The organism is Anaerobacillus alkalidiazotrophicus (assembly GCF_001866055.1).
The window spans coordinates 1-57,671 of sequence record NZ_MLQS01000027.1 but is presented as its reverse complement, the minus strand read 5'-3'; the positions used below and the strand labels follow the sequence as shown (position 1 = coordinate 57,671).

Genomic DNA, 57,671 nt, shown 5'->3' with positions numbered 1-57,671 from the left:
TTTGCGGTTTTACTTCCTGACGATATTTTTGTTTGTCCGAAACAAGGGGCATTAGAACAGTTAGTTGAAGCTTATCATACTTATCAGTCTTCATTAGTTGCTTTGAAAAAAGTAAGGAAAGATCTCTTAGTCAATTATGGGGTCATTAAAGAGAAGAAGCTAGCGGAGAAATTGTATGAAGTTGTTGATATTGTTGAAAAGCCTAAAAGCTCTCCCCCTTCGAACTTGGCAGTTAGTGGTAGATATATTTTTGAACCATCGATTTTTTCTTTTCTAGATACAGTAAGGAAGGGAGCAGGTGGGGAAATACAACTAACCGATGCAATTAAGGCTTTAGTCATGGAAGAGAAATGTTATGGTGTCGAAATCTACGGTGAACGCTATGACATTGGTTCGGAAAAAGAGTATGTAAAATTGATTAATAGAATGATAGGGAGGATATAGAAATTTTGCACACTAAAAACGAGTTTGCATAAGTTAATATAGGTTTCTTTATTAAATTGTTTTTTTATCTTCGAAGGTAAAAAAACATCACTGTGGCAAAGAAGAATTATTCGTGTAAGGAGGAATTGAAAGGTGAAAAAGAAACGAACAAAAAAGGTTGAAAAGCAAAAGCAAGAAATAAAGCCTGAAGTTACAGAAGAAGTAAAGGAAGAAGCAACGCAAATTGCTCAACCGAGAAATCCTTTTGCAGCTTGGAATGATCTAGTATTTATAAGAAGACCACAAGTGAAAGCTCAACCAACAGAGGTGGAAAAACAAGCACTTACTAGTTCAGAAGAACCAAAGGCTACAGATGAGAAAAAGGACCAACCATCTACAAATGAAAAAAAACAAGGGTGGTCATGGATATAAATCTGAGCTAAGTTGGCTTTAGTATGTTCTAAAAGATATTAAGCCTAATTTATATTTCCTAAAGAGAGTGAATTTGCTTATCTTCTAGTATCAGAATTTATAAATTTCTAACTTTGAAACTGTCTAGCTTCAGCGCCTACGAGCTCGGTCACTTCAGTCCTTTTCGGAAGCCAAAGAGCGGCTTCCGAAAAGGCCTTCCAGTGCCTTTCGCTCGTGACCAAGGCGCTTGCGCTTTCCTTCTAGAAACAACCATCAGGACCGCTATATACCTGATGGTTGTTTCATTAAAAGGCAACGCACCAAAAACTGTATGCCTATAGTTTAATCGTATTCATATCTCGTATAAATCGAGATGAGTGAGTCTTTTTTCCGCGTCTTTTTTGAGGAACTGAAAGGTATAAACCATCCATAGCTCGTGTAACAGCGACATACATTAATCGCCGTTCTTCTTCTATTGGTGCCATGTTACCTTCACGAAACGCCTCTAGTGCATAATCATGTGGTAATGCTCCTTCAACGACACTTAAAACATAGACTGTTTTATATTCTAATCCCTTTGCGCGATGTATTGTCATAAGTTGAATACTATTTTTGTTTCCGGAATGATCTTTTAATTCTTTTGTTTTTGCAATCATATGATCAACATGACTTAGAAAATCACTTATCCGATCGTGGCTATTTGCTGCTACTTTAAGGTCGCGTAAATCATCGGATCCTTTATCAATGACATTTCCTTCATTGCCATGCTTTTTAATATAATCACTTAACCCCATTTCTTTTTCGACCCATTCTAGAGCTTCTACCGTTGTAAACTTGTGAAGTTGCTTAAATAGAGGGATCATTTTTTTTAATTTCTTCTGTTGGAAAGGCTGAATATCAGTAAGCTTTGTCATTGCTTCCAACAAAGAACAATCGTTTAAAATTGATAATGCTTTTAAATCTCTTAAACTAGATTGTTTGATAAACATTGCCCCTAATAATTCTTTTATCGCCTCTTGATCATCAGGATTATAGCTAAGCTTTAAGTAAGCCAATGCCTTTCGTACGGTTCTTCTAACGTAGAATGAATCGCCTTCTTGTTCAATATGAAAAGGAAGGCTTGAAGCTACAAGTCGTTCGAAGATTGCACGAGAAGATGAGTTTGTCCGATACAAAATGCAAAAATCTCCCGGTTTTGCCCCGTTTTCAATTTTTTCTTTAATATCAGTAACAATCATGGTCGCTTCTTCTTCTTCATCATAAGGGAAAAACTGAATTGGTCGATTTTCGCTATCACGTGCTGCAAAAATTGTTTTGTCTCTTCTTTTTTTATTTTGAAATATTACGTTTCCTGCACTCGATACAATTGAGTGATGCGAACGGTAGTTACAATTTAGTGTGATTACTTTGGCACCTGGAAAATCATTTTCAAAGTTTAAGATATAAGAAGGGTCACTTCCTCTAAAACTATAGATCGACTGATCGTCGTCACCTACCGCACATAAATTTTTCGATTGTTTACTAAGAAGTGCAATAATTTCATATTGAACTTTATTAATATCCTGAAACTCATCAACCAAAATATAAGAAAAACGTTCTTGGTATTTTCGTAATAAAGTCTCATTTTCAGTTAGTAGTTGAAAGCAACCTAGTAACATATCATCAAAATCAAAGTGAACGTTTTTACGTTTTGTGTCTTCATATCGCTCGTATAAAAATTTTACTTTTTCCTCCCAATCGGTTTCAGGTTTTACATGGGTAGGAAGTATTATACTGTTTTTCCAGAAGCTAATTTGAGAAAGAGCTTGGTCAAAAGGGAATTCCTTTTCATCAATGCCTAGTTCTTTAGAAGCTTCTTTAATGATTTGCTCTCGTTGCCAATCCCACTTTAACAGTTTGCTAGGTTGCCATTGAGGGCCTTGATGATGCATTAGCATCTTATAAAAAATGCTGTGAAACGTACCAACTACAAGTGAGGCTAAGTCACTTTTGTTAATTCCTTTGAAGGCAGCCATTCGACTTTTCATCTCTTTAGCGGCTTTTGTTGTAAATGTCACAAGCAGTAAGCGGTTTGAAGGAATCTCTTTTTCCGTCAACATATAGGCGGTTCGAGTCGTCAGCACACGAGTTTTCCCACTACCAGCACCAGCTAATACAAGAAGAGGACCTTCAGTTGTAGAAACAGCTTCCAATTGATTTTGATCTAAAAGATAGTCAGGGTGACTTTTTTCATTTTGTGGTGGCCTACTTTGAAACGGAGGTATACTACGGACGACATAAGGATCTTGCCAACTATCGATACTCGCTTTAGTTGCAGTAGCTACATTACTATTTATTTCTCGTTTACTAGGAAGCGTAAAGCTACCAACTGATTTTAGGGACTCTTCTACTGAATTTTTTTCTAAAGCTGCGATTGTATCAAGACATTGAAACATTTGAGCTGGATGGATGAAATAAGGTTGCTTATGAATACTTACACTTAGTTTTACATTTTGGCGACAACAAGGACAAGTCAGTTCGCCCCTTTGGCTCGATAAATAAAGTTTTTGTAATTGTGATCGATTAATCTTCGTTAAGTTAATGATGCTATCTTGATAAAAAGCTACTTGCATGGAATACCTCCACTAGATTAATGAATTTCAACATTCATAATTCACTCCACTAAGATACTATAACTAGTTGCGATAAACCGTTGGCAACTAGTTATAGATTTATGCAGATTGGTTTTGGTCATGATGAAACTCACTCAGCTGAAAAACATTTTCTAAACATAAAAAAACTACTAAACAACTATAGCAAAAAAATAAGAAACATGTAAGGGAAGGACGCATATTAATAGAAATAACTCATATAAAAATTTCGAATTTTATTACTACTATGTTCAGGAAATGGGGTATAGAAGAATAAGAATTTGTTTTAAAAAACGAATTCAGAGGTGATAATTATGGGGTATATTCCACCAATCCGTAACGAACAACTATTTCAGTATGGAAACCGAATCCCTTATGATCAGCCAAGTATTAAACCAATTTCAGCAGTTGCAAAGAGTAAGTTTCATGAAGTATTGAATGAACAACAAAAACAGATAAATCATACCATTCTAAAAAATGAGTATAATCGAAGAAAATTTACGAATCGAAAATTGATTTGTGAACTTACGGGAAAAGGGTATATTATTGATGCGAGTGTATAGAGGGAAACCCCTCTATACACCAAAACTGTTTTCCATTTCTTGAATTTTCTCGGCACTTGTAGTAATTATTTCAGTTATTTCTTTTGCGGCATTAGGTTGTTTCAATTTTTTTGCATTTTCCGTCATAATACTATGGTAATGATCATTAAATACGATACGTTCAAGTAATACTGGAATTTCCTCAACTACTTCAGCTTTTATTGCGGCTCCGTAGTTCATTAAAAACTGACTATTTTGTTCCTCTTGTCCTGGAAGTGGTTGGAAAATAAGGATAGGTGTTTCACAAACTAAGGCCTCAGACATCGTGACTCCACCTGCCTTTGTTAAAATAACGTCGCTTGCCTTTAAGTATTCCATAAATAAATTAGTAAAACCTAGGACGCGAATTTGGTGTTTACTCTCATGCCTTTTAACCTTTTGCATCGCACGCTTATTAACTCCAGTAACACAGATAATTTGTAACTGTTCATCAAATGCTTCTAAACCTGATAAAATCTTCGTAAACTTAGCTAATCCAACCCCACCGCCCGCTATTAAGACTGTTTTTTTATTATCATCTAAATGCAATTTCTTACGTAATCGTTTTTTGGAAATCTGTAGTAAATTTTCTTTTAATGTAGGGATTCCAGTAGGATAAAACAGTTGTTCATTAAGCTTGTACAATTTAGCATAATAGCGTAAATGTTCTGAAGCAATAAAATATCCATGTACCTCTGGGTGTACAGACATTGGATGAACAGCAAAATCAGTGAGTAAAGCAAATAGTTGAACAGGTACTTTCCTTTTTCTAATAACATTAGCGAGTAAGGTTGTTGCTATTGGGTGTGTTGTAATGATCGTATCTGCTTTTTTCTCTTCTAAAGTACGATATAGTTTGTTTGTTAAGAAAGCATTAAATTGTTTTAAAAAAATTGAATTGGGATTTTCCTCAGAATACTGATAAAGCTTTCCCCATAAACTTGGTCGAAAACGAATCAATTTTAAATAACTATCTAGAACTACTTTGTGGAATAATTTGTTAATGACATCAAACGTATCGATAACCTCAACATCAAATTCTTTTCGTTTTAAATGGTTGCGTAATACATTTGATACTTGATTATGTCCATTTCCAAATGATACTGAAAAAATGATTATTTTCTTTTTATCCATGAGTAAAATCCTTTCATTACGAGGATTTAGAGTGGCCTTGTCCATGATTAATTATCCTTATTATTACGGACTTTCAAGAAAATCATGCATGAATTGAGTAGATATTGGAATGATATGATTTACTTAGTGAAATGTAAGCATGAAAAAAGCGAAAAGCTAACTCTTTTCACTTTTTTTCATTGTAACGTGAGGTATTCCAGCATCAAGAAACTCACCAGAAGTAACTTCATAACCAAGTTTTTTATAAAATCCTGTTGCTTGAATTTGCGCATTCAATTTAAAATCCGTAAACCCTAGTTCCTTCCCTTCTATTTCAATTGCTTCCATAAGCAGCTTTCCGACTCCTTTATCACGGTAGTCCGCTTCAATACAAATTCTTTCTATTTTTCCGAATCCGTCTAACTGTCGGAGACGTCCTGCACCTATAGGCTTTTCTAGGTCATAAACAACAAAATGAGTAGCAGTCTCTTCAAATTGATCAATTTCTTCTTCAGCGGGTACCTTTTGTTCATCTACGAAAACTTTCATTCGGACTTCATAAGCATCTTTTAATTGCTCTTCATTTTTTACGATTGTTACATTCATTATTTATTCTTCCTTTCCTAACTCTGATAAATGAAAACAATAATAATTATTCGTTAACTATATAATAATAGTACGTGAGAAAATGATGATACTACTATATCACGTTCTGTTTTGAAAAACGAAACTTTTAGTTTGTTTGTACATAAAATGTAGTAGGAATAAAAGTATGTTAAAATAAGGACTAGGTTTACAGAAACAGATAGAGGAGAGGTAGTATGAGTAAGAAAGAATCTGTACATTCTGATATCGTTGAAAAAGCAGCTAGAGATCTGTTAAAAGGACGAGGTGTAAAAATTCAAGATATTGCAAAAATCGTTTATGAAATGCAAGTAAAGTATACACCAGTATTAACGTTAGCAGAATGTATAGAAAGTGTTGATAGAGTACTAGAAAAACGAGAAATACAACATGCTATTTTAGTGGGGATTGAATTAGATAAATTAGCAGAGCAAGGAAAATTGTCTGAGCCATTACAATCGATCGTCTCTTCAGATGAAGGTCTTTTTGGGGTAGATGAGACCATAGCATTAGGGAGTGTATTTGGCTATGGAAGTATTGCAGTTACAACATTCGGATTTTTAGATAAAGAAAAAACAGGGATTATTAAAGAGTTAGACAAAAAAGGGACTCAAACCAATACATTTTTAGATGACTTAGTGTGTAGTATCGCAGCTAACGCATCGAGTCGTTTAGCTCATCGAATTCGAGATCGCGAAGAAAGACTTCGTGATGAAAAAATCCATATTCGGGATCAGGAAGAACGAATAGGATAAATAGCATATCATATGATGATAAAAAGGAAGTGACAAATGATAACGGTAACGGGTTCCGTTACCTATCGCAAACATTAAAAATGTATTATTAATTGACCGTCAAATTTTATGCTAATTTGACGGTCAATTTTTGTTGATATAAAAGGATTTACTAATAAATTTATACAAAATATGTATCACGAAATGCTATACCAATTGGCCATAGACACCAGCCAGTATATATTTACATTCCTAAATCCAATTTCATATACATTAATCCATACAGAAATTTACTTATAAAAAAGTTGTATAAAGCCGATGAAGGCCAAAACTAGGCTGAAACGAATGCTAAGTGTCCTTCATAAAGCCGCTGAAGGATTGCACTAACTAACGCGGCGATACATCAATCAGATATCCAAAATAGGATGTTTTCACAAGGGTTGTTGTGATTGAGTTGCCAGGACTATAGTGGACTGGAGCTGAAGGCAGCACTTGACTCCTGCGGGAAAAAGAGGAAAAGTACCTACAACAAAGTATACGAAAACAGCCAAAAAAATCTGGAATGTTCAATCGAATTAATGATTGATCTATCTTTTAAAATTAGGATACAAAAAAGCACCGCAAATGCGGTGCAATTAGTTATACGTTTTTGGCTGCACTTTCTTTTGCCATTTATGGTTTTGCGATAGCAAACGGAACCCGTTAGACAAATGAAGGTTACTTTCTTTTTTACAGTATCAGAGTTTATAAATTTCTAAATTGGAAACTGTCTAGCGCAAGCAGCCTACGAGCTCGGTCACTTCAGTCAACTGACTTCAATAAATACATGAATAACGTCTCTGGATAGCTACATGTAGCTTTGCTCCTGCGATTACTCGTCGCACAAAACACTGCTTCGAGGAAGCTTACTACGAAGCAATACTAGAAGACGCAGAAGCACGTAGGAAGCCAAAGAGCGGCTTCTGTCAAAGGCCGCCCCAGTGAAGCTACTACTTGGATTACTTCGAAGCGGCTTTGCGACGAGCAAACGGGGTGGCACAGGAGAAGCTACTCGTGACCAAGGCGCTTGCGCTTTTCTTAATTTGCAAAAGAGTAATAACTTTGGTAATAATATGCTTATATTTTTCAGATGGGGGAATATGTTATGAAAAAAACACATTGGATTTATTGGAAGCAAATATTTAGCTCGAAATTTCAAGCAAGCTGCACGAAAGCAAAGATCGAGGAAAATTGGCGTAACGGGTATGAAATTCCTCCATGGGTCGAAATTCGAAAGTTAGCTGATGAAAAATACATCGTTCGTTATACATATGATGAGTAGTTTAACATATATGAGTAAAAAAATGTTCTCCCAAAATCGTACGGTTTTGGGAGAACGTTATTGACAACCAGGTAGAAAAAAGTATAAAATAATAGTATATTAAAAAAATGCCAATCTAATTTGACTCGTTAGCTCAGTGGGAGAGCACTTGCTTGACAGGCAAGGGGTCGTTGGTTCAAGTCCAATACGAGTCACCATACATAAATGCTCAAACCCTTATTCTGTAAGGGTTTTTCTGTTGTAACAGAATATTTAATTTGCAGTAATACAGATAAATTGGTGGCAAATTTAGAATTCTTATTTGATTTATGTGGAGTTTGACTTTTTAGATAAACTTCAGAAAGAGCGTAATAGAGGAGATGGTAAGCCTGGAACCTTATCATCTTCAACGATAGAAAAACACCATCGCATTTTCATATATTTTCACGAGCAGTTGAATAGAAGGTTATAAACCTAAAGTTGTTTCAAAGAAAGGACAAGTATACACAGAATAGCAAGTTCGGACCCTATTCGATCATTTACGTGCCAAAGAAAATGACCAAACTTAGGTAGTATTCGATTTTTTATAAAAATTAGGTACATCTCATAGGAGTAGCTCCTAAATGTTTTTTAGCATACTTTTCTTTCCACTCTTTAACAAATTGAGCAAATGTCATTTTACTTGGGGTAATATTCTTCCCAGTTTCCACTTCAACTACAAATTTTGCTAATTCTTGTTGAGCTTCGGTTTTGTTTTTACATTTTATTGTTTTAGTTTTTCTAATCCGTTTACCTTCTGCATCGTACCCTAATGGAACGACAAGTCGAAAAGATTCTTTTCCACGTTTTTCTACATGCGAAATCTCTCCCATATTAATTAAATGTATTATTTCTTTCTCAATTCGTTTCCTTCGAGATAGCCCCTTGTCGAGAAGTCTATCGATTTCGTTCTTTTAGCTACTCTACCAGTTTTATTAGGATTTTCAAATATTTGCTTTACATCAAATGTGTATTTTTCAGGTGAACCAAACGCCTCATACATGTAATCGGTAAGTTCCTAGACCAAGAATCCCCCATTCAGATGTGAATTTTAAAATTTTATCAATATTTTTCTTACCTAACCTTGATAGAGTAACATAAGGCGTGGATGATATATGTTCCTCTTTTGATTTTGGGATATAGTCTAAAGGAGCATATTCATGAGGAAAGTAAAATTTACTGCTTTACTGATTGGTGAAATAAATTCAACTCCATCCATTTCACAGTTACGAGAACGTGGATCGATTGAGCAAACGTCAGATATTATCATCCTTTCTTCATCTTGAAAGAGGTAAATGTATTTTTTGATCTAACATGTTGATAATAGTATAAATGGAATAGGACTTTATAAGGGAAGCGTGTCTATAGAAATGAATAAATCTCTACAAGAGCAAGTCGAAAATATTTACAACCTAGTTGCTGAAGCAAATGAAAAAATGTTTTATGTGTGGAAAGAAAATATTCTTTTCACATGGCAATGGTGGCTAAGTGTAGCTCTAACTATTTTGCCGTGGATTTTCTGGATTAAGTTTAGAAAAAAAGATAGTACAATAAGATTATTAAGTGCAGGACTATTTGTGATTTTAATTAGTTCTTGGTTAGATTTTTTCGGTATTTCTTTAGGTCTTTGGTATTACATATATGATGTCATCTACATAATACCAAATTACTTTCCTTGGGATTTTACTCTACTTCCGGTAACAATTATGTTTTTAATACAATTCAAGCCAAACAGTAACAGATATATTAAAGCGATTTTTTTTTCACTATTAGCCTCTTTTGTTGCAGAACCTTTTTTCATATGGATCGGAATGTATCAACCTAAAAAATGGGAACACATTTATTCATTTCCTATATATATTGTTATTTTTCTAATTGCCGATTATATAAGCAAAAGAAGTAGTTGGGAAAAAATTTGAATAAGGAACACTCTTTGGAATTAAAGCCGTTTTAGTATTCTGAAGATATGGGTATCGGGTTAATAATTTAATTTTTGGAAATACAGATTTATAAAAAATCGTTATAAGCACCTATATGTATAGGTGTTTTTGTTTTTTAATGATCTCTATAGCAAAATAGAAAGGGTACATAAATGTGACAAGTGATTTAACAGATTTTCCCTATGAAATAACAGTGAACTCGTTTCAGCAAGCTGAAACATCTAAAAATCAGGTGGAGAGTCTACTCCACCTGATTGGAAAACCCCAACTCCGCTACGCTTAGAGGTGGGGGGCTATGATCATTTAGTACAAATCAGTTTGATTAATTATTAATAAATTTAAATGGAAAATCTTAGTTGTGGGAATGTAGCTGCAATAAAAGGTTTAATTTGTGCTCTTACTCGTCCACCAAACCTGTACTCATATCTCATCCATAAACTTTTACCAACCATCCACCCAACAACTTTATGGACCCCAGAAGGCCCAAATGTTGTCATATAAGGTGGAATATTAACTTTGAATTCAAAATCAGATTGACCTCGTTTTAAAGTATATTCTTGTGTCTTAAATCCAACAACATCAACTCTAACATTGATTAGACACTCATATGCTCTAATCTTAACTTTTACAAAATCAGCTAGAGTCCAATCCTCACCATCTATATAGGGGCCTTTATTATCTCCAATGCATGTTGCGTCCTCTTGAATTAAATCATCAGGTCGACTTTGTATTTCTCCTAAATATTTTGATTCAACTGCATAAACTAAATCATATGGATGGACATATCTAAGATGTTGTAGTGGATAATAGCTATTGACATAATTATAAGGCTGTTGTTGGAAATAATGTGGGTTAGAAAAACTCGAAGAATAATAATTCACTACATTCCTTCCTTTCAAGATTTTTACCCAAATGGGAATAGTATAAGAAATAAATTATAGAGAAAAGAGTTCATATAGAGAAATTTCTAGATTTTTATTTAATTATTAAAAAGGGCTATTATCATGCTGGTGTCCTGTGCAACATATATTTTGTGGGCCAAATTATTTGATACTATGTCAAGAAAATGGACACTTTAAATAGTGATTTTCATTAACTAGCACGCTTTGCTTGCTTACGAGTTTTATTGTTTTCATGGAAGAGTAGTTCCCTTTTAATCACACCATGGAACGACTCATGCATGCTTTTTTAAGGGTGAATAATGTGAATATTTATTATATGCAGCCTGGAGAAACGGTTATAGAATTATTTTTAGTAGTTAATATCCCTTGCAAAGGAAAATATGAATTTAAAGTATAGAAAAACAACTTAAATAGTAATGAATTAGGTAATATAGTGATCAAGAAGGGAGCGTTCATATTAAATCGCTCCCTTTCATTTTTTTATTTTTTTAGCCTCTCTAATTTTTTTTACATATTCTGTAAAAAGGGTGGTAAGATAACCTTATCAATTATTACTAAGGAGAAGCTATGAAACAGAAGCAGCTTATGATTATTCTATTGGTACTATTTATAAACATCAAAAAAAGATCGTGGAGACAGCTTCCTAAATACTACAAAAGTTTGGCTTACGTTAGCTTTTTTAATTGTTTTTATTATTATATTTGTAAAAGGTACCTACTTTGGGAGTTTACAGCTCACGGTTTTCAATGGCGAATTTTAAGAGCAGTACATATATTCATCGTCGCTCCTTTAATAACACTTGGTTGTTTATCTAACTTTCCTAGTTCTATCAATAAACAAATTATCCACATCTTTAAGTGGACAATAGGATCTACATTAGTTGAATATATTGCAGTGAAAAATAAAATATTAATATTTAAACATGGCTGGAATATACTTTGGTCAAGTTTAATTTATTTACAAATGTATACGTTTAGTTACTATCATACAAAGAACCCTTTGCAGACTTGGATTTGTTCTATATTCTTTGTCGTGTCTTTTATCATTAAATTTAACGTCCCACTTAAGAAAAGACTTCTTAAAGGTCCTTTCTGTTTATTTTTTCATAAAGATAAGCCTTTTTTTTCAATGGAATCTTGATGGTGAATAGGAGATAGCGTAATCTTTTTTCAGATATGCTTTACATAAATGTCCAAACCCTTACTTAGTAAGGGTTTTCCTCTGTAATAAAAATCTTTATCGAATTTTTTTATCCCACTTTTAAGTGCCAGTCAGACTCCACTTCAAAACGTATGAAAATTGAAAAGTTAGGTGGCCGTGGCCGATAAGTTAAATTAATATTCAGAGGGGAGAGAGGAAAACCCCACTGATTGAAGTTCAGCTTTATTAACTGAAACTTACTTAATGGTAGTTATATAGAAAAATTGGTACGAAAATACGTTTTTAGTAGAGAAATAGAACTATCATTTTTCGACAAAAACTATTATTATATTGTAGTAGCTAAACATGCAAGAAAGCATGGGAAATATTAAGAAAAAGAGGGTATTGGGTATGTTACCAAAACAATTAGGTTATAAAATGCCACCTGAGTGGGAAAAGCATGAACGAACATTGATTTCTTGGCCAGTTCAAGCTTCAATGTGTTTTCCTGAAGATTATGAAACAGTAAGCGAAGGATATGCAGAAATTATTAAGGCGATGGCTGAATTTGAGCCTGTGACTGTACTAGTTAATGATGATCAATACGATTTTGTTACAAAGAAAGTTATTGGAGATCATATTCAATTAATAAAAGTTGAGCATAGCGATGCTTGGTTACGTGATAATGGTCCAACATTTATTATAGATAAACAGGGTAACCGCGCAGCTGTTAATTGGCAGTTTAATGCGTGGGGGGAAAAATATACTCCATATGATTTAGATAATGAAGTTGCACCTAAAATCCTTGAACACTTTGGAATTAAACGCTTTGATGCACCGGTTGTCATGGAAGGTGGATCTATTCATGTTGATGGAGAAGGGACATTAATTACAACGGAAGAATGTTTGCTTAATATAAATCGAAACTCTAAATTGAAGCGGGAACAAATTGAAGAAATCTTATGTGATTTTTTAAATGTTGAGAAGATTATTTGGCTTAAGCGTGGTTTAAGTGGAGATGAAACAGACGGGCATGTTGATAATATTGCGTGTTTTGCAGCCCCTGGAAAAGTTATTCTACAAGTATGTTCAGATCCAGAGGATGAGAATTATGAGATCACAATTGAAAATCTCGAAATCTTAAAAAATGCAACTGATGCAAAAGGACGTCCTTTTGAGATTATTCAAATCCAACAACCACCGAAACGAGTTTTCGCTGAACAACGTTTAACACTTAGTTATTTAAATTTTTATTTTGTTAATGGAGGCATTATCTTACCTATCTTTGGTGATGATGCTAAAGAAACAGATCGAATGGCAGAAGAAGTACTGGCAAATACGTTTCCAGATCGTCGAATTCGTACGGTAAATGGTATGGCAATCATTAAAGAAGGTGGAAATGTCCACTGTACTACACAGCAAATGATAGCAGAAGAAAAATGAGGTGAATATAGTGATGAGAAAAGTAAAGGTTGCAGCAACGCAAATGAGCTGTTCGACTAATATTGAAGAAAACATTCAAAAGGCTGAAAAATTAGTAAGAGAAGCAGCTTCACAAGGTGCACAAATCATTTTATTACAAGAATTATTTGAAACTCCGTACTTCTGTCAAAAAGAAAAGGCAGATTACTATGAATATGCAACTGAATTAGAAGAAAATAAGGCAATTAACCATTTTAAAAAGATTGCTAGAGAACTTCAAGTTGTTTTACCAATTAGTTTTTATGAAAAGAAAAACTATGCGCGTTACAACTCTTTAGCAGTTATTGATGCTGATGGAGAAGTGCTTGGAAGATATCGCAAAAGTCATATACCGGATGGACCTGGCTATGAAGAAAAGTTTTACTTTAACCCAGGAGATACAGGTTTTAAAGTTTGGAAGACTCGTTATGCGAAAATTGGAATCGGTATTTGTTGGGATCAATGGTATCCTGAAGCAGCAAGATGTATGGCGTTGATGGGTGCTGAGCTATTATTTTACCCGACAGCGATCGGTTCTGAACCTCAGGATTCAGGCATTGATTCTAAAGACCACTGGCAAATGTGCATGCTCGGTCATGCAGCAGCCAATTTAATGCCTGTGATCGCTTCTAATCGTGTAGGTGTTGAAACAGACGAAGATTCAAGTATTACATTTTACGGTTCATCATTTATTGCTGGTCCACAAGGAAACAAAATTGTTGAGGCAGACCGCGTTGAAGAGACAGTACTTGTAGCTGAATTTGAATTAAATCAACTAGAAAATCAGCGAATTGAATGGGGAATTTTCCGCGATCGTCGCCCTGATTTATATAAAGTGATTGCCACTTATGATGGAGAATTAAAGATTGATTAATTGAGTTACCAAAGTCGAGCTTATTAATTTATATTTAGTTGCGAAAAGTTCAGAGGAACTAGATACAGTACCTTAGTGGTGAGGGAATGAATGATAAAATCATTAAATTATTAAGTTTAACAAATTTTTCTTGTATTAGACGTTACCTTACTAATTAGGTAGCGTCTTTTTGTATTACAACAGGTGGGTGATTGTAATAAGTTTACTAATCGGGATGTTTTCTCACATGACAACTTTTCGAACGTGTTAAACACTGTACTGACAAGGGGTTGATAAGGAAGGGTCTATCAGAATAGTATATTTTCAAAAAAAATCGTTATAAAAATATGATATTCTTTCTTCAAAAGAATGTTAGGGGTTGATAACGATGGAAAATATTGATTTCTTAGGTTTGTTACCATGTGCACTAAAAGTACCATTTCAAGAAGCTTTGGGAGCATATGTTAAAGAGCTTGAAAAATGTGAAGACGTGTCTACACTTCATTACTCACTAGTAGGTAATGCAAATAATGGATTATCATTTTTTACAGAGTTGAAAGAGAAAAATGACCTTAATGTTTTACCTGATATGATCATGGCTCCAGGTTTTAATTCCTTTTATTATCAAAATATTATAAATAAATGTAAAGAGAGCAAAAGTATTCAAGCGAGTGTACCAGAATCTATGAATCCACTTTGGCTTGACCTTGATTTGATTGATCCGTTTAATTTATATTCGGTCATTGGTTTTAACCCGACTGTCTTATTAGTTGATCGAACGAACGATAAAAGTTTGCCACTTCCAGAAAAATGGTCAGATTTATTAGAGCCTGAATTCGAAAAAAAGCTAGCAATTCGTGGTAGTAACCCTACAAAAGAAGAAAAGAAAATTGAGTTTTGTGAAGGGATTTTATTAAATACGTATAAAGACCACGGAGAAGAAGGAATAAATAAATTAGGAAAATCTGTGAACTGGAGTTTGCATCCTTCGCAAATGGTCAAGATGGCTGGAAAAAGAGGCGAAGGGCCTTCAATCAGCGCTATTCCGTATTCTTTTGCAAAATTGGTGAAATGTAACGAGAATATATCAATTGTCTGGCCAAAAGATGGAGCAATTGTTAATCCTATTACTCTTCTAGTGAAAGACATTCGTAATAAGCAATCAAAAATTATGAACGACTTTTTGTTTAGTGATGAAGTAGGGGAATTGTTTGTGAAGATTGGTTTTCCATCTATTCACTCAAACAAAAATCATAAATTAAATGATGACACCTCTTTCAAATGGCTTGGATGGGATTTTATCCATGAAAATGACTTGGCGAAACTTAAGCCTAAATTAAATGATATTTTCTTACAATCTTATATGAGTAAGTAGGTGAGAGAAGTGAAACTTATAACATTCTCGGGACCCCCTTCATCTGGAAAAACAGCGGTAATATTAAAGGTAGCTGCTGCCTTAAAGCAAAAACAATCTAAAGTCGGGGTTGTTAAATTTGATTGTTTAATGACCAATGACGATGACTTATACAAAAAACAGAAAATCCCTGTGAAGGTAGGACTTTCAGGGAATCTATGTCCTGATCATTATTTCATTAGTAATATAGAAGACTGTGTGAAATGGGGGCTCAAAAACACGTTTGATTTTTTAATAACTGAGAGTGCTGGGTTATGTAATCGATGTTCTCCTCACATTAAAGATATTACAGCAGTTTGTGTAATTGATAACCTAATGGGAATTCATACTCCCAAAAAGGTTGGTCCAATGTTAAAAATGGCCGACATTGTTATCGTGACAAAAGGAGATATTGTTTCTCAAGCAGAGAGAGAAGTTTTTACATTTAAAATAAGACAAGCAAATCCTAAAGCAATTATCATGCATGTTAATGGGATTACTGGCCAAGGTGCGCAAGAATTGATGACGATATTAATGAAAGGAAATAAAATAGCAACTCTTGAAGGAAGAAAACTGAGATTTGTTATGCCGGCAGCTTTGTGTTCTTATTGTCTAGGTGAAACACATATTGGTCAAGATTTTCAAATGGGAAATATTCGTAAAATTTCTTTCGAATAGTAGGAAGTGCAAAATTTATTAAAGGGTGCGATCGTTATGAGCAATTTAAAGAGTTTAAAAGATATGAAACTAGCTCAAATCGACAGTGAGTATCCATATGGGAAGGATTTTTTTGAGACAATGGGTCTACCATTTGCCAAAGAGAATTGTACATTACAACAGTACATTTCAAATATCGATACTATCCTTATGGAAGATTTAGGCGTTGAACGAGCAGATTTACTTGAGCAATTTGAACTTTTTATTGAACATATGAGACTAGTGAAGGAAGGGAATGACTTACAAGTTAAGTCAATTACAATTCTAGGGGGACAAAATAAAGAAGGTATTCCAGAAAAGCTAATACTCCAGATGAGAGCTGGAGAAATTATCTCCATCGTAGGGCCGACTGGTTCAGGGAAAAGTAGATTGTTAGCAGATATTGAATGGATGGCTCAAAAAGATACTCCTACCAAAAGACAAATTCTCATAAATGGAAAAGTTCCACCTATGGAATGGCGTTTCTCTATAGAGCATAAGCTAGTTGCACAACTATCACAAAATATGAATTTTGTCATGGATCTAACGGTTTTTGAGTTTATTAAAATGCATGCTGAAAGTAGAATGGTTGAGAATGTAGATGAAAAGGTACGGGAAATTATCGCTTATGCTAATGAATTGGCTGGCGAAACCTTTCGTAAAGATACACCGATTACGGCACTTAGTGGTGGGCAATCTCGTGCCCTAATGATTAGCGATACTGCATTTTTGAGTGGAGCACCGATTGTATTAATCGATGAAATCGAAAATGCAGGGATTGATCGAAAAAAAGCATTAGATTTGTTAGTACAAAAAGACAAAATTGTCTTAATGGCTACCCATGATCCAATTTTAGCACTGATCGGTCATAGAAGAATTGTAATAAAAAATGGTGGAATTTATAAAATCATAGAGACAAGCCAAGAAGAAAAAAATAACTTGCAACGATTAGAGACTCTAGATCGAATGATGCTTCATTATCGGGAACTAGTTCGAGCAGGTGAAACCTTAGAAGAAAAACCAAATAGCAATTTATAAAATAATTTATACTGTACTAACTAAAGAGAGTGCCCCATCAATTTGAAGGGACACTCTTTAGTTAGTTAGGTTAGGCTTAAATTGATAGCTTTTGCAAATTTGATGCCAAAATCGATAGAAAGTTGTTTCTCTTCTCCGCTAGGGAAATTCTCAACCTTTAAGCCTTCTAAAGCGATCTTTCCACCTTTTTCCTTAATTAAATCTTCTAATATATCTACTGCCCCACAATAAATAGAGTAGGAGAGATCTCCTGTTCCAAAAACTCCAAACGTTTTCCCTGTTAAATCCATTGTTTCCATGTCATCGTATAAATCTAGAAAATCATCTGGTAATGCTCCCTCACCCCAAGTATATGCTCCAAATAAGATATTGTCATAAGCTTCAAGTGTTGATAGATCAACCGAAAGAACATCTTTTTTATCGACAGTTATCCCTTCTGATTTCAGGCCTTTCTCTACTAAATTTGCCATTTCTTCTGTGTTACCTGTCATGCTCGCATAAACTAATAAAACATTGCTCATTTTCTTCTCCTCCTAAAATTAATGGTTTATAAAGTGCTGAAATTGCGAATTTGTGTAAAGCGATGTATACAATCCGGCAACGAGAAACTCACTTTGTTGATTTGAGACTCGCCAACCATGGCCATGAACAATCGCACATGGGACTACCTTTTTTTCATCAATATACACTCGTAAAACTTTTCCAACACCTTTTTCATCTTGTGAGGTAGTTGTATAAAGATAGCCATCACTTTCAGATAAGTCTAAATAACAGCCCTCTTGACAATCACTCTCACAGGTTTCCCATTCATACGTTTGGGAAAATGTTGGTGTAGCCTGACAATATTCGATTGTTCCTTTGTGGCCTTTACAAGTTCCAGTAGCTGAAACAATGTATTGTTTATGTTTTAAGATGGAAGCAATCATTCTTGTATCTTTTTTAATTCTAATTGTTTCATAGTGCTCTAAATCAACTCGCCAGATTCCACCATGTAGTCGATGGACTTTTGTTCCAACAAAAACGTACGGACCTTCTAAGAAGAGAGAACGAATGGATGGTTTACTACCAATTAGACCTTGGAAAGGGTGTAACGTTTTCCAAGTATTACCGAAGTCGAGAGAAAGGAATAAAACAGTATTCCCATGAGTGACAACAGTTCCATTTTTGTTAGAACAAATACTCCACATAGATCCAGTAGTAGGTAGTGTTGATACATCCCAAGTGTGACCATAATCAGTGCTTCGAATGAAAGTTCCATTATCACCAACACCGTAAATGATAGAGTCAATAAAGGTTAAGTCTAAAATGCGATTTTCTAATTGAATTAGTGTTTTCTCTGTACCATCCTTTCTAATTAGTAAAATCCCTTTATCGACCGCTAAAAAATAATCACCATTTAATCCTTTAGTAACTGCAGTTGCACCTGAAAAACATTGAGAGATCCGCATTTTAGGCCTCCTTATTCTTATGTAGGAAAAAAACTAATTGATAATCTCTTTCATTTACAACACCATTGTAATCGTTAATGATAATCATTGTCAATTGAATCTGCGGAGGAATTTTATAAATATTGTGAAAGATCGTTGATTTGAAATCAAATAGATTAGTTTAAATGCATTATTATAGGATAAATTATAGGTAAAATCGATGTACGGTTTTATAATAGGATAAAGCCCTTTACATCGTCTGGTGAGAGAGGTATATTTATAAAACGTAATAATTCCTATTTATACACTAGAGGATTAGTTAATGTTTTTATAAGGAAAACAAATAAATAGAAAAGATGAGGTAAACAATGGTTGATGTATTTGTTTTAAGTGGATTTTTAGGAAGTGGCAAAAGTACTCTGTTAAAGGAACTGATACAATTCGAACAAAAGCAAGGAAGAAGAGTAGGCGTCATTATGAATGAACTTGGTTCAATTAGTATTGATTCAGCCATCGTTCCAGATGAGGTACCTTTAAAAGAATTATTAAATGGTTGTGTTTGTTGTACTTTGCAAGGTGAGTTAAGTTTGCAAATAAAAAGACTACTAGAAAATTATCAGCTAGATGTTATTTATATCGAAGCTACAGGTGCAGCGCACCCTCTTGAAATTATTGATGCCTGTACGCATCCGTTGTTAGTAGCCAATATTAATGTACGTGCTGTAATAACGCTTGTGAATGCATTGCAGTGGTATGAAGGTAAAATGAATAATAAGATAAAAAAATTACTTGTTGAACAAATCAAGTTTGCAGACATAATAGTATTAAATAAAATTGATAAACTTGAAAATTCTGTAGTAGAACAATTATTAGGAAAGTTAGATCAAATAAATAGTAACGCTAGAAAAATATCAAGTACTTATGCACAAATAGATCTTAAGTTATTGTATATGACCGAAACTAATGAGCATAAAACTGAGCAGTCCGAGCCAACGCATGTTCATAACCACTTACATTTAAGAACAGTGAAAGTTGCTCTTGAAAGACCTATAGAAAGAATGAAATTAGTTGAGTGGTTAGAACATTTTCAAGGCATATTGTACCGTGCAAAAGGCTTCGTTTATATAACAGAAACACCGGGCCTTTTTTTATTTAATTATGCATACGGTGATCCGGTGTTTGAAAGATACTCTATAAAAGAAACATATACACCAACACTCGTTTTTATTGGTGAAAATCTAGATCAAGATGAAATAAAAAAGCATGTAAATCAATTATACGTTTAATTTTATCAACAGGCTAACAATCAGTGGGCGATGAAGGAAAACCCCCACTGATTGAAGTTTAGCTTTATATAATAGCCTCTCGGAATAAATCCTCATTAATCTCTAGATTTATTCCGAGAGGCTATTTATCATTATTTCCTTCTATAGTTAATATAATTAAATGATATTTTTATGAACAAAGTAACCAGAATGTGTAATAATTTTACGAATTTATTGACTTTGGTATTGATTAATAGTGAATTTTAATATGTAATAGTAAATGGATTAAGGAGGTAAGCGGTTTGATAGTAGTTTGTAAAAATCATATAAAAGATGGATTGCAATATCTTCAAGCGCCACACATTATTTCGATAAAAGATAATAATTTCAAAGGATGTTGTGTTTTTTGTGAAAACTTAGCAGAATATAAATTATTTTACTCTGTACCAGTCTCTAGAAGCCATAGAATGTATGTACAGGAAATGATTCAGAAGCAGAAAATATAGCTAGGCTTCAATTTTATATTAATTTAATTAACAAAAATGAAAACCTACATGCAGTCAAATTGTATGTAAGTTTTTTTTATACAGGAAACATTTTATTTAATGAAAGTCGTATTTAATTATAGGTATATGTCTATCCTATAAGAAGAAGTGGAGGTGAGTGAAAATGGCACAAGACGTATTATGTGAAGTAAGTAACTGTGTACACTGGGCTTCAGGGAACAAGTGTGCAGCAGAAGCCATTTATGTAGTAAGCCATAAAGGGAAAGAAGCTGAAAAGCAAGAAGAAACAGATTGTAAAACATTTGAAGCTGGAATGTAGTAATGTGTTGTGGGTAGTTCAGAGCTACCCACTTCTCTTTATGTATTATTGATAATTATTTTCAATTATATACATTGTTTGTATAATCTTTTTTTAAAATCCCTCTGAAACTAAAAGAAATATAAATAAGGAGTTGAGTTACTGTTGAAACAAAAAGATATGACGATAAATAATCCCATTTTTCATATGTTTACGGTAGCAGCACATTCAGTTATTGAAACAATTGATGAAATTATACATAAAGGAGTTACTGTAAAAGAAATAGCCGATATGATAAAAAATCATGAGTATACAAGAAAAATAAGTAAAACTTTGTTAGGAGTAACTTTTGAATTTTATAGCTTAAAAATAAATAACCTTAGTTTTCATTTGGAAGTAAGAAAGGGGATAATAGATCATGTCCTTTATTTAAATATCCATACTGCTGAACATGTGGTATTAACGTATCGATCATATGAGGAAGGATTAAAATTAGATGATCAAATAAAGAAAGAGCATTTACCGGAAATAGTAAATGATAATAAAAAGCGTAAATAATCTGTAGTGGTAAGGCTATTTCTGTGGACGAACGTTCGATTATTTCGGTAAAAAGTGTTCTTTTTTGAAGCGAAGACAGAGAAGCCCTTTTTTATCCCACTCTAAAGGGGCAGTAAGACCCCACCTCAAAGCATAAGAAATCTAGAAGTTTAAGTGGGGGATTAACTGCCCTAAAGGTCGAGGTCACGTGCATACGAGCTATAATACTTCATCGATGGTATAGACTCTAATATATCGCTGAAAGCTTATCTTGAGAGTATCCTTTTACGATTCTATTAAATTTCTGCCACATGACAAAAACCCCTTCATATCCATAAAAAGTTATAAATATACTTGAATCCCCAAAAAAATAAGTGTTTGCGTTTTTAAAGTTTGGCAAAAGGCAGGTTTTATCACATTATCAGAATTTATAAATTTCTAACTTGGAAACTGTCTAGCTTCAGCGCCCTATCGACTAGAAAGCTTCCTTCGTCTCGTCTACGATAAGTCGAGGACGAAAGTCTAACGACTTTCGACTCTCCTATATCTCACTCGACTCAGTCCAGCTTATTACGTCTAGAGCTGCGGCGCTTGCGCTTTTCTTAATTTTCCCACCTTTTAAGATTATTTCTTAAAACATACTCTTAGATAGCTCCCGAAAAACAGAACGCATAAAATCTTACATAATTTAAGAAGCGGCTTAGCTGGGAATTAAATCCTCATTGTCCCACGAGTAGGTGAATACTAACTTACTGATGGTGTAAATATAGTTTACATCTCCCGTCAAAAACAATATTAGATTATCTTCCAAAATTTAAAACAAAATTTTCGAAATAGTTTATAAATAATGTATCCTATTAAAATATAAAAAATTGATTGGGGGACAATTACATGATTTCGAAAAAAATGAAAATGCTTTTGAGTATGATTTTAGTAGCCTTAGTGGTTACTGTAGGTTGCTCTAGCGAAGATGCTGCTACACCAAGTGACTCTGATACAACTTCTGAAACTAGCGCTTCAAGTACTGGTTCTAAGTTAGATGAAGTGAAGAACAGAGGGAATTTAATCTTAGGAACAAATAACCAATTACCAGGTTTTGGTTATGTAGATACTGACGGTAGCTATGTAGGATTTGATGTAGATTTCGGTAAGGTTGTAGCAGCGGCGATTTTTGGAGATGCCGATGCGATTGAGTATAGACCGCTATCCGCACAAGAACGTTTTACAGCACTACAAACAGGTGAAGTTGATATACTTATCCGTAACACAACATGGACACTTTCTCGTGATGTAGAAGTTGGTTTAGCTTTCGGACCGACAACTTTCTATGATGGTCAAGGGATGATGGTTCCAAGAGACAGTGGTATCACGTCAATTGAAGAACTAGAAGGAACTAGAATTGGAGTAGAGCAAGGTACAACAACAGAGTTGAACTTAATGGATCAAATGAGAAAACGAGGAATTGATTTTGAAGCAGTTGTTTTTGCAGATCAAGATAGTCTTGTCGCTGCTTATGAAAGTGGAACAATCGATGCTTGGACTACAGACCAATCTGCATTAGTGGCACGATTAACTTCGATGGTCGATCCTGATGGCCATTTAATCTTATCAGAAGTTCTTTCTAAAGAACCACTTGGGCCAGCTGTTTTAGATGGTGACTCTAAATTTTTTGATGTCATGCAATGGGCTGTATTTGCAACGATGCAAGCAGAAGAATTTGGAATTACTTCTAGTAATGTTGACGACTTCTTAAATACAGAAGATCCTGATATCCAACGCTTCTTAGGAATTGGTAGTAACTATGGTGAGCAATTAGGTTTAAGTAATGACTTCGTATACAACATTATTAAACAAGTAGGTAACTTCTCAGAAATCTATGAAAGAAATTTAGGTCAAGAAAGTGCCTTTAAATTAGAGCGTGGTATCAACGCGCTTTACACAGATGGCGGTATATTATACTCACCACCATTCAGATAATATCGTAATGAAATTAATAGAGCCTGCAAACCTTTGCGCAGTAGGGGCAGGCTCTTTCTCATTACTGAGAGGCATTTTACTTTATGGATCATTGACAAAGAAAATTATTAAGTTCAAAGAGAGAGAAAGGTGAGAAAACAGATGGAAAAAGAGATAACAAGGCAGAAAATTCCTTTTTGGAGAAATATTAAGGTCTTAAATATATTTTGGCAAGTATTGTTTGTCATTTTGGTTGTAGCAGTTATTTATTTTTTTATTCAAAATGCGATTAATGGGTTAAATAGAATTGGATTAAAATTTGGTTTCTCTTTTTTAAGTTCGAGTGCTAACTTTCCAATCGGGGAGAAAATACTGGAGTACTCACCAACCAATAGCTACCAATGGGCGTTATTTGTAGGTTTTACAAATACATTAAAGGTAACGATAATTGGTATTTTTATTTCTACTATTCTTGGGATTGTTATGGGAATTGCAAGACTCTCTAACAACTGGCTTGCCCGTTCGGTATCGGGTGTGTATGTGGAGATCTTTAGAAATACACCTGTTTTAGTACAAATTTTCATATGGTACTTTGCTGTTTTCTTAACACTCCCAAGAATTCAAGATGTAACTCCGATAATGGGAATGTACTTTAGTAACCGTGGTCTCGTTTTTCCGTGGTTTTCTACTACAGCTAGTATAATTACTTGGTTAATTGTTGTTTCAATTGCACTTTTTGTCGGTAGATATGTTTGGAAGAAAATGATGAATAAACAACTTGAAACAGGTATTAATAAGTATCCAACTCTATGGTTTTTAGGATGTATTGGTATTTTTGCTCTTTTGACTTTTATTCTCACAAAAGAAGGTCCAGTTATGATTTCGAGACCAGAAATTGAAGGAGTAAGATTTATCGGTGGGTTGCGTTTTACTCCAGAGTTTGCAGCTATTTTGTTTGGTTTAGTATTTTATACGGCATCTTATATTACTGAAATTGTACGTGGAGGAATACTATCTGTTCAAAAGGGTCAAATCGAAGCAGCGAAAGCACTAGGATTAAGTGATTTTAAAATTTTACGTTTCATTACTTTCCCTCAGGCTATTCGAACAATTATCCCGCCAGTGACGAGTCAGTATTTAAACTTAGCTAAAAACTCTAGTTTAGCCGTAGCGGTTGGTTATCCTGATCTGTTTAGTGTGGGTAATACTGTACTAAATCAATCTGGGAAAGCGATAGAAGTTATATTAATCATGCTTATTGTCTACTTAAGTATTAGTTTAATTACTTCGCTAATTATGAATATATACAATAATGCAACTAGATTGGTAGAGAGGTGATTGAAGAATGAGTGTAGGACCGAATTATAGTCCAGAGTATCGAATTAATAATAATTCAGAGGTTAAACTTCCACCTCAGGTGAAAATAACGCCATTAAAATGGGTGAAGGAGAATTTATTTAATAGTTGGTTAAATGGTATTGTAACAATCATTCTTACCATAGCTATCTTTCTAATTGTGAAGTCTACATTGGAATGGGTCTTTTTTTCTGCTAATTGGTCAGTTGTTGAGGGAAATTTCAAATTACTTTTAGTTGGACAATACCCGTTAGCTGACTTATGGCGTGTTTGGTTAAGTTTATCTGTAGTAAGTTTGTTATTAGGATTATCATATGGAATAAATAAAGGGATCATCCAAATCTTTTTTACTGTTTATTTAGTTTTATTTGGGATAGCATTATTGTTACCTTTTGTCACATTACAATCGAAAATATGGGTGCTTACTAACATTTGTTTAGTAGTTGGTGGTTGGTTTTTAGCACGAAAATTTAAAGGATTAAGTAAATGGACGTGGCTAGGTTGGGTACTTTGTTTTCCAATTACAGTTTTTCTTCTTAATGGATTTGGTTTATTACCAGAGGTAAAGACGAATATTTGGGGTGGCTTTTTACTAACCTTGCTCATTTCCTTAGTAGCAATTCTCTTTTCTTTTCCTATTGGTGTACTTTTAGCGTTAGGAAGAACGAGTAAGCTTCCAGTAATTCGGTGGATGAGTATTATTTATATTGAAATTATTCGTGGGGTACCATTAATCACCGTTATTTTTATGGCTCAAATAATGTTGCCACTCTTTTTACCAGCTGGAGTAACAATTGATAATATAGTACGTACGATGGTTGCTTTTACACTTTTTAATGCCGCATATATAGCAGAAAATGTACGTGGGGGACTTCAATCTATCCCAAAAAGTCAATACGAAGCAGCTCAAGCTTTAGGGTTGAGTACGGTCAAAATGACTACTTTTGTTATCTTGCCTCAGGCATTACGAGTAACAATTCCTTCTATGGTTGGACAATCAATTTCAATTTTTAAAGATACGACGCTTGTTGCTGTAGTTGGTATTGTTGAATTACTAGGGATTGGTAGAACGATTATATCTAATCCTAAATTTTTAGGGACTCAAATGGAAGTGTTTCTCTTTGTGGCTGTAGTTTTCTGGATTTTCAGTTATACCATGTCACTGACGAGTAAACGTATAGAAGAAGTTGTTCGTGTGGAACACCGCTAAAAGCATTTGTACAGATGAACTATAGAGAGAAATAAAATTTGGAGGGATTTTAATGGAAAATACGAATATATTTAGTGACTTCAACCCTGATATTCCGTTAGCTGAGAGGGAAAATATTATTTCATGCCGTAATTTAAATAAATGGTATTCAAACGAATTACATGTATTAAAAGATGTAAATGTAGATATAAAGAAGGGTGAAATTGTTGTAGTGTTAGGACCATCTGGTTCAGGGAAATCAACATTTATTCGGACGATCAATGGTTTGGAGGAAATTCAAAAAGGAAAGATTGTTGTAGACGGTATCGAATTATCAAATGACAAAGCAAACATTGAAAATATTCGTAAAGAAACAGGGATGGTATTCCAATCATTTAACCTGTTTCCTCATTTAACAATATTAAAAAATATTACGTTATCACCTATTTGGGTAAGAAAATGGCCAAAGAAAAAAGCAGAAGAAATTGGTATGCAGCTATTAGAACGAGTTGGAATTCCTGAACAAGCTCATAAATATCCTGGCCAATTATCTGGTGGACAACAACAACGGGTGGCTATTGCTAGAGCGCTAGCAATGCAACCAAAGATCATGCTTTTTGACGAACCTACTTCTGCATTAGACCCTGAAATGGTAAAAGAAGTTTTAGATGTTATGAAAGAGCTATGTTGTACTGGAATGACAATGATCGTTGTTACACATGAGATGAATTTTGCACGTGAGGTGGCAGACCGGATTATCCTGTTTGATCAAGGTGAAATTGTTGAAATGGGTACTCCAGAAGAGCTGTTTGATAATCCTAAACACGAACGTACGAAGCTATTCTTGTCGAAAATTTTATAAAAAGGTTGGACTTCCAATCAGCTTTACTAACAATTTAACTTTTCGAATGCTTTAGGGCAGTTAATCCTTCACCTTTTCTTAGGTGCAGTTTTACTGCCCTTTAAGTTTGGAAATTGTAAGCTATTCAAAAGGAAAGAATTCTGAACTATTCCGGGCAAGAAAATAACGCAAAGGAGTTCATTTATTCCTTCATAATAAATTCATTTTCAAATATTTGTTTTTCATTATTTTCAAAAAGAAGGTTAAAATTATCTTGGTTGCTATCTTCTTTAAATTAGGTATGTATAGATAAAGAACGCATTATATTCTTTTTTTATGATAAATGTTTTTTATTTAATGAATTTTATAATTGTTTATTTTCGCTGCTCTGATACTAAATGTTGTTGGACGAAAAGCATTTTCAACAATATTTAGGCTTATGTAGCTCTATTTTGGTAATTATGAAATTCACTGTATTAGTATTTTTAAAGATCCAATACTTGACTAAAACAACTGTTATTTAAAATCCGCATACACCCATATACAAAACCCTAACCATCATTCAATTAAAAACATATATTGATATTACTTAGTTATGTTTTTAACAAAAAACTAGACGGATTTCATAAAGTTAATTACCAAGTATTAGGAGGGAATGGTAAGATGGGTAACCAATTTTTTGGAAATATAGAAAAGAAAACTGGTGTAAATATGGCAGAGCTTCTTAAGTTAGCTGCTTCGATTCAAAATGCGAACTTAAAAGATGAAGCGACAGTTAGAAATTTGATTAAACAAGTAGGAAAGATTGCTAATAAACCAGTTAAAAAAGAAGTGGAGGATAAACTAGTTAATACTATTATCAATAATTCAGAACAAGTAAATATGAATACAATTGCTAAGATGTTAGATAAAAATAATAAATAGTTATTGTTTGAGTTATGAGGAGTTATTAAAGTAACTAATACCTTTGATAGGCTTAAGTGGTCGCAGACGAAAAATCTAACAAAAATCTTTAATAGCTATGTAACTGAATAATAATATTGAAAAGGCTTAGGGAAAAAGAGTATCCCTAGCCTTTAATTTTTGGTTATTATTAAAACCATCCTTAATTATTAATTAAATTTAAAGTTCCCGATTACCTATTCAAAGGAGGGTAAAGATAATACAGTGTAACTTAATAAACTCTTTTTGAAATACTATTGATTTTTTCTCTTAAAGCCTTCATTTTTTATAGAAAATTTCATGTAAGAAAACTTGGAAATTCCTTCTTATTGAATAGCAAATGAGTGAAATTTTGGTTTTCGGGGATAGTAAGTTTGAAAGGATCAGTCTACTTTAATCTTTGTATACATACTGATTCAATATATATGATTAGGAGGTTTGATAACTTGAAAAACGCTTTTGGAGTGTTGCAAAAAGTCGGAAAAGCCTTAATGACTCCAGTAGCTATTTTACCTGCTGCGGGTATATTGTTAGCCGTCGGTAATGCAATGCAAAATCCAGATTTAATTGCAAGGATACCTGCATTAACGACTGGATGGTTCCCTATGATTGCTACGGTTATGGAAGAATCTGGGGGGGTCGTTTTTGCTAATTTACCATTGCTGTTTGCTGTTGGTGTTGCCATTGGGTTAGCCAAAGGAGATGGAGTTGCTGCATTAGCTGCTATTATCGGTTACCTTGTGATGAATGTGACAATGGGTGTACTGTTAAATGTAACTCCTGACCTTGTTGCTGTAGATCCTGGATATGCTAGCGTATTAGGTATACCAACCTTACAAACAGGGGTCTTTGGTGGTATCATTATTGGTATTTTAGCTGCGTATTTGTTTAATCGATATTATGAAATCGAACTACCCTCTTATTTAGGGTTCTTTGCAGGTAAACGATTTGTGCCAATAATTACAGCTGTATCAGCACTTGTTGTTGGGGTATTAATGGTATTTATATGGCCATTTGCTCAACAAGGATTAAATGCTCTTTCACATAACATGGTAGATGCAAATAGGACAATATCAGCATTTATCTTTGGTATTATTGAGCGAGCGCTTATCCCTTTTGGATTGCATCACATCTTTTATGCGCCATTTTGGTTTGAGTTTGGCTCCTATACAAACCTAGCAGGGGACATCGTCCGTGGTGACCAAAGAATCTTCTTTGAACAACTTAGAGATGGAGTGGAACTTACAGCCGGTACATTTATGACGGGTAAGTTCCCATTTATGATGTTTGGTCTTCCGGCAGCCGCACTTGCTATTTATCACTGTGCTAAACCAGATCAAAAGAAGGTTGTAGCAGGTATAATGGCCTCAGCGGCCCTCACATCTTTTTTAACAGGGATTACTGAACCAATTGAATTTTCATTTTTATTTGTAGCGCCAATCTTATTTGGTATTCACACAATTTTTGCTGGATTATCGTTTATGATCATGCATATGTTAGATGTTAAAATTGGGATGACATTTTCAGGTGGGGTAATTGACTATTTCTTATTTGGGATATTACCAAATCGTACAGCTTGGTGGATCGTTATTCCAGTTGGTTTAGTGTTTGCCGTTATTTATTACTTTGGGTTCCGGTTTGCGATTACTAAATTCAATCTGTTGACACCAGGACGCGAAGAAGTGGTAGAAGATAAAGGTGATAAAAGTGGTAATCAAAAGAATAACTTACCCTATGAAGTTCTTGAAGCTATGGGGGGTAAAGCAAACATCACTCATCTAGATGCTTGTATTACCAGATTGCGTGTATCTGTCAATGATATTAAAAATGTAGATAAGAATCGTTTAAAGAAGTTAGGTGCAGCTGGAGTAATGGAAGTAGGTAATAACATTCAAGCAATTTTTGGACCGAAATCAGATACGATTAAAGGTCAAATGCAAGATATTATGGATGGAAAAAGGCCGATGCCAAAAGAAGTATCTACAGAGCTGGAAAATCAAGAACAAATCGAAGATGTTTTCCCTGATGTTCTTGAAAATGAAGAAATTGGAGATCGAAGTGAGTTCTTTGTAAAAGAAGTCGCTGCTGTAATTAACCCAATTGAAGGGGAAATTATTTCATTAACGGATGTGCCAGACCAGGTATTTTCTAAGAAGATGATGGGTGATGGATTTGCTGTTGTTCCTGTTAACGGAAAAGTGGTATCGCCGATATCTGGTAAAGTGGTTAACCTTTTCCCGACGAAACATGCGATTGGTCTCCAATCAAAAGAAGGTTTAGAAGTTTTAATTCACTTCGGGTTAGATACCGTGAACTTAAAAGGTGATGGTTTCAAAGCGTTAGTAAGTCAAGATGATTTCGTTGAAAAAGGTCAGCTTTTGTTAGAGGTAGATCTTGATTTTGTTAAACAACGTGTACCTTCGATTGCGACTCCAATTATTTTTACAAACTTAGAAAAAGGCAGTAGTATCCAAATCAACCGTAAAGGCAAAACAAATATTAAACAAGATAAAATTATCTCTTTGAACAAAGAAGATTAGTTAAGAAAATGAAAAATAAAGTCAAAGGCACTCTAAATATAGAGTGCCTTTGATAATCTTAAAGGTGAATAAATAACTGTTAAATTAGGATTAATTTGAGAAATGAACCGAAAGAAAAGTCCAAATTCATTATACTTTAAATTTACGAATTAATACCTCTAATTGCTCGCTCGCTTCTCTTAAAGATTGTGCTTGTTCAGCTACAGTTTGGATAGCAATAATTTGTTCTTGAGCAGATGCGCTTACTTCTTCACTAGATGCTGCAGTTTGTTGAATCATGCTTGAAATATGATGCATAGAAGTCACTACCTCATCTTTAAAGTTATTTACTTCAGCAACCTCATTTGTAATAGTATCAATAGCACTAATCATTTTATTAGTGACATTTGAAATTGTAGTGAAAGCCTTCTCTGTACTTTCTACTGATTGATTTTGCTTATTGGCAATCACTTTCGTCGTTTCCATTTCATTAACGGCAACACCAGCTTCGTTTTGAATAGTTAATAACGTTTGACGAACTTGTACGGTTGCTTTTGCTGACTCATCTGCTAATTTTCGTACTTCATCTGCTACAACTGCAAAACCTTTTCCGTGTTCTCCTGCTCTCGCAGCTTCTATAGAGGCATTTAATGCTAGTAAGTTAGTTTGTTCAGAAATTGATGTAATAGCATCCATAATTGTTTCAACCTCATTGATTTTATTCGTTAAGTTATGAACTACTGTTTCAACCGACTGAATGATTTCATTTGACTCTTTGGCTGCTATACGTAATCGTTCTACTTCCTTTATACCCTTTTCATTTTCGATACCGGATTGTTGTGAGAGTTTTTTCATATTTGTAATCTGTTTTGTTACATTTTCAATTTGCATTGAGAGCTCTGTTGTCCGTTGATTGGTTTCATCACAAGTACTAGCTACCCCACTAGTGCCATTTGCGATTTCAGAAACAGCTTTAGCAACTTCCTCATTGGTTGCTGAAGTTTCCTCAGAAATAGCACTTAAATCTTCAGATGAATTTCCTATTGTATGAGAAGAATGACTAACTGCTTCAATTAAATGACGTATATTACTCGTCATTACATTTAGATTTTTTGTGAGCTGACCTACTTCATCTTTTGATTTCCCTTCAAATATAACAGTTAAATCACCATTAGCAACGTTACTGACTTCTCTACTAAGAACACTTATTGGACGGGAGATATTAATAGAAATAATGTAAATGATAATGATCGAAATAGAAATTATTATTAACGAAATAATAATATTTGTATTACGAAGCGTAGTAGCTATTTCTCTTAAATCTCGATCATTATAAACAGTTCCGACCTTCCAATCTGTTGTTAATAAAGTGTCATAGATTAACACCCGTTCAACGCCATCTTGGGAATAATCAATGAATCCGTTGTTGTTAGAAGTGTACATTTCTTGAATGAAGAAATGTTCAGATAAATCTTCTCCTCTATCGGTAGGGTGAACTAATGCCTTTCCATGTTGGTCTAATAAAAACGGAAACCCGTTGTAAGCGACATTTACTTCACTAACTAAAGCTTCCAACTCATCAAGGGAGATGTCGATACCGATAACAGCATTAATATTTCCGGTTTGTCTATCCTTTATTGCTTTTGCAGCAGTAATTACATACTCGTTTGTTGAAACATCAATGTATGGTTCGGTCCAAATCACAGTATCGGGTGATTGAGTTGCCGCGATATACCAAGGTCGACTAGTTGGATCGTAATCATTTGGAAGGTCAAAGTGTGGAACTATATTCATTGATTTATCAATTTCACCAACATAAATTGCTTGAATTTCTGGATAGATGCTTAGGTAATGAGTAAAGTTTCCATTTAAGTTATGAAGAGCATTTTGTTTGTCGTTAGCCTCAATAGACTCGACAAATTCAAGTACAGAATGATCTTTACTAAACTGTTCAATAGATAGGCTATATTGATTTAAGTACATGTCTAATAGTTTTTGAAGTTCCGAAGCTAACTCTTGTGCTTGGTTTCTAACATCGTTATTAATATGAGTAGAAACTTGGTAAAAGTTAATGAAAGAAACAGTACTTAATGAGATTAATAAAAGAAAAGCAAACGTAACAATCATTTTTGTGTGAAGCTTTTTAAACATGAAATGAATCCCCCTTAATTTCTATGTTGCAATAATTCTCTGTGCATTTAATATAGCATCATTTTTATAGTAATGGAGTATTAAATTAAATATTTTGCAAATAAAAATCAGAAAATAAACAATTTTGGCGAAAATAGAGTGCGATTACCTATGTGGGAAAGGGTAACTAGGGCAAAGTTTTTATGTTTTCAGAATATATTTAGAGGGTTACATTATAATGTCTAGGTTATACTTTGATTGAAAGAGACATGGAAATATCTATAGTTATTAAGTTCATAAAATGTACATAATTTAAAAACCTTATTGTTATGGGCGTTTTTTACTAAGCCGGTGTTAACCAAGAAATTTATGTGATTAAATTCACAGTTATTAAACTAAATAAATAATAATCTTTATACGTAGTCACAAAAATACTATCAAAACTGTAAAGTATATATAAACCTAATTATTAGTTGCTAAAAGATTTTTGCTAGACAGAAACTTTATAAGCAGCTATCACCTATTTCAAACTACCAGCTCTATTAGATTTAGGTGGGACTTTATTTTCGTATATGAAATTAAATAATAGTTATAGAGTGAATTCATTATTAGCAAAAGCGAACTGTTAAATCTATATATAGCTACGAAACGGTTTGGCGTAACCAGATATAATATCGCAGTGGCTAGAACAATGAATGATAAAATTTGATTAAAAAATAAAACAAGATTGGTGATGAGAATGCAAGGAATGGGACATCCAAAAGAAATGGGACATCCACACAGAAGTGGTGGGCACCCTCATGGTAAAGGTCACCCAGGAGGAATAGGAGCAGCAATTGATTATAACAAAGACCCCTTTATAGTTATTTGGGAAGTAACGAGGGCATGTGAGTTGAAATGTGTGCATTGCCGTGCAGATGCTCAAACAAAGCCACATCCTGATGAGTTATCACATCAAGAGGGTATTAAACTAATTGATGAAATATATGAAATGAATAATCCGATGCTTGTTTTCACTGGTGGAGATTGTATGATGCGTAAAGATTTATACGATCTTGCAGAATATGCTGTGAAAAAGGGAATGCGAGTTTCTATGACGCCTAGTGCTACAGATAATGTTACAAAGGAAGCGATGCAGAAGGCTAAAGATGTTGGACTTTCTAGATGGGGGATTAGTCTTGATGGACCAACTCCAGAAATCCATGACCATTTCAGAGGAACAACAGGATCATTTGAACTAACAGTTGAAAAAATTAAATACTTAAATGAATTAAATATGCCATTACAAATTAATACGGTTATTTCCCGTTATAATTATGATTCGCTTGAGAAAATGGCAAAATTAGTTGGGGAGCTAAAAGCGGTTATGTGGTACATCTTTTTACTTGTGCCAACTGGGCGTGGGCAGATTGACGATTGCTTAACCCCGGCTGAACATGAAAAAGTATTTCGTTGGCTATATGAATTAGGAAAAACGGCTCCTTACGACATTAAAACAACTGCAGCACAGCATTATCGTAGGGTTGTTATTCAGCAAAAACATCGTGAAAAGCTTGTTGATAAAGAAAATATTCGCTATGAAGATTCAATTACAGATACTGCTTATTTAATCGACGGTTTAAAACGTGCTCCAAAGGGAGTGAACGATGGTAATGGGTTTATATTTGTCTCTCATACAGGCGATGTTATGCCTAGTGGATTATTACCCATAGTCGTTGGTAACGTTAGAGAAAAATCCTTAGCTGAAATTTATCGAGAATCGCCAGTACTAAAGAAATTACGTAACCCAGATCTTTATAAAGGAAAGTGTGGCATATGTGAGTTCCGTTTTGTTTGTGGCGGTTCCCGATCAAGGACATATGCTGTAACGGGTGACTATTTAGAAAGCGAACCGTTTTGTGTTTATGTACCAGAAGCAATGCGCAAAAAAGAAAATGCATCAACTTAGTAAATCGATTTTTAATCCCATAAAGGGCGGGTAAGATAACCTAACAACAGTGGTGTTTGATGGAAAACCACTCAGATTGAAGAGCTTAATAATATAGAAATAGAAAAAGCTTGGGTTCCCCAAGCTTTTTCTATTTCTTAATAAACAACGATCCAATTTGTTTCATAATTGGACTCATTTGATTTGCGGCTTTCATTATTTCATCAAACTGTTTTATAGCTTTTTGAAAATCAAAAGTCCCATCGGCTCCAGTTAACATTCCTTGCGGAGGGTTAGAACCTGGTTGGTTAGTTTGTGGTGTAGAATTTTGACCTTGATACATATTCTGCTGATACCAAAATGGGTGGGGTTGACCGTAATAACCGTACGGATGGTGATATGGGTTTTGATAATGATAAGGGTTCATAGGGTAGTGAGGATATAAAGGGAACGGATAGTGTTGGTTTCGGATGAACATTGAAATTCACTCCCTCTTCAATAATTAGTTATTCAATTTCAATAGTTCGTCTTTTATTAGGTAATATTATTTTTAATAGTCCATCACGGTATGAAGCTTTTATTTCTCCTTCAGAAATATTATATGGAAGCAAAACTACCCTTTCTGCTACTTGAATTGATTGGCTAGTGCGATAGGTTTGTTGAATATCGTTTGTTTCTTCAATTATTTCAGAGTTTTGAACGCTAATTTTTATTTGATTACGATAAATATCTAATTTTATTTGTTCTTTTTTAATCCCTGGTAATTCTGCTTCGATGATGAAATGTTTATTTGTTTCATATTGTTTAATTGGAAAACCACTTACAAATTGGAAATTGCGAAATGCTTCATTGAAAAAATTGTCTATAGACTTCAAGAAATCTGCAAATGGTTTTTCACTAAAAGGGGTTGGCAAGTTATCTTTCTTTTTACTCATCTAAACTATCACCTCGGTCAATATTTACATGGTATTCTCCACATATTTTATGTGAATTTAAAAAATTGGTTTGGGCGCTTATCTTGATTGAGATAAGCAAATAGCAGTTCCATACTTATTTCCTATGAATAAACTAATAAAAAAGGGAGTGAAGAGGATGTTTGAAGAAATATTTACACAAATTCAAATTAGTGATCAGCTAGCTCTCGTTGTGCCAGCATTAATGGTAATTGGTTATGCATTAAAGAGAACGCCCAAGGTCCCAGACTGGCTCATTATATGGATACTATTATTTATAGGGGTGCTTGCAAGTGGGTTTACTCTAGGGTTTACAGTTAATGGAATAGCAAATGGTATAATAGCAGCAGGGGCAGCGATTACTACACATCAAGCATATAAACAAACAATTAGAAGAGATGGAAATGGAACACATCCTTTCGTAAAAAGAAAGACTAGAAAAAAATAATTTTTTCCAACTAAAAACCTAAGTAATACGCCTGAAAATGGGATTATTTGAAGAACTTCACAAAAAAAATCATTCGGCTATCGAAGATTTCCATCGTTCTCCCATTTACCAAAAGAGAAAAAACATGTATGATAGATTGCGAGAATATTTTATATTATGATAGGGGGAGAACTTAATTTTATGGAAGGAATAATTGAACAAGTTGGTAGCTTACAAATGCTCAACCATTTTTGGTTGACCTTATTTTTGTTAATACCAATGGTTTTAATTTCTCGTACTGTTGTTGCGGGTACTAGGTATTCACCAATTTTAATTATTGTTATTTTTGGATTGACCATGGGGTATATTTTAGTTGCGACAGGTGTTGCTTCACCTGGTCTAGCTGAATTTCCTATTGTTGATTTTATCGCAAAAACAACAATTATTGCACTTATTGTCTCGTTTTTTGTTGGGGGCCAAGAACTAAGGAAAATTCTTGGTGGTAAAGAACTTTCAGGGGAAGACATGATTGTACCATCAGAGGAAGAATCATTTCTAGGTACGACGAGAACACAATTTGTTTTTATCCTTCGTTCATTTTTCTTATTACTTGGTATTGAAGGGTTAGTGAGAATATTATTAGGTAATAATGCTGGTGATCTTAGTCGTTATTATCCGCTTGTTGCATATATTGGAATAGTAGGCGCTATTATTTTAATAGATAATAAAGCAAAAATTAGTAATAAGCATTTATATATTCGTAAAGGTGTATTAGAAATTTTTGCGATTGTTGGTATTTTACTTCTTTCCTTTAATCTTGCTGCACTTATTAGACCGATCATCGCTTTACCACAAATCTTCTTTGCAATGCTTATTGCAGCTGGAATTGGGGCTGTCTTCTATAAGTACAGTTTTGGTCCAACAGTAAAATCCCTACTGTTTGCAGGGATTCCAGTTGTTCTTGCTGCAAACTTTATGGTTGGTGGTTCAAGAATAAGTGAAGCGTTTACTATTCAAGGAATGAATTCGGTCCTAGCATACGGATTTTTCGGACAACTATTTTGGATGTTTGGTGGTATTGCTTTACTAATGTATTTTGCGAAAACATCAAATGTTCGTAATTTAGCTCCGGGGATGGCGGGGGCACTTTCTCACTCAGGTTTAACTGGAGCATGTACCGCTGGAGACCTTGGTAAACATGCTGCAAGTCGTGCGCCAATCATGATCAATATTCCGTTTTTCGGCCACGTTTTTGTATTCTCTGTACTTGCAATGAGTGCAGAAAGAGGTTCATTAATGCTGGTTCCTGCGTTTATAATTGTAGCTGTAGGGGTATTATTAACTGTCCTATCATTAAAGAATTTACGTGTAGCAAAGGGTCAAGATAATAAAGAAGTCAAAGCTTTAATGCAATTTTCATTTGGTTTTCAACTTTGCGCTGTTTTTGGTGGTCTAACATTGCTTAGCCTAAGTGCAATGTCGATGGAATACGGAGCTATGGCACAAACAGCAGCAATATCACACTTTGGATTATTTGCAGCTGTTCAGGAAGGAATGTTTGGGGATCAAGCTGCCGGTTTAATTCCATTTATTTTCTCAATGCCGTTTTTAGTGCATCCATTAGTATTTTTTATGTTTGGTAAAGCTATGGAGAAAAACGGTGAGATGCCGAAAATGCCAGTTTATATCTTAATGTTAATTGGTGTAATTGGTGTTGCTTTAGCATTATTTGTATTCTAGTAATAAAAAGACGATACCTATATTTATATAAGTATCGTCTTTTTTGTACTTTAAGAAAGTTTAACTTCGCTAAAGGATTAAAGTATAAGAAAAACTGAGGCTATCTCTATAGGACTTGGCGATAAGCCGGGTTTTTCTAACAAGGTAAGTATAAAATTTCTAACTTAGAAACTGTCTAGCGCAAGCAGCCTACGAGCTCGGTCACTTCAGTCAAGCAACTGAGTTCAATTACCTCTTGAAATCCTTCGTTGATTAGCTTCATGCAGCTTTGCTCTTGAGCAAACGGAGTGGCACAGGAGCAGCTGCTCGTGACCAAGGCGCTTGCGCTTTTCTAACACGTGAAGAATATGATATCTGTACTTTCAAAGGTGTCTAGCTCCAACTCTACAAGGTTCTTAACTAAGTTAAGGTAGACTAGACTTTGTTTATCCCACTCTTAAGGGGCAGTAAGACCCCCACCTCAAAACGGAAGAAAATCGAAAAGTTTAGGTGGGGGATTAACTGCCCCTAAAGGTCCGATATAGAAATAACTTTCATCAGCGAAAGCTGATGATTAGTTATTCTTATGCCCGTGGAATAAGTTAAACTAACAATCAGTGGGGGATGAAGGGAAACCCCCACTGATTGAAGTTCAGCTTTATTAAATGTTTCATAGTGTGTGTGTTTGAGTAATACTACTATAAAGCATTCCTCGTAGAACCAAAAAGTACACGCTTGCACTCATGGGCAATCCGAGTGTGCTTATTCGTAATAATCGATGCATTGGAATTATACTATTAATGCAGTAGCGCTTTATAATTATTATCTACATATTCCACCAGATTTTTATTTTCCAGCTTTAATATACGGTCTGCTATAGGACATTGGTCAGTTTCTCCTGTAATTATTAAAGTAATATTTTGTTTTTTTACAAACTGTATAAGTGTACAGTATATATCAAATCGGTCATCAGAGTTAAAAAATTTAGTGAAATCATCTAATAATAATATACGAGGATTGGTCATTAAAGCCCTTGCTAATGTTATTTTTAATTGTTCTGTTTTACTTAATTGATCAGGAAGTTGTGTAAGTTGTTTTTCCCTAATACCAAGAATTGATAAAATATAATTAGCTTCTTCAGTAAATATCTCAAAATCCGATTTTTGGTCATCTTGGCCCATTAACAATTGTTGCTGAATAGTTAAGTAAGGAATTAAGCAATCTTCACTTGTTAAAAAGCCTATATGTTTCAAACGCCAATCTGAACGATTTTCAATAAATAATAAATCCTTTCCTAATACCTCAATTTTACCTCGATTGGGCGGTGTCATAGCTGCAATCATTTTAAGTAATGTCGATTTCCCGGATTTATTCTCACCACTAATAAAGACAATTTCTCCTTCTATAACGTGGAACGACATGTCTTCAAATAAGATATTTTTATGGTTCCCTCTGAAATATTTCTTTGAAACGTTCTTTGCTTCTATTGCATACATGCGCTACCCTCCTATCAAGCATTTACACAGTTTGACCATATATTTATTTAATCATTATTCAAATTTATTTTATATATGAATATTGAGTAAAGTTTGAATATTATATTAAGAAAAATCAACAAATTAATGATCTTCGCTTTTTGAAATTAGAAGAAAGGTTATTGAATTTAACTTGTTGCATTAAAGTAGTTCCTAGGTATATGATTTATTAGAGTAAGGTTTGTGTAACGCAAGGGGGATCATTATGTTTGAAGAATATTCACACTTACTAGGTTGGTTAATCCAATGGGAGGATATTGGGATTGCCATCGGTATTTTTATTTTGTTTCACGTTTTTAGAAAAGTTTTTACAAAATATATTTTTAAACTATTATTAAGGTTTGCCAAAAAAACTCCGACAGAATTACTAACGAACATATTTGTAGCGTTTGAAAGTCCTGTGCGGTTATTTTTCGTCGGTTTAGGTACATATTTATCATTAAAATATTTGCCGTTAACACAACAAACAGATGCTTTTATATTACAAATGTATCGTTCTTTTAATATATTTCTTATAGGATACGGTTTATTTAACTTATCGGCATCTTCGTCTGTATTGTTTCAGAAGATAAGTGAAAAAATAGATTTAGAAGTAGATGAGATTTTACTTCCATTTTTATCAAAAATAGTTCGAGTAATAATTATTGCATTAATCATAAGTGTCATAGCTGGAGAATGGGATTACGATGTGAATGGTTTTGTAGCGGGGTTAGGTCTAGGTGGACTTGCATTTGCGTTAGCAGCTAAAGATGCGATTGCTAATCTATTTGGAGGAGTAGTAATTATTACTGAAAAACCTTTCTCAATTGGTGACTGGATAAAAACGCCAAGTGTTGAAGGGACGGTTGAAGATATTACGTTTAGAAGTACAAAAGTTCGAACATTTTCTCAAGCAATCGTTACGGTTCCTAATTCGGTTCTTTCTAATGAACCTATTACAAATTGGACTAAGATGGGGAAAAGGAGAGTTTCATTTCATTTGGGTGTGACGTACTCAACACCTAAAGAAAAACTTGAATTAGTTATCAGGAATATAGAAGAACTGTTAAAAAACCACACGGAAGTTGATCAAGAAACTATTTTTGTGAAGTTTGATGTATTTAATGATAGTAGCTTAGATATTTTCATATATTTTTTCACAAAAACAACTGTGTGGGGAGAATTCTTGGCTGTAAAAGAAGATATCAATTTAAAAATTATGGAAATTCTTGAAGGTGATGGAGTATCTGTAGCGTTTCCAAGTAGAAGTATTTATATAGAAGCTAATGAAAGAAACACAGAATAATCGAAGTGTGATTATTTTCGTTAATGATAGGCGGTTCACTAAGCTATACTTTTCTAATTAAAAGGGACAGCCTAGTAAACCGTCTTGTTTTTTGTGAAATACTTTTGTTCTTAATGTCTGTTATTTAATTAGTAAAAGATTTGATACCAGAAATTCCTTCTTGTAGTTTAATATCTACAATTTCTGCATCTTCAATGTGTTTTACAATCATTTCATTTGCATTTTCAAAAGTTTCTTTAGTCATAACGATTTGGTCCATTACTTCCTTACTATATGTTTGTTGATTTTCGATAGATGCAATTAATTGTTGTGCGTTGTCCTGAACTAGGTTAATCGCAGATAAGATACTTTCGATACTTTTTGATGTTGTATTACTTTGTTTCATTCCTTCATTAACGGCTTCTAAATTAGTATTAGCATCTTGTAAAGCTTTTTCGGTATCTTGTTGCATATGCTTAATTAGTTCTGTAATTGAACGAGTACTTAATGAAGTATTTTCTGCTAACTTTCGAACCTCATTTGCTACAACCGCGAAGCCTTTTCCGTGTTCACCAGCTCTAGCGGCTTCGATAGAGGCATTTAATGCTAATAAATTAGTCTGTTCTGTAATATCGCTTATTACATTAACAATTCCCTCTATTTCTTTAGAACGAGACCCAAGTTGCGACATACTTAATGAAGTCTGTTTTGCTTCATCTCCTAATTTATGAATGAGAGCTTGTACTCTTTCCATAGCTTTTTGTCCTTCTTGAGATTTGGTTACCATCTCATTTGTAGCCCTAATTAAGGAATTTCCTTTTTCTGATGTATTAACGGAGTTGTTGTTAGCCCGAACACTAATATCATTTACGTTTTCGAAATGGTATTTAAGCTTCTCTACTAACTCAGCTAATATAGTATGTTGGTTATTTACTGAATCATGTTGATTTAATATATTAGCTAAATTGTTATCCATTGTTTGAAGAAATGAATTAATTGAAGAATTTTTTTCGTTAAGGATTTGTTCAGTTTCTTCTAATTTAGAAGCTAAACGTTCATTTTCTAGAAGTAATTCTTGATATGTTTTTTTTAGTACAATCATTGTTACACCTCATTTAAATGTTGAGAATAATAATCGTTTGAGTCGAAGGCCTTTCTATTTAATAATAGCATACTTTAGTTAAAAAGGGGTGCATTACTCTATAAATAACGTTATAATGTTGTTTTAATTGATTAAACATTGTTGTTTTTTTATACATTCCTATAAAATTTTAACTAGACTATGATAAACAATCCTCTCACTAGTTTAAAGTAATTATAATTTAAAATTGACTATAATACTATGTTTTTATATGATATACATAATAGATAAATTGAAAAATTGGAGGGAATTACGTGTCATCATTTGAAGTAATTGTTTATATTAGTTCAGGTTGTCCGTATTGTGAAAAAGTAAAAACTCAACTGAATGATTGGGGAATTGAACACGAATTACGAAATGTATCTTTACATAAGGAGTATTTTGATGAATTACGTGCTAAAAAGTTATCTGGAACTCCTGCAACTTATGTAAATGGTAAGTTAATATTAGGATTCCAAGAAAAGAAATTCAAGAAAGCTTTTGGAATAGAAGAAAAAGATGAAAGTACCCCTGAAGTATCAAAGTAATAAGAGTAGTGTAGGAATAATAAAGTATTAGTGATTTTAAATTATAGTAGAAAGCAAGAAAAACTGAGTGAGGTGGCTTCCCTCACTCAGTTTTTTTGTAGAAGATGATTAGCATAAGTTGAATAGAAAGTAAAAAATATGGGTATGTAAAAGTTAGGGAGTGATTTACTATGGTTAAAAAGAGCAGAAAACTTGTATTGTCTCCTATAATTTTTATTCTACTATTTTTTATTCATTTCATTCATAGTTATGAAGAAAGAGTTGGTGCTACCTTTGAAAAGACTAACACATTAGGGATAAGTAGCATTTATTCTGTGAAACAAGCAGTAAATCAAGATGCATTTGATCTGTTTATAAAAAAAGAATTTTCAGATATTGCACTTAAGATTGGAGATCGAAAAAAATCTATTCTCGCTATGTATGGTAAACCGAATGAAGTAGGTTCTTATGAAGGTGGTTTTTTTTATGATTATGATAAGGTAACGTTTATTGTAAATCCAGAAACGGATATAATCGTTGCTATAGTAAAAAAACTACAAGAGAGTGATTTGTTACGCACTAATGTGATTGACCAATTAGGAGAACCAGACAACGAAGAGCTTGATCCAATGGATGGTTTTTGGACAATAAGATACCATAAAAAAGACTTACAATTAATTTTTGAATCGGAAACGAAAAATAATGCTATAAGGTATATTTGGATGAGGAGGCTTTTGTAATTTAGCAATGAATATAATCCCAAAATATAAATTAAACGTCCACTCAATTGTTTCTTCTGTTAACATCCAAATGAAATTTTAAATAAAACAATGTGAATTCTTTTGAAATTTGAATTGCACCTCAATTGTTGGACACTTTCTAACCATTGAAGGTGCAGCTTTTGGTTGTAATTGACCTATGTGCACTTAAGTAGTAACTAAATATAGTATCTTTGTGGAAAGAATAACAAATGATGAAATACATTCAATATACAATGAAATAAAAAAAACAAGTAATTTTTCTTGTCACTCATTCAACTTTTTGATAGAGTAAATATGATTTATTTGTTTTATACTTACATAAAGTATGAATATTTATAGATGATAATATAAGATAACTGATGTTGTGCTAGTTGTACTAATTAGTATAAAAAGTATACATAGTTTTCATTGCATCTTTAAATAAAAACAGTACATATGATTTAGGAGGAAAAAGAGATGAAAATGATGGATGCAAACGAAATTATTTCGTTTATTTCAAACAGTGTGAAGTCTACACCTGTAAAGGTATACGTGAAGGGTGATCTAGAAGGTATTAACTTTGGTGAAGCTACAAAGACATTTATCAATGGTAATACAGGAACTTTATTTGGTGAGTGGTCAGAAATTGATGCTGCTCTAAAGGCAAATGAAGGTAAAATTGAGGATTTTGTAGTAGAAAACGATCGTCGTAATTCTGCAATTCCTTTACTAGATATGAAAAATATTAAAGCAAGAATTGAGCCAGGTGCCGTAATCCGTGATCAAGTTGAAATTGGTGATAATGCAGTAATTATGATGGGGGCTTCTATTAACATTGGTTCTGTAATTGGTGAAGGAACTATGATAGATATGAACGTAGTGTTAGGTGGAAGAGCGACAGTAGGTAAAAACTGTCACATCGGTGCTGGTTCTGTATTAGCTGGGGTAATTGAACCGCCGTCTGCTAAGCCGGTTGTTGTTGAAGATGACGTAGTTGTTGGTGCTAATGCAGTTATTCTTGAAGGAGTTACTGTAGGTAAGGGAGCAGTAGTTGCTGCAGGAGCAATCGTTACTGAGGATGTTGCTCCTTATACGGTAGTAGCTGGCGTACCTGCACGCGTTATTAAAGAAATCGATGAAAAAACAAAAGGGAAAACTGAAATCAAGCAAGAGCTTCGTCGCTTAAACGAAGATAATTAATGATAATATCATTGCCTACAGCCTTTTTAGGCAGTAGGCAATTTCTTTACCTAATAAGGAAAAGTAGACGAATAACCGTTTGTAACAAATGCACGTTAAACTTATAAAAAAGAGGTAGTTACTATGAATAATTCTCAATTTATCGACATAAGAAGGGAATTACACCAAATACCTGAGTTAGGTTTTGAAGAGTGGAAAACACAAGAATACCTTCTATCATACATAAAGAGTTTACCGCAGCAATTTATAGCTATTGATACCTGGAAAACAGGTATTTTTGTTAAGGTACAGGGTTCAGATCCTACAAAAGTTATCGCTTATCGTGCTGATATTGATGGCTTACCAATGGAAGAGGAAACGAATCTAACATTTAAATCCAAGCATGAAGGTAAAATGCACGGTTGTGGTCATGATTTTCATATGAGTATCGCTTTAGGAGTGCTAACATATTTTGCAAATAATCAGCCAAAGGAAACTTTATTATTTATTTTTCAACCTGCTGAAGAAGGTCCAGGTGGAGCTCAGCCAATGCTTAATAGTGATTATTTAAAAGCCAATCGTCCAGATATGATTATTGCACTACACATAGCACCAGAGTATCCAGTTGGGACGGTAGCAACTAGAAAGGGATTACTTTTTGCCAATACTTCAGAACTGTTTATTGATTTCGTAGGTAAAGGTGGACATGCCGCTTACCCGCAAACAGCGAATGATATGGTAGTAGCCTCAAGTTATTTCGTAACACAATTACAGTCGATCGTTTCAAGAAATATAGACCCTCTTGATTCTGCTGTTGTTACTATCGGTAAGATTACAGGAGGTACAAAACAAAATATTATCGCTGAAAAGGCAAGAGTAGAAGGGACAATAAGGACGTTATCTTTAGACTCAATGGGTAAAATTAAAGATAGAATTGGCGCTTTAGTAAAAGGGATAGAACAAGGGTTTGAATGTAGTGCTTCGATTGATTATGGGTCGAATTATTGCCAAGTATACAATAATGAAGCAGTTACAGATGAATTTATTTCGTTTTTAAAAAAGAAGTCGAATGTGAATTTTGTGGAATGTAATGAAGCTATGACGGGTGAAGATTTCGGCTATTTTCTTGAAGAAATTCCTGGGTTCATGTTTTGGTTAGGTGTAAATTCGGATTATGGTTTACATTCAGGTTTACTAAATCCAGATGAAGATGCTATACCATTTACGATTGATTTACTAGTTGATTATTTAAAATCGGTATAAATCAGAATAATCTTCCATTTGTTTGGAAACATTACCGTTGTAGAGAAATTATCTCTTATTTTAATGGAACAATTGGAAGGAGGAATAGTTCATGCCGAAAATTGGAGTTGAACAATCTTTAACAGCTGTACAAGAAGCATTACAAGCAAAAGGGTATGATGTAATCCAGTTAAAGCAAGAAAACGATGCGGCAGGTTGTGATTGCTGCGTAATCACAGGACAAGATCAAAATATGATGGGTATTCAAAATGTAATCACTCAAGGTTCTGTTATTAATGCCCACGGGTTAAGTGCAGACGAAGTTTGTCAGCAAGTGGAAAGCAAGCTTCATTAATTTGTAAAGACAACGAAGGTATTTATTTGGTGTATAGCTAGCTAATTGTTGTACTCAGTATTAATTATTACTAGCACTTAAGGTGACAGTAGTATAAGAGGAAAGGAAAGGAATGACAAACGAAGAACTACTGTTGCAGTCTAGCACAGTAGTTCATTCTAAAGTCATTCCTTATTTCTTTTCTATATATACTTGATGTGGGAATGGAATTTCTATACCATGTTGATCGAGAGTTTCTTTTAATGCTTTTCTTAATCTTCTTTCTACAGCCCATTGTGCCATATTTTCAGTTTTTGCGATAATTCTAATTACGACATCAGAATCGCCTAAACTTTGCACCCCTACAACGTTAGGACCTTCTTTTATAGTCTCGTCTATTTTTGCGATTTCGTCACAGGCTTGTTGTAGCACATCCATAGCTTTATCGATATTTTCATCATATGAAATGCTAATATCAACTAACGCGCGCATAGTACCACGTGAATGATTACTTACATTAGAAATTTGTCTATTGGGGATAAAATGTAAGGTTCCGTCAAATCCTCTAAGTTTTGTTGTGCGTAAACCTACCTCTTCGACAACACCATCTAACCCTGCCATAGATACATATTCATCTACTTCAATTTGTTTTTCAAGTAGAATGAAAAAACCAGTTACTACATCACTAACTAATCCTTGCGCCCCAAACCCAATTGCTAACCCGATAATACCAGCTCCGGCAATTAATGGAGCAATTTCATAATCGAAAATGCCGATAACAATGGTAATTAAAATAAAAATTAGAAAGTATGTAAAAACATTAATGGTTAGCTTTTCTAATGTTTTTGTACGTCCAGGATGCATACCCTTTTGCTCCTGTAATTTTGAAAAAGATTTGATTATTAGTCCGGATCCTATTTTCTTTGCCAGTAAATATACAAGGAAAATAGCTAATAATTGAACCAAAATAATGATAAGGTTTAAAATAAAAGCAGACCAATCGTATTGCATAATCCATTCAAAATCCATTTTTATCTAACTCCTTTTTTCTTTTTATTGTTCCTGTAACAGGATAAAACTAATCATAATGAAGAGTCTAACATAATTTTTATCATCCTTAAAATAAACAAACTTATTTTTAAATTGAGAATTTACGTCTTCGCTATAAGCATAGGGTTGGTGTATTTAACCCAAATATGGTTATAATATCTTTAGTGTTATTATGTAAAGGATTAATTTAGTAATTTAAAATAATTGTAAAATGACTACTGAGTATTTATAACTTTTTTATATAATAATAGTTATAAAAAAACCCGTCGGGGACATAAAAATTTTAGGAGGTTTTACATATGAGTGATAAAAGAATGGTAGCTAAGCAAGCGCCTAGATTTGAAATGGAAGCAGTAATGCCTAATAAAGAGTTTGGAAAAGTGAGCTTAGAAGAAAATATGAAAAATGACAAATGGACAGTTCTTTTCTTCTATCCAATGGATTTTACTTTTGTTTGTCCAACTGAAATTACAGCTTTAAGTGATCGTTATGATGAGTTTGAAGATATAGAGGCTGAAGTAATTGGAGTTTCAACAGACACAATTCATACACATTTAGCTTGGATTAACACAGACCGTACAGATAATGGCTTAGGGGAATTAAAATATCCTTTAGCAGCTGATACTAATCATGCTATTTCTAGAGATTACGGCGTGTTAATTGAGGATGCTGGTATCGCACTTCGTGGTTTATTTATTATCAGCCCAGATGGTGAATTAATGTATTCAGTTGTTAACCATAATAATATTGGTCGTGATGTGGACGAAACGTTACGTGTCCTTCAAGCTCTTCAAACTGGTGGTCTATGTCCTGCTAACTGGAAGCCGGGTCAAGAAACATTATAATTGTTGTAAACTATAGGAAATTGTATAATAAAAAGGTCTAGCATTTTTGTTAGGCCTTTTATTAAACGGTTTAAACCTACGAGTTACATAAGGAGGACATAAAAAATGAAATTAAGAACGCCGATGCCAGAACTTAATGGTGCAACTCAGTGGCTAAATGGGGAGGTAACAAGAGAAGATCTAGTTGGAGAAAAACCAACATTATTTCACTTTTGGTCGATTAGTTGTAAATTATGTAAAGATGCGATGCCGAATGTTAATGAATTACGAGATAAATATAAAGATCAGCTGAATGTCGTAGCCGTGCATATGCCCCGCAGTGAGAAGGACCTTAATATCGAAGAAATTAATCAAGTTGCCGAGGGGCATGAAATAACACAGCCAATTTATATTGATAACACACATAAGTTAACTGATGCCTTTGAAAACAAATATGTTCCTGCTTATTATGTATTTGATAGTGAAGGGCAGTTACGTCATTACCAAGCTGGTGGTGGGGGTATGAAAATGCTCACAAAGCGTGTTAATCGTGTATTAGGAATTAAAGAAGAATAATTAACTTATAAAAACACACACATACATGAAGAACGCCGTCACCTTGTTTCGGTGTTCCTTTTGTATAGGTAAAAATAGAATGCTAGTTTTGAAGGTTAGGGTAAAATTTTTGTAGTTTAGTTCCAAGATCTCAGCTCGAGTTGACTTTAAGCGATGGGTATGTAAGTATTCGAGGCACTTACGCTTTTCTAGAGCGACAATCGTTTTTGTCTAGTTAATTTAACTCTCTTTTTTATAAGATTAAGATTGTTTAAATGGAAAATGCATTATTTGATATAACGAATGAGTAGGAATTTTAGAAGTTCTTTTTGGATAAATAAAAGGTTGTCGTCAAATGCATTGATTTGAGACAACCTTTTGTATTAGAAAATTTTTTATTAAACTTCCATGATAATAGGTAGGATCATTGGTTTACGTTTTGTTTTTTCGTATAAAAATGGTCCTAAAATGTCCGTGATTTCATTTTTGATTTCAGACCATTGAGTCGTTTTACGGTCCATAATGGCTTGTAAATGTTTAGCTAAAAGTTTTTGAGCATCATTTATTAAGTCACCTGATTCGCGCATATATACAAAACCTCTTGAAATAATGTCAGGTCCTGCAGTTACTTTAAATTCTTTCATATTTAGACTAACAACAACGACAACTAAACCTTCTTCAGATAATATTCTTCGGTCTCGTAAAACGATGTTTCCAATATCGCCAATACCATTGCCATCAACATAAACAGAACCAGACGGTATTTTACCAGCGATAGCAGCTTCATTTTCACTTACGGCCAAGACTTCGCCGTTATCCATCACAAAACAATTTTCTTCTGGAATATCACAATCAACAGCAAGTTTTACGTGCATTTTTAGCATGCGGTACTCGCCGTGTATTGGGAAAAAGTATTTCGGCTTCATTAAGCGTAGCATAAGTTTTTGTTCCTCTTGACCACCGTGACCTGAAGTATGGATATCGCTTAATGATCCGTGAATGACCTCAGCACCTGCGCGATATAATTGATTTATTGTTTTACTTACACTTAATGTATTTCCTGGAATTGGTGAAGAAGAAAAGACTACAGTATCTCCAGGTATAATTTGAATTTGTCTGTGAGTTCCAAAAGCAATTCTTGATAATGCAGCCATTGGTTCTCCCTGACTTCCGGTACATAATATTGTTACTTCGTTTGTTGGTAGTTTATTGAGTTGACTATGGTCGATAAATGTACCTTTTGGAGCAGTAATATAACCTAAATCTTGTCCGATGTTAATAGCATTTTCCATACTTCTTCCGAAAACAGCAATTTTTCGTTTGTTCGCTACTGCAGATTCCACTACCTGTTGAAGTCGGTGGATATTTGATGCAAAAGTTGCGAAAATCACTCGACCTTCTACTTTACGAAAAATTGAGTCGATGCTTTCTCCGACTTTTCTTTCTGACATTGTAAAACCAGGCACTTCGCTATTTGTACTGTCGGATAAGAGGCATAGTACTCCTTCTTGTCCTAATTGAGCCATTTTTGTTAAGTTAGCTGGTTCACCGACTGGGGTGAAATCAAATTTAAAGTCTCCAGTATGAACGATGTTTCCTGGAGGTGTTTTGACAACTATCCCATATGAATCTGGAATACTGTGAGTTGTTCTAAAGAATGTGACAGACGTCTTTTGGAACTTAATGACATCGTCTTCTTGGATTTCAATCATTTTCGTTTTTCGAAGTAAACCGTGCTCTTCTAATTTCCCTTTAAGTAACCCTAAAGCGAGTTTCCCGCCATATACTGGGATGTTGATTTCCCTTAATAGGTAAGGAACCCCTCCAATGTGATCTTCATGACCGTGCGTAATGAATAACCCTTTAATTCTATCTGCGTTTTTCACTAAATAAGTGTAATCTGGAATAACGTAATCTATTCCTAGTAATTCATCTTCTGGAAATTTAATTCCTGCATCTATTAAGATGATTTCATCTTGAAACTGTACACCGTATGTGTTTTTTCCGATCTCACCGAGACCACCTAGAGCGAATATAGCTGTTTGATTATTTTTCACTTGTTTCATATTTTATATATTCTCCACTTTGAAATTCTCATTTTGTTTTTCAAACTCAAGGTATTCACCTGTTACTGGTAATACGAATTCGATATTGTATACTTTTGAAGCTAACTTTTGCCTAACTTCCATTTCGGAACTTGCTTCTACATAAATGGATTGTGTTTTTTCTCGAACTGGAACTTCGGTAATCTTTTCTTGAAATAATACTTTGTAAATCATATAAACCTCTCCTTAGCAAATCGTTAATTTATCTTTCATTTATTATAAATGATACTGGTTATTTTTTCATGTTTTTCTTTTTATAATTAAATATGAAACGAAAACATGCTTTTTAAACAAGCATGTTTTTGGAGATTGAAAAAAACATCATAAATAGCATCATACATGATTTATTAAAAGATCACAAATAGTTGGGTAATTAACCAATAATATGAAAGGAAATTTAGCTTTCTAATAGGCGTTTCTTAGGTAGAAGGTCACGACAACGTTTGAGTAATTTTTCACGCCATTTTTTAAGCATTTTTTTCACCTATCCTTTACTCATCTTATAGATTTTTTTCTATATTTAGTATGTACTAAATAAGCAATCTCATTAATGGAAAAATTTCTATAGTGATGGCTAAGAAAAAGTAAAAACGTGTAGACCGAAGTAGTCTACACGTCATTGTCTTCTAATGTATGCTTGTACTTTTATTATTTAAAAGAAGAAGGGATCGATTTTTTAAATGGATCATTATTTTCTACAATGCGGTCGTAGAACATAATCCCGTTTAAATGATCAATTTCGTGTTGGAAAACAATTGCGGTTAGTCCTTTTAATCTTATTGATATTTCTTCCTCATCTATCGATGTAGCTTGGACAGTAATTCTTGCATACCTTGGAACAAGTCCAGGGACGTCTCGATCAACAGATAGGCACCCTTCACCATTTTCTAATTGTGTCATTTCAACGGAATGACTTACAATCTTTGGATTGTATAATGCATATTCGTGTAAGTTGCCGTTTTCGTCGTTTACAAGAACAGCAATCATTCGTTTGTTAACATTAATTTGTGGTGCTGCAAGACCAATACCTGGTCTTAATCCATATTTTTCTGCTGTTTCGGGGTTCTGACTATTATGTAAGAATTCCATCATTTTCCTTAGTGTTTCTTTATCTTCTTTTGAAGCTGGTATTTCAACTTCTTTAGCGACACTACGTAATGTTGGGTGTCCTTCCTTTATAACGTCTTTCATTGTTATCACGTATTTTCATCTCCCTTGCCGATGTGTAGTGTTTCTAATGAATTACATATACTGCTATAGTATACTAATGGTCCAAAAAAAGAAAGATATAGTTCAATTTACGTGCAAGCATTAATATTACCTGTACTAAATAAGTAGTTGGTAAATATAATAATTATATATCTTAGTGTCTCTTTTTCGTTTTGTAAAAAGTCAATTTTTGTTATAGTGTTTTTATAAACTCCTATATGGAAGTTTAGTAAAAGGGGGAAATATTTTGGTTAAGAAAAAATTGAAATATGTATTTATATTCGGTTTATTGTTATTGTTTGTTTCAGGGTGCGCCAAGTCAAATCCAGGTGAAGAAATTTACAATCATTTAGAAAAAGCGGTTAGTTTAGAGTTGGTTTTTGAAGAGCAACAAGTACCATTATCTAAGGTTGAAAGCGAAGAATATGAACTTTACAACGAAATTTTAAATCTTGCTAATATAGAGGAAATTGAACCATTGGCAAAGAAAGCTAAAGAGTTCGCTGATTCAAGAAAGGAAATGGTTGATATTGAAAAAGCGAGCATTGAAGAAGCATATGAAGAATTTTCTTTGATAAAGCCAATAATTGAAACTATTGAGGATGAAGAACTTGTTAAATCGGCAAATGGTTTAGTTAATGTCATGGATAGTAGATATAATACATACATGAAACTGTATGAAGAATATCACCGTGCCATTGCATATGATTTAGAACTTTATGAACTCATTATAAAGGAAGACTTAACAATTGAAGAGCTTGAGGTACAACATGAGAAAGTGAATGGATCTTATCAGAAAGTTAATGAATATAAAGATCTCTTTAATCAATATACAAATGAATATAATGAATTAAAAAAGAAATTTTATGAATTAGTTGATTTAGAAGTTACTTATAATTGAATAATTAGAAAAGAAATTCAAAAAAGTAATGAATTAGGTGTGATGTAAAATACCAAATTCTTTACCTGCATGGGTTTCTTTTTTTGTTGGAAAATATAACAGTTTTGTGTGTATTAACACTGTTGTAATGTTGTTAAATTAAGGTTTTTTCTATAGGTGTATAACAGATTTTATGTATTGACTATAACAGTTTTTGGTTGTTTTTCGTCTGTAATTTAGATCGCGTTCAAAAAAGTGTTTATTTATCAGTCTTAAACCGTTGACAAAAAATGTTCACATATTGTAGAATTAGTATCAAATAAGAGAGTTGTTTCATATTTGTTTACGGAAAACTAATACAGATAATTTAGGTTTAAACAACAATTTTATTAAAATCAATCGTTTTAACTATATCTTATTGATTTGATTACAGTTGTAATGAATAAATAAATGGGCACCATAAACTAGAGTTTAAAAGCGATGATTACTATTTCTTTGTATAGGAAAGGAAGAGGTGAAGAGTACGATGAAAACGAAAACTTTAGAAAAAGTTGAAAGTCAATTTGAAACCTTCCAAATTATAAATGAAGAAGGGGAAGTTGTTAACGAAGCGGCTATGCCGAACATAAGTGATGAACAATTACAAGAATTAATGAAAAGAATGGTATATACAAGAATTTGGGACCAACGTGCGATTTCTTTAAATCGCCAAGGAAGACTAGGATTTTATGCTCCTGTTGCAGGGCAAGAAGCTTCAATGCTAGGAACTCACTTTGCACTAGAAAAAGAAGATTGGATTTTACCGGGATACCGTGATATTCCTCAAATCGTTTTTCATGGAGTTACATTAGAGCAAGCGTTCTTATGGTCTAGAGGTCACTATAAAGGTGGTCAAATGCCAGAAGGTGTAAATGTATTAATGCCACAAATAATTATTGGTGCACAGATTATTCAAGCTGCAGGTATTGCGTTAGGTCTTAAGCGTAAAAATACAAACACTGTAGCAATTACTTATACAGGTGATGGTGGTGCTTCTCAAGGTGACTTTTATGAAGGTCTAAACTTTGCAGGGGCGTATAATGCGCCAGCGATTTTCGTTGTTCAAAATAACCGTTTTGCCATTTCTACACCTGTTGAAAAACAATCGGCTGCAAAAACAATTGCTCAGAAAGCAGTTGCGGCAGGTATCCACGGAGTACAAGTAGATGGAATGGACGTGTTGGCTGTTTATGCAGCAACTTTAGAAGCTCGTGAGCGTGGATTAAATGGTGGAGGACCAACTTTAATTGAAACATTAACATATAGGTACGGACCTCATACGATGGCTGGAGACGATCCGACGCGTTATCGTACATCGGATCTAGATGATGAGTGGGAAAAGAAAGATCCACTCGTACGTTTCCGTAAGTTTTTAGAAAAGAAAAATTTATGGTCAGAAGCGCAAGAAAATGAAGTTGTAGAGCAAGCAAAAGAAGATATTAAAGTAGCTATTAAAAAAGCTGACGGTGCTCCTAAACAAAAGGTAACTGATTTAATTGGATTTATGAATGAGGAGCTACCATTTAACCTAAAAGAACAAATGGAACAATATAAAGCAAAGGAGACGAAATAATTATGGCACAAATGACAATGATCCAAGCAATAACAGATGCCATGCGGGTAGAGTTAAAACGTGACGAAAACGTTCTCTTATTCGGTGAAGACGTAGGGAAAAACGGTGGGGTTTTCCGTGCGACTGAGGGCCTTCAAGCTGAGTTTGGGGAAGATCGAGTTTTTGATACACCATTAGCTGAATCAGGGATTGGTGGATTGGCAATTGGTCTCGGTTTAACAGGTTTTCGCCCGATTATGGAAATTCAATTCTTTGGCTTTGTATTTGAAGTTTTTGATTCGATAGCTGCACAAATGGCAAGAATGCGTTATCGTTCTGGTGGAGTTTATCATTCACCAGTGACGATCCGTTCACCTTTTGGTGGTGGAGTTAAGACTCCGGAATTACATGCAGATAGCTTAGAAGGATTAATGGCGCAAACACCAGGTGTTAAAGTTGTTATTCCATCAACACCATATGATGCTAAAGGTTTATTAATTTCAGCTATTCGCGATAATGACCCAGTTGTATTTTTAGAGCATATGAAACTTTACCGTTCATTCCGTGGGGAAGTCCCTGAAGGGGAATATACAATTGAGTTAGGTAAAGCAGATGTGAAGCGAGAAGGAAAAGATATCTCTATTATAACTTATGGAGCGATGGTTCATTCATCGTTAAAGGCCGCTGAAGAACTTGCCAAAGAAGGAATTGAAGCAGAGGTTATTGACCTTCGTACAATTAGTCCATTAGATATTGAAACAATCATCAGTTCGGTTGAGAAGACAAATCGCGCTATTGTCGTGCAAGAAGCACAAAAGCAAGCTGGTATTGCAGCGAATGTAGTAGCTGAAATTAATGACAGAGCTATATTAAGTTTAGAAGCACCGGTACTACGTGTGACTGCACCAGACACTGTATTCCCGTTTGCTTCAGCTGAAGATGTTTGGTTACCAGGATATAAAGAGATTGTAGATACAGCGAAAAAAGTTATTAACTTCTAATTTTGTGAATTCATTTATTGATTTGTTCAAAGATAAGAATTGATAAATTCTAACTTAGAAACTGTCTAGCTCCAGCGCCTACGAGCTCGGTCACTTCAGTCCTTTTCGGAAGCCAAAGAGCGGCTTTTGTCAAAGGTCTTCCAGTGCCTATCGCTCGTGACCAAGGCGCTTGCGCTTTTCTTGCTTAACTAGATATATATCTACGAGAAAGCAGATTATAAATAATCAAAAACTACGTGTGGAATTGGAAAAGGGAGGCGTTTTTTGTGGCGTTCGAATTTAAACTTCCTGATATCGGTGAAGGTATTCATGAAGGTGAAATCGTTAAATGGTTTGTAAAGCCAGGTGACGAGGTTAAAGAAGATGATATTTTACTTGAGGTTCAAAATGATAAAGCAGTAGTGGAAATTCCATCTCCTGTTGAAGGAAAGATATTAGAATTAAAAGTATCGGAAGGTACAGTAGCTGTAGTAGGAGATGTACTAGTAACAATTGATTATGATGGGGAAATTCCAGCATCAGCTCATGGACATCATGATGAAGAAGAAGCGGAAGTTTCTGAGCCTGTACAAGAAGCAACAAGTACTAAATCTACACAACCATCTGTAGAAGTCGAAGTGGATGAAACTAGACGTATTATTGCTATGCCTTCTGTACGCAAATATGCTCGTGAAAAAGGTATTGACATTCGTAAAGTTCAGGGCTCGGGTAATAATGGACGTATTTTGAAAGCTGATATTGATAATTTTGGAAATGGAGCTCCGGCAGCGGCACAAGCGCCAACAGAAACTGAAACAAATGTAGAGGCAAGTCAAGCACAAAATGCTGCAGTTAAGAAGGAAGTAAAACCTTATGTTCCTGTACATGGTGAATTAGAAACTAGAGAGAAAATGAGTGGGATACGTAAAGCAATATCTAATGCAATGGTTAACTCAAAGCATACTGCACCACATGTAACATTAATGGATGAGGTAGATGTAACGGATTTAGTAGCACATCGTAGTAAGTTTAAAACTGTTGCTGCAGATAAAGGGATTAAGCTTACGTACTTACCTTATGTTGTAAAAGCTTTAACATCTGCGTTACGTGAGTATCCAGCATTAAACGCTTCTATTGATGATGTTAATGAAGAAGTTGTTTATAAGCACTATTACAACATCGGTATTGCAGCGGATACTGATAAAGGTTTATTAGTCCCGGTAGTGAAAGATGCAGATCGTAAATCAATTTTTAAAATTTCATCAGAGATTAATGATTTAGCTGTAAAAGCACGTGAAGGTAAGTTAGCTCCGGATGCTATGAAAGGCGGTTCTTGTACCATTACAAATATTGGTTCTGCAGGTGGACAGTGGTTTACACCAGTTATTAACCATCCAGAAGTAGCGATTTTAGGTATTGGGCGTATTGCTGAAAAACCAGTTGTGAAAGATGGGGAAATAGTTGTTGCTCCTGTTCTTGCGTTATCATTAAGTTTTGATCACCGTCTAATCGATGGTGCAACAGCACAAAATGCGTTAAATCATATTAAACGCTTACTGAATGATCCACAATTATTAGTAATGGAGGCGTAATAGATGGTAGTAGGAGATTTTGCGGTAGAAGTAGATACTCTTGTCATTGGAGCTGGACCTGGTGGATATGTTGCTGCTATTCGAGCAGCACAGCTTGGGCAAAAGGTAACGATTGTTGAAAAAGGTAATTTAGGTGGGGTTTGTTTAAATGTAGGTTGTATCCCGTCTAAAGCATTAATTGCTGCAGGTCATAAATATCACGATGCACTACATTCGGAAGATATTGGGATTGCAGTCAGTGATGTGAAATTAGATTTTTCAAAGGTGCAAAAATGGAAAGCTTCGGTTGTAAACAAACTTACAGGTGGAGTAGAAGCGTTATTAAAAGGCAACAAAGTTGATATTGTTAAAGGTGAAGCATACTTTGTTGATGAGACTACTGTACGCATTATGGATGAGAAATCTTCTCAAACGTATAAGTTCAATAATTGTATTATCGCTACAGGTTCTCGTCCGATCGAACTTCCAGTGTTCAAATGGAGTAAGCGGGTGATTTCTTCTACTGGAGCTTTAGCTTTAGAGGAAGTCCCTAAAAAGATGGTTGTTATTGGTGGCGGTTATATAGGGATTGAATTGGGTGCTGCTTATGCCAACCTAGGAACTGAGATCACAGTTTTAGAAGGTGGTAAACAAATTTTACCAGGTTTTGAAAAACAAATGAGTCAATTAGTATCTAACCGTTTGAAAAAGAACGGAGCTAATATTTTCACTGAAGCTTTAGCAAAAGGTGTGGAAGAAAAGGCTGATGGTGTTAAGGTAACTGCAGAAATTAAAGGCGAAGTACAAACATTCGATGCTGATTATGTGTTAGTAACGGTTGGTCGTCGTCCTAATACAGAGGAGCTTGGTCTTGAACAAGTTGGGATTGAGATGACAGAGCGTGGATTAGTAAAAGTTGATAAGCAATGTAAAACAAACATTAGCGGAATTTACGCTATTGGAGATATTGTTGATGGGCCAGCGCTTGCACATAAAGCTTCTTATGAAGGTAAGGTAGCTGCTGAAGTTATTTCAGGACATCCGGCAGAAGTTGATTACTTAGCAATCCCAGCAGTAGTGTTCTCTGGTCCAGAATTAGCGTCTGTTGGTTTGACGGAAGCTGAAGCAAAAGATGCTGGATATGATGTTGTTGTATCTAAATTCCCATTTGCTGCCAATGGCCGTGCGCTATCATTGAATGAAACTGATGGATTTATGAAAATGGTTACGCGCAAAGAGGATGGCTTAGTACTTGGTGTCCAAATTGCTGGTACAAATGCTTCAGATATGATTTCAGAAGCGTGTGTAGCTATTGAAGCAGGAATGACTGCTGAAGACATTGCAATGACTATTCATGCTCACCCTTCTCTAGGGGAAATTACAATGGAAACAGCTGAAGTTGCAATTGGTATGCCAATCCATATTGTAAAATAAATTTAAAAAAACAGGCTCTATAATAATTGTTGGGGTATCCAAACAATTAGGTTAGTGGTGATATTCTTCTTTTTTGCTTCATGGGCGTAGCCCATGAAGCAAAAAAGAACACGCAACCTACCAATTCTTTTATACTTGAATTGACGAGAAACAAGTAAAAGATTGGGGTTGCGTGTGAGTGAATTTTATCATAGATTTGCCAGGATTGAAAGATGTGCTCATTAAGAAGGTTGAAGAGGTTGATCATGTCATACGATTTTT

54 protein-coding genes and 1 tRNA gene (1 of these 55 running past the window's edge) are annotated in these 57,671 nt (G+C 34.2%); 39 read left to right on the top strand and 16 right to left on the bottom strand.

Annotated features, from left to right (window positions below; all coding sequences use genetic code 11):
* Together BKP45_RS15850 and BKP45_RS15845 are read left to right on the top strand one after the other, a co-directional pair.
* Positions 1–444: the 3' portion of a UTP--glucose-1-phosphate uridylyltransferase gene (locus tag BKP45_RS15850; protein WP_071390673.1), read on the top strand. Its footprint begins 369 nt before the window's first position; only the last 444 of its 813 coding nucleotides appear in the window; the start codon falls outside the window, past its left edge; its stop codon occupies positions 442–444.
* A gap of 132 nt (positions 445–576) precedes the next feature.
* A complete protein-coding gene (locus BKP45_RS15845) occupies positions 577–855 on the top strand; it encodes a hypothetical protein (protein ID WP_071390672.1) in 279 nt (92 codons plus the stop codon).
* Between the two features lie 314 nt (positions 856–1,169).
* Here BKP45_RS15845 and BKP45_RS15840 read toward each other — a convergent pair whose 3' ends face one another.
* The gene (locus BKP45_RS15840) at positions 1,170–3,446 is read right to left on the bottom strand and encodes a UvrD-helicase domain-containing protein (RefSeq protein WP_071390671.1); all 2,277 of its coding nucleotides are present in this window, start codon (positions 3,444–3,446) and stop codon (positions 1,170–1,172) included.
* 332 nt (positions 3,447–3,778) lie between these two features.
* Between BKP45_RS15840 and BKP45_RS15835 the strand changes: the two genes are divergently transcribed.
* Positions 3,779–4,027, top strand: a complete 249-nt coding sequence (locus BKP45_RS15835) for a hypothetical protein (RefSeq protein WP_071390670.1) — start codon at positions 3,779–3,781, stop codon at positions 4,025–4,027.
* 12 nt (positions 4,028–4,039) lie between these two features.
* Here BKP45_RS15835 and BKP45_RS15830 read toward each other — a convergent pair whose 3' ends face one another.
* Positions 4,040–5,224, bottom strand: coding sequence for an MGDG synthase family glycosyltransferase (locus BKP45_RS15830; protein WP_071390669.1), 1,185 nt, complete (start codon positions 5,222–5,224; stop codon positions 4,040–4,042).
* A 111-nt stretch (positions 5,225–5,335) separates the two neighbouring features.
* Positions 5,336–5,764, bottom strand: coding sequence for a GNAT family N-acetyltransferase (locus BKP45_RS15825; protein WP_071390668.1), 429 nt, complete (start codon positions 5,762–5,764; stop codon positions 5,336–5,338).
* Between the two features lie 215 nt (positions 5,765–5,979).
* On the opposite strand from BKP45_RS15825, the gene BKP45_RS15820 reads away from it, so the two are divergent.
* The 4 genes from BKP45_RS15820 to BKP45_RS15805 all read left to right on the top strand — a co-directional run bounded on the left by BKP45_RS15820 (position 5,980) and on the right by BKP45_RS15805 (position 8,034).
* On the top strand, positions 5,980–6,537 hold the full coding sequence (locus tag BKP45_RS15820) for a phosphatidylglycerophosphatase A family protein (RefSeq protein WP_071390667.1): 558 nt from the start codon (positions 5,980–5,982) through the stop codon (positions 6,535–6,537).
* 959 nt (positions 6,538–7,496) lie between these two features.
* Positions 7,497–7,664 carry a hypothetical protein gene (locus tag BKP45_RS22675; protein WP_169824142.1) on the top strand — a complete coding sequence of 56 codons (168 nt, stop codon included), beginning with the start codon at positions 7,497–7,499 and terminating at the stop codon, positions 7,662–7,664.
* Positions 7,661–7,837: a hypothetical protein gene (locus BKP45_RS15810; protein ID WP_245747544.1), complete on the top strand. Its 177-nt coding sequence runs from the start codon at positions 7,661–7,663 to the stop codon at positions 7,835–7,837. The genes BKP45_RS22675 and BKP45_RS15810 overlap by 4 nt, the downstream gene beginning before the upstream one ends.
* Before the next feature lie 122 nt (positions 7,838–7,959).
* Positions 7,960–8,034 (top strand) — tRNA-Val (locus BKP45_RS15805).
* Positions 8,035–8,409: 375 nt separating this feature from the next.
* Here the strand turns inward: BKP45_RS15805 and BKP45_RS15800 are convergent.
* Positions 8,410–8,688 (bottom strand): Arm DNA-binding domain-containing protein, encoded by a 279-nt coding sequence (locus tag BKP45_RS15800; RefSeq protein WP_071390664.1) that lies wholly within the window; start codon positions 8,686–8,688, stop codon positions 8,410–8,412.
* 327 nt (positions 8,689–9,015) lie between these two features.
* Here BKP45_RS15800 and BKP45_RS23090 point away from each other — a divergent pair, with 327 nt between their 5' ends.
* Both BKP45_RS23090 and BKP45_RS15795 read left to right on the top strand, forming a co-directional pair.
* Positions 9,016–9,141, top strand: a complete 126-nt coding sequence (locus tag BKP45_RS23090) for a DnaB helicase C-terminal domain-containing protein (RefSeq protein WP_245747542.1) — start codon at positions 9,016–9,018, stop codon at positions 9,139–9,141.
* Between the two features lie 84 nt (positions 9,142–9,225).
* Positions 9,226–9,774 (top strand): CBO0543 family protein, encoded by a 549-nt coding sequence (locus BKP45_RS15795; RefSeq protein ID WP_071390663.1) that lies wholly within the window; start codon positions 9,226–9,228, stop codon positions 9,772–9,774.
* Positions 9,775–10,133: 359 nt separating this feature from the next.
* On the opposite strand, the gene BKP45_RS15790 is transcribed toward BKP45_RS15795, so the two are convergent.
* Positions 10,134–10,676, bottom strand: coding sequence for a hypothetical protein (locus BKP45_RS15790; protein ID WP_071390662.1), 543 nt, complete (start codon positions 10,674–10,676; stop codon positions 10,134–10,136).
* A gap of 1,572 nt (positions 10,677–12,248) precedes the next feature.
* Here BKP45_RS15790 and BKP45_RS15780 point away from each other — a divergent pair.
* The 5 genes from BKP45_RS15780 (at position 12,249) to BKP45_RS15760 (ending at position 17,278) form a co-directional block, all read left to right on the top strand.
* Entirely contained in the window at positions 12,249–13,280 is a 1,032-nt protein-coding gene (locus BKP45_RS15780; RefSeq protein ID WP_071390660.1) for an agmatine deiminase family protein, read from the top strand.
* Positions 13,281–13,293: 13 nt separating this feature from the next.
* Complete coding sequence (gene aguB / locus BKP45_RS15775) at positions 13,294–14,172, top strand: N-carbamoylputrescine amidase (RefSeq protein WP_071390659.1); 879 nt, start codon at positions 13,294–13,296, stop codon at positions 14,170–14,172.
* Positions 14,173–14,539: 367 nt separating this feature from the next.
* Positions 14,540–15,526, top strand: a complete 987-nt coding sequence (locus tag BKP45_RS15770) for an ABC transporter substrate-binding protein (RefSeq protein WP_071390658.1) — start codon at positions 14,540–14,542, stop codon at positions 15,524–15,526.
* A gap of 9 nt (positions 15,527–15,535) precedes the next feature.
* Positions 15,536–16,222, top strand: a complete 687-nt coding sequence (locus BKP45_RS15765) for a GTP-binding protein (RefSeq protein WP_071390682.1) — start codon at positions 15,536–15,538, stop codon at positions 16,220–16,222.
* 36 nt (positions 16,223–16,258) lie between these two features.
* Positions 16,259–17,278 carry an ATP-binding cassette domain-containing protein gene (locus BKP45_RS15760; protein WP_071390657.1) on the top strand — a complete coding sequence of 340 codons (1,020 nt, stop codon included), beginning with the start codon at positions 16,259–16,261 and terminating at the stop codon, positions 17,276–17,278.
* A 65-nt stretch (positions 17,279–17,343) separates the two neighbouring features.
* Here the strand turns inward: BKP45_RS15760 and BKP45_RS15755 are convergent, their stop codons facing one another.
* Together BKP45_RS15755 and BKP45_RS15750 are read right to left on the bottom strand one after the other, a co-directional pair.
* Complete coding sequence (locus BKP45_RS15755) at positions 17,344–17,799, bottom strand: flavodoxin (RefSeq protein ID WP_071390656.1); 456 nt, start codon at positions 17,797–17,799, stop codon at positions 17,344–17,346.
* Positions 17,800–17,817: 18 nt separating this feature from the next.
* Entirely contained in the window at positions 17,818–18,726 is a 909-nt protein-coding gene (locus BKP45_RS15750; protein WP_071390655.1) for a WD40/YVTN/BNR-like repeat-containing protein, read from the bottom strand.
* Between the two features lie 347 nt (positions 18,727–19,073).
* Between BKP45_RS15750 and BKP45_RS15745 the strand changes: the two genes are divergently transcribed.
* The 9 genes from BKP45_RS15745 (at position 19,074) to ptsG (ending at position 30,135) form a co-directional block, all read left to right on the top strand.
* Positions 19,074–19,991, top strand: a complete 918-nt coding sequence (locus BKP45_RS15745) for a CobW family GTP-binding protein (protein WP_071390654.1) — start codon at positions 19,074–19,076, stop codon at positions 19,989–19,991.
* 648 nt (positions 19,992–20,639) lie between these two features.
* Complete coding sequence (locus BKP45_RS15735; protein ID WP_071390652.1) at positions 20,640–20,795, top strand: DUF1540 domain-containing protein; 156 nt, start codon at positions 20,640–20,642, stop codon at positions 20,793–20,795.
* Between the two features lie 144 nt (positions 20,796–20,939).
* Positions 20,940–21,332 (top strand): hypothetical protein, encoded by a 393-nt coding sequence (locus tag BKP45_RS15730; RefSeq protein ID WP_071390651.1) that lies wholly within the window; start codon positions 20,940–20,942, stop codon positions 21,330–21,332.
* Positions 21,333–22,202: 870 nt separating this feature from the next.
* Entirely contained in the window at positions 22,203–23,288 is a 1,086-nt protein-coding gene (locus BKP45_RS15725) for an amino acid ABC transporter substrate-binding protein (protein WP_071390650.1), read from the top strand.
* Between the two features lie 141 nt (positions 23,289–23,429).
* On the top strand, positions 23,430–24,605 hold the full coding sequence (locus BKP45_RS15720) for an amino acid ABC transporter permease (RefSeq protein WP_071390649.1): 1,176 nt from the start codon (positions 23,430–23,432) through the stop codon (positions 24,603–24,605).
* A gap of 7 nt (positions 24,606–24,612) precedes the next feature.
* Positions 24,613–25,833 carry an amino acid ABC transporter permease gene (locus tag BKP45_RS15715; protein ID WP_084788033.1) on the top strand — a complete coding sequence of 407 codons (1,221 nt, stop codon included), beginning with the start codon at positions 24,613–24,615 and terminating at the stop codon, positions 25,831–25,833.
* A gap of 115 nt (positions 25,834–25,948) precedes the next feature.
* Positions 25,949–26,674 carry an amino acid ABC transporter ATP-binding protein gene (locus BKP45_RS15710; RefSeq protein WP_245747546.1) on the top strand — a complete coding sequence of 242 codons (726 nt, stop codon included), beginning with the start codon at positions 25,949–25,951 and terminating at the stop codon, positions 26,672–26,674.
* Between the two features lie 642 nt (positions 26,675–27,316).
* Complete coding sequence (locus BKP45_RS15705) at positions 27,317–27,577, top strand: stage VI sporulation protein F (protein ID WP_071390647.1); 261 nt, start codon at positions 27,317–27,319, stop codon at positions 27,575–27,577.
* 464 nt (positions 27,578–28,041) lie between these two features.
* Entirely contained in the window at positions 28,042–30,135 is a 2,094-nt protein-coding gene (gene ptsG / locus BKP45_RS15700; protein ID WP_071390646.1) for a glucose-specific PTS transporter subunit IIBC, read from the top strand.
* 129 nt (positions 30,136–30,264) lie between these two features.
* Here the strand turns inward: ptsG and BKP45_RS15695 are convergent, their stop codons facing one another.
* On the bottom strand, positions 30,265–32,265 hold the full coding sequence (locus tag BKP45_RS15695; protein WP_071390645.1) for a methyl-accepting chemotaxis protein: 2,001 nt from the start codon (positions 32,263–32,265) through the stop codon (positions 30,265–30,267).
* Positions 32,266–32,983: 718 nt separating this feature from the next.
* Between BKP45_RS15695 and BKP45_RS15690 the strand changes: the two genes are divergently transcribed.
* Positions 32,984–34,192 (top strand): TIGR04053 family radical SAM/SPASM domain-containing protein, encoded by a 1,209-nt coding sequence (locus tag BKP45_RS15690; protein WP_071390644.1) that lies wholly within the window; start codon positions 32,984–32,986, stop codon positions 34,190–34,192.
* Positions 34,193–34,322: 130 nt separating this feature from the next.
* Here BKP45_RS15690 and BKP45_RS15685 read toward each other — a convergent pair whose 3' ends face one another.
* Positions 34,323–34,649 (bottom strand): YppG family protein, encoded by a 327-nt coding sequence (locus BKP45_RS15685; RefSeq protein WP_071390643.1) that lies wholly within the window; start codon positions 34,647–34,649, stop codon positions 34,323–34,325.
* Between the two features lie 28 nt (positions 34,650–34,677).
* On the bottom strand, positions 34,678–35,106 hold the full coding sequence (locus BKP45_RS15680) for an Hsp20/alpha crystallin family protein (RefSeq protein ID WP_071390642.1): 429 nt from the start codon (positions 35,104–35,106) through the stop codon (positions 34,678–34,680).
* Between the two features lie 157 nt (positions 35,107–35,263).
* Between BKP45_RS15680 and BKP45_RS15675 the strand changes: the two genes are divergently transcribed.
* Together BKP45_RS15675 and BKP45_RS15670 are read left to right on the top strand one after the other, a co-directional pair.
* Entirely contained in the window at positions 35,264–35,572 is a 309-nt protein-coding gene (locus BKP45_RS15675; RefSeq protein WP_071390641.1) for a phage holin family protein, read from the top strand.
* Between the two features lie 180 nt (positions 35,573–35,752).
* Positions 35,753–37,291: a hypothetical protein gene (locus BKP45_RS15670; protein WP_071390640.1), complete on the top strand. Its 1,539-nt coding sequence runs from the start codon at positions 35,753–35,755 to the stop codon at positions 37,289–37,291.
* Positions 37,292–38,067: 776 nt separating this feature from the next.
* Here BKP45_RS15670 and BKP45_RS15665 read toward each other — a convergent pair.
* A complete protein-coding gene (locus BKP45_RS15665; RefSeq protein ID WP_071390639.1) occupies positions 38,068–38,766 on the bottom strand; it encodes an ATP-binding cassette domain-containing protein in 699 nt (232 codons plus the stop codon).
* A gap of 244 nt (positions 38,767–39,010) precedes the next feature.
* On the opposite strand from BKP45_RS15665, the gene BKP45_RS15660 reads away from it, so the two are divergent.
* Entirely contained in the window at positions 39,011–40,090 is a 1,080-nt protein-coding gene (locus tag BKP45_RS15660) for a mechanosensitive ion channel family protein (RefSeq protein WP_071390638.1), read from the top strand.
* Positions 40,091–40,214: 124 nt separating this feature from the next.
* Here BKP45_RS15660 and BKP45_RS23375 read toward each other — a convergent pair whose 3' ends face one another.
* The gene (locus BKP45_RS23375; protein WP_071390637.1) at positions 40,215–41,171 is read right to left on the bottom strand and encodes a methyl-accepting chemotaxis protein; all 957 of its coding nucleotides are present in this window, start codon (positions 41,169–41,171) and stop codon (positions 40,215–40,217) included.
* Between the two features lie 293 nt (positions 41,172–41,464).
* On the opposite strand from BKP45_RS23375, the gene BKP45_RS15650 reads away from it, so the two are divergent.
* The 5 genes from BKP45_RS15650 to BKP45_RS15630 all read left to right on the top strand — a co-directional run bounded on the left by BKP45_RS15650 (position 41,465) and on the right by BKP45_RS15630 (position 45,232).
* The gene (locus BKP45_RS15650; RefSeq protein ID WP_071390636.1) at positions 41,465–41,737 is read left to right on the top strand and encodes a glutaredoxin family protein; all 273 of its coding nucleotides are present in this window, start codon (positions 41,465–41,467) and stop codon (positions 41,735–41,737) included.
* 170 nt (positions 41,738–41,907) lie between these two features.
* Positions 41,908–42,456 (top strand): hypothetical protein, encoded by a 549-nt coding sequence (locus tag BKP45_RS15645; protein ID WP_071390635.1) that lies wholly within the window; start codon positions 41,908–41,910, stop codon positions 42,454–42,456.
* Positions 42,457–42,933: 477 nt separating this feature from the next.
* The gene (dapD, locus tag BKP45_RS15640) at positions 42,934–43,656 is read left to right on the top strand and encodes a 2,3,4,5-tetrahydropyridine-2,6-dicarboxylate N-acetyltransferase (protein ID WP_071390634.1); all 723 of its coding nucleotides are present in this window, start codon (positions 42,934–42,936) and stop codon (positions 43,654–43,656) included.
* Positions 43,657–43,779: 123 nt separating this feature from the next.
* Entirely contained in the window at positions 43,780–44,898 is a 1,119-nt protein-coding gene (locus BKP45_RS15635; protein ID WP_071390633.1) for an N-acetyldiaminopimelate deacetylase, read from the top strand.
* 91 nt (positions 44,899–44,989) lie between these two features.
* Positions 44,990–45,232: a YkuS family protein gene (locus BKP45_RS15630; RefSeq protein WP_071309921.1), complete on the top strand. Its 243-nt coding sequence runs from the start codon at positions 44,990–44,992 to the stop codon at positions 45,230–45,232.
* A 171-nt stretch (positions 45,233–45,403) separates the two neighbouring features.
* Here BKP45_RS15630 and BKP45_RS15625 read toward each other — a convergent pair whose 3' ends face one another.
* Positions 45,404–46,240, bottom strand: a complete 837-nt coding sequence (locus BKP45_RS15625; protein WP_071390632.1) for a mechanosensitive ion channel family protein — start codon at positions 46,238–46,240, stop codon at positions 45,404–45,406.
* Between the two features lie 320 nt (positions 46,241–46,560).
* On the opposite strand from BKP45_RS15625, the gene BKP45_RS15620 reads away from it, so the two are divergent.
* Both BKP45_RS15620 and BKP45_RS15615 read left to right on the top strand, forming a co-directional pair.
* On the top strand, positions 46,561–47,106 hold the full coding sequence (locus tag BKP45_RS15620) for a peroxiredoxin (protein WP_071390631.1): 546 nt from the start codon (positions 46,561–46,563) through the stop codon (positions 47,104–47,106).
* Positions 47,107–47,211: 105 nt separating this feature from the next.
* A complete protein-coding gene (locus BKP45_RS15615; protein WP_071390630.1) occupies positions 47,212–47,661 on the top strand; it encodes a redoxin domain-containing protein in 450 nt (149 codons plus the stop codon).
* 377 nt (positions 47,662–48,038) lie between these two features.
* Here BKP45_RS15615 and rnjA read toward each other — a convergent pair whose 3' ends face one another.
* The 3 genes from rnjA to def all read right to left on the bottom strand — a co-directional run bounded on the left by rnjA (position 48,039) and on the right by def (position 50,945).
* Positions 48,039–49,706 (bottom strand): ribonuclease J1, encoded by a 1,668-nt coding sequence (gene rnjA, locus BKP45_RS15610; RefSeq protein WP_071390629.1) that lies wholly within the window; start codon positions 49,704–49,706, stop codon positions 48,039–48,041.
* A gap of 3 nt (positions 49,707–49,709) precedes the next feature.
* Positions 49,710–49,919: a DNA-dependent RNA polymerase subunit epsilon gene (locus tag BKP45_RS15605; protein WP_071390628.1), complete on the bottom strand. Its 210-nt coding sequence runs from the start codon at positions 49,917–49,919 to the stop codon at positions 49,710–49,712.
* Positions 49,920–50,393: 474 nt separating this feature from the next.
* The gene (gene def, locus BKP45_RS15600) at positions 50,394–50,945 is read right to left on the bottom strand and encodes a peptide deformylase (RefSeq protein ID WP_071390627.1); all 552 of its coding nucleotides are present in this window, start codon (positions 50,943–50,945) and stop codon (positions 50,394–50,396) included.
* 256 nt (positions 50,946–51,201) lie between these two features.
* On the opposite strand from def, the gene BKP45_RS15595 reads away from it, so the two are divergent.
* The 5 genes from BKP45_RS15595 to lpdA all read left to right on the top strand — a co-directional run bounded on the left by BKP45_RS15595 (position 51,202) and on the right by lpdA (position 57,410).
* On the top strand, positions 51,202–51,855 hold the full coding sequence (locus tag BKP45_RS15595) for a YkyA family protein (protein ID WP_071390626.1): 654 nt from the start codon (positions 51,202–51,204) through the stop codon (positions 51,853–51,855).
* A gap of 505 nt (positions 51,856–52,360) precedes the next feature.
* Entirely contained in the window at positions 52,361–53,446 is a 1,086-nt protein-coding gene (gene pdhA / locus BKP45_RS15590) for a pyruvate dehydrogenase (acetyl-transferring) E1 component subunit alpha (RefSeq protein ID WP_071390625.1), read from the top strand.
* 2 nt (positions 53,447–53,448) lie between these two features.
* Complete coding sequence (locus BKP45_RS15585; protein ID WP_071390624.1) at positions 53,449–54,426, top strand: alpha-ketoacid dehydrogenase subunit beta; 978 nt, start codon at positions 53,449–53,451, stop codon at positions 54,424–54,426.
* A 266-nt stretch (positions 54,427–54,692) separates the two neighbouring features.
* Positions 54,693–55,997, top strand: coding sequence for a dihydrolipoamide acetyltransferase family protein (locus BKP45_RS15580; RefSeq protein WP_071390623.1), 1,305 nt, complete (start codon positions 54,693–54,695; stop codon positions 55,995–55,997).
* A gap of 3 nt (positions 55,998–56,000) precedes the next feature.
* On the top strand, positions 56,001–57,410 hold the full coding sequence (gene lpdA, locus BKP45_RS15575; protein ID WP_071390622.1) for a dihydrolipoyl dehydrogenase: 1,410 nt from the start codon (positions 56,001–56,003) through the stop codon (positions 57,408–57,410).
* The last annotated feature ends 261 nt before the right edge of the window (positions 57,411–57,671 follow it).

Excerpts from the sequence above, each read along its gene's own strand:
- BKP45_RS15840 (WP_071390671.1), bottom strand. The coding sequence starts at position 3,446 with ATGCAAGTAGCTTTTTATCAAGATAGCATCATTAACTTAACGAAGATT.
- BKP45_RS15835 (WP_071390670.1), top strand. The coding sequence starts at position 3,779 with ATGGGGTATATTCCACCAATCCGTAACGAACAACTATTTCAGTATGGA.
- BKP45_RS15830 (WP_071390669.1), bottom strand. The coding sequence starts at position 5,224 with ATGGACAAGGCCACTCTAAATCCTCGTAATGAAAGGATTTTACTCATG.
- BKP45_RS15825 (WP_071390668.1), bottom strand. The coding sequence starts at position 5,764 with ATGAATGTAACAATCGTAAAAAATGAAGAGCAATTAAAAGATGCTTAT.
- BKP45_RS15820 (WP_071390667.1), top strand. The coding sequence starts at position 5,980 with ATGAGTAAGAAAGAATCTGTACATTCTGATATCGTTGAAAAAGCAGCT.
- BKP45_RS15810 (WP_245747544.1), top strand. The coding sequence starts at position 7,661 with ATGAAAAAAACACATTGGATTTATTGGAAGCAAATATTTAGCTCGAAA.
- BKP45_RS15800 (WP_071390664.1), bottom strand. The coding sequence starts at position 8,688 with ATGGGAGAGATTTCGCATGTAGAAAAACGTGGAAAAGAATCTTTTCGA.
- BKP45_RS23090 (WP_245747542.1), top strand. The coding sequence starts at position 9,016 with ATGAGGAAAGTAAAATTTACTGCTTTACTGATTGGTGAAATAAATTCA.
- BKP45_RS15795 (WP_071390663.1), top strand. The coding sequence starts at position 9,226 with ATGAATAAATCTCTACAAGAGCAAGTCGAAAATATTTACAACCTAGTT.
- BKP45_RS15780 (WP_071390660.1), top strand. The coding sequence starts at position 12,249 with ATGTTACCAAAACAATTAGGTTATAAAATGCCACCTGAGTGGGAAAAG.
- aguB (WP_071390659.1), top strand. The coding sequence starts at position 13,294 with ATGAGAAAAGTAAAGGTTGCAGCAACGCAAATGAGCTGTTCGACTAAT.
- BKP45_RS15770 (WP_071390658.1), top strand. The coding sequence starts at position 14,540 with ATGGAAAATATTGATTTCTTAGGTTTGTTACCATGTGCACTAAAAGTA.
- BKP45_RS15760 (WP_071390657.1), top strand. The coding sequence starts at position 16,259 with ATGAGCAATTTAAAGAGTTTAAAAGATATGAAACTAGCTCAAATCGAC.
- BKP45_RS15755 (WP_071390656.1), bottom strand. The coding sequence starts at position 17,799 with ATGAGCAATGTTTTATTAGTTTATGCGAGCATGACAGGTAACACAGAA.
- BKP45_RS15750 (WP_071390655.1), bottom strand. The coding sequence starts at position 18,726 with ATGCGGATCTCTCAATGTTTTTCAGGTGCAACTGCAGTTACTAAAGGA.
- BKP45_RS15745 (WP_071390654.1), top strand. The coding sequence starts at position 19,074 with ATGGTTGATGTATTTGTTTTAAGTGGATTTTTAGGAAGTGGCAAAAGT.
- BKP45_RS15735 (WP_071390652.1), top strand. The coding sequence starts at position 20,640 with ATGGCACAAGACGTATTATGTGAAGTAAGTAACTGTGTACACTGGGCT.
- BKP45_RS15725 (WP_071390650.1), top strand. The coding sequence starts at position 22,203 with ATGATTTCGAAAAAAATGAAAATGCTTTTGAGTATGATTTTAGTAGCC.
- BKP45_RS15720 (WP_071390649.1), top strand. The coding sequence starts at position 23,430 with ATGGAAAAAGAGATAACAAGGCAGAAAATTCCTTTTTGGAGAAATATT.
- BKP45_RS15715 (WP_084788033.1), top strand. The coding sequence starts at position 24,613 with ATGAGTGTAGGACCGAATTATAGTCCAGAGTATCGAATTAATAATAAT.
- BKP45_RS15705 (WP_071390647.1), top strand. The coding sequence starts at position 27,317 with ATGGGTAACCAATTTTTTGGAAATATAGAAAAGAAAACTGGTGTAAAT.
- BKP45_RS15695 (WP_071390645.1), bottom strand. The coding sequence starts at position 32,265 with ATGTTTAAAAAGCTTCACACAAAAATGATTGTTACGTTTGCTTTTCTT.
- BKP45_RS15690 (WP_071390644.1), top strand. The coding sequence starts at position 32,984 with ATGCAAGGAATGGGACATCCAAAAGAAATGGGACATCCACACAGAAGT.
- BKP45_RS15685 (WP_071390643.1), bottom strand. The coding sequence starts at position 34,649 with ATGTTCATCCGAAACCAACACTATCCGTTCCCTTTATATCCTCACTAC.
- BKP45_RS15680 (WP_071390642.1), bottom strand. The coding sequence starts at position 35,106 with ATGAGTAAAAAGAAAGATAACTTGCCAACCCCTTTTAGTGAAAAACCA.
- BKP45_RS15675 (WP_071390641.1), top strand. The coding sequence starts at position 35,264 with ATGTTTGAAGAAATATTTACACAAATTCAAATTAGTGATCAGCTAGCT.
- BKP45_RS15670 (WP_071390640.1), top strand. The coding sequence starts at position 35,753 with ATGGAAGGAATAATTGAACAAGTTGGTAGCTTACAAATGCTCAACCAT.
- BKP45_RS15665 (WP_071390639.1), bottom strand. The coding sequence starts at position 38,766 with ATGTATGCAATAGAAGCAAAGAACGTTTCAAAGAAATATTTCAGAGGG.
- BKP45_RS15660 (WP_071390638.1), top strand. The coding sequence starts at position 39,011 with ATGTTTGAAGAATATTCACACTTACTAGGTTGGTTAATCCAATGGGAG.
- BKP45_RS23375 (WP_071390637.1), bottom strand. The coding sequence starts at position 41,171 with ATGATTGTACTAAAAAAAACATATCAAGAATTACTTCTAGAAAATGAA.
- BKP45_RS15645 (WP_071390635.1), top strand. The coding sequence starts at position 41,908 with ATGGTTAAAAAGAGCAGAAAACTTGTATTGTCTCCTATAATTTTTATT.
- dapD (WP_071390634.1), top strand. The coding sequence starts at position 42,934 with ATGAAAATGATGGATGCAAACGAAATTATTTCGTTTATTTCAAACAGT.
- BKP45_RS15635 (WP_071390633.1), top strand. The coding sequence starts at position 43,780 with ATGAATAATTCTCAATTTATCGACATAAGAAGGGAATTACACCAAATA.
- BKP45_RS15630 (WP_071309921.1), top strand. The coding sequence starts at position 44,990 with ATGCCGAAAATTGGAGTTGAACAATCTTTAACAGCTGTACAAGAAGCA.
- BKP45_RS15625 (WP_071390632.1), bottom strand. The coding sequence starts at position 46,240 with ATGGATTTTGAATGGATTATGCAATACGATTGGTCTGCTTTTATTTTA.
- BKP45_RS15620 (WP_071390631.1), top strand. The coding sequence starts at position 46,561 with ATGAGTGATAAAAGAATGGTAGCTAAGCAAGCGCCTAGATTTGAAATG.
- BKP45_RS15615 (WP_071390630.1), top strand. The coding sequence starts at position 47,212 with ATGAAATTAAGAACGCCGATGCCAGAACTTAATGGTGCAACTCAGTGG.
- rnjA (WP_071390629.1), bottom strand. The coding sequence starts at position 49,706 with ATGAAACAAGTGAAAAATAATCAAACAGCTATATTCGCTCTAGGTGGT.
- BKP45_RS15605 (WP_071390628.1), bottom strand. The coding sequence starts at position 49,919 with ATGATTTACAAAGTATTATTTCAAGAAAAGATTACCGAAGTTCCAGTT.
- pdhA (WP_071390625.1), top strand. The coding sequence starts at position 52,361 with ATGAAAACGAAAACTTTAGAAAAAGTTGAAAGTCAATTTGAAACCTTC.
- BKP45_RS15585 (WP_071390624.1), top strand. The coding sequence starts at position 53,449 with ATGGCACAAATGACAATGATCCAAGCAATAACAGATGCCATGCGGGTA.
- lpdA (WP_071390622.1), top strand. The coding sequence starts at position 56,001 with ATGGTAGTAGGAGATTTTGCGGTAGAAGTAGATACTCTTGTCATTGGA.